This is a genomic window from Proteus sp. G2674 (genome assembly GCF_009915195.1).
Classification (GTDB): Bacteria; Pseudomonadota; Gammaproteobacteria; order Enterobacterales; family Enterobacteriaceae; genus Proteus; species Proteus mirabilis.
On the sequence record NZ_JAABLS010000012.1, the window covers coordinates 57,672 to 115,342 of the forward strand.

Sequence of the window (57,671 nt, forward strand, 5' to 3'; positions counted from 1 at the left end):
TTGATCTAACCAAGTACAGCCAGAAGGCATCGGATGATGATGCAATAAGATCACAGTATCTCTTTCTTTGTGGCTTTCTAGACAGCGTGTTAGCCAATCTAACTGACAGTCAGATAACTCGCCATGGGGAACACCTTGAATTTGGCTATCTAATAATAACAATTGCCAATGTTCACCAATTAACACTTGTTTTGCCGACAGAATGCCTGCCTGATTTAAAGCATCAATCATTGCTGGTTGATAATCATGATTACCGGGTAACCACACACAAGGTGAAGGTAATCTTGCAATCCCATCAGCAAAATGCTGATAAGCAGCAAAGGATTGATCTTGAACTAAATCCCCAGTAGCAACAATCAAATCAATCGATAACCCTTGCTGTTTAATCGCGTCCAATACCGCATGATAGCTACGATAGGTATTAATTCCCAACAAGGTATCATCCACATTAGCAAAAAGGTGGGTATCTGTGATTTGTAATATTCTAACGGTGTGTTGTTGATCCACCGACAATTCAAGCTGGCTTTCCAAAAGGTTTCCTTGTTTCTCTCTTACTAGCCGTTATTTTAACGTAATTTTGTATTAAAGATCTGCCACCCAATACACATTTCAAAAGATTATTGAGAAATATTCTCGCTACCAGTCACATTTTTTATCTCTTATGTTTAAGCTTAATCGATTGTATATTCATATACTTTAAAGATAATTACGTCATTTATCATATCTTTTCATAGTGACGAATAAAGTTTCTTTTGGCAATTATCACAACCAATCTTTTCTTAAGGTGACATGATGAAGCTGTAACCACTGAAGTGCGATGACGGAAGCGGCATTATCAATTATCCCTTCTTCAACCCATTGATAAGCCTGCTCTCGGCTGACGACATGAACACGAATATCTTCATTTTCACAAGCTAGCCCATGTATGCCTGTTGCTGTTGTGGCATCCACTTCCCCTACATAGACATACATCCGCTCACTGGTTCCTCCGGGGCTTGAAAGGTAACTTACAATGGGCTTACAACGACCTATTGTGATCCCCGCTTCTTCTGTGGCTTCCCGTCTTACCACCTCTTCAGGGCTTTCTCCTTCTTCTACCATGCCGGCAATCACTTCTAATAACCAAGGTGTTTGACTTGTTTCATAAGCTGGAATACGAATTTGTTCGATTAATACAACTTCGTCTCGTTTAGGATCATAAGCCAATAAAACACCCGCATGACCACGTTCGAACACTTCTCGCTTAACTTCTGCACTCCATCCTCCCTTAAATAAACGGTGTTTGAAACGATACTCGTTCATACGGAAAAAGCCTTTATAGCGTGTTTTTTTACTTATCAGCTCAACATCATTACGTGTATATAAAAATGGTGTATTTTCCTTTTTGTTCATACAATATTCCTCTGGTTATACTTAAGTCTTTTTTTATTGCATACGTTTAATACAGATTTAAAGATATTTGCCCGCAAATCCTGTAAAGTTAACCTAAAATAAAAGGATATGGCACAAATGGCTACCCCTACTTAGGGAAACAATCTGCTAGAATTGTTTCTATACAAGATTAACAGAGGCAACTCAGCGAAACTGTTGCAACAAGGAATTAAAATGAAAAAACTGCTCTCTCTTTTAGTCACGATGAGTTTGGCAGGATTCAGCACTGCAAGTCAGGCTGAGGATCTGCTACAAGTTTATCAAAAAGCAAAGGACAGTAACCCAGAATTACGTAAGTCATTAGCTGAACGCAATCAAGCTTTTGAGAAAATCAATGAGGCACGTAGCCCATTATTACCACAATTAGGATTAGGCGCTTCTATTGATTATAAAAGTGGCTATCGTGATGCTAAAAATACCGAGTCTAACTCTCTTGGTGCGAATTTAACGCTGACTCAGACTATTTTTGATATGTCTTTATGGCGTCAATTGACCATGCAAGAAAAAACGGCGGGTATGAGTGATGTTACCTATCAAACAAGCCAACAACAGCTTATTTTAGATACCGCAACAGCTTATTTTAATGTTCTGCGTGCCATTGACTCCTTATCATTTATTGAAGCACAAAAAGAGCAGGTGTATCGCCAATTAGATCAAACTACACAGCGTTTTAATGTAGGACTTGTTGCGATTACTGACGTACAAAATGCGCGTGCAAACTACGACAGCGTGTTGGCACAAGAAGTGGCTGGACGTAATGAACTGGATAACGCATTAGAAAAACTGCGCCAAGTCAGCGGTGTGTATTATATTAATCTGGCTTCACTTAATATCGCACGTTTTTCCACCACTCCACCAGACGCCATTGATAAACTGTTAAAAGACGCAGAAGAGCGTAACTTAAGTTTACTCAGTGCTCGTTTAGGTCAAGATTTAGCACGTGAAAATATTCGTTTAGCGCAATCAGGCCATTTGCCAACCGTAAATTTAAATGCTTCAACGGGTGTCTCAAACAGTCATAATCATGGTAGTGCTTTACCACCAGAAACACCTGCTAACAGCCGTAATAGCTATAATGGTCAAAGCAGCATCGGACTCTCTTTAAGCATTCCATTATATACAGGTGGCAGAACGAGCTCACAAGTAGAACAAGCTCAATATGGCTTTACCAGTGCCAGTGAGCAGTTAGAATCGGTATACCGTTCTATCGTACAAATTGCACGTTCTTCTTATAACAATATTTCAGCCTCCATCAGTAGCATTAAGGCCTATCAACAAGTGGTTGTGTCAGCGCAAAGCTCTTTAGATGCAACTGAAGCTGGCTATCAAGTGGGTACTCGTACTATTGTTGATGTCTTAAATGCAACCACAACGCTTTATGATGCTAAACAAAAATTATCAAGTGCTCGTTACGACTATTTGATTAACCAATTAAATATCCAATATGCACGTGGTACCTTAAACGAAAATGACTTAATTCAGTTAAATAATGCGTTGGGTGAAGAGATTTCTACTTCCCCAGACAACATTATTCGTCCATTAACAAGTCCCGTACTGAATACGACAAATTAATCGTTAATAGACACCGTTAACCATCAAAACCGCTTACAGTGATATACGGGTAAGCGGTTTTTTTATACACTAGCGAGAAAAAACATTTTTGGTTATAAATAGATTAAAAATAAATTCACCTAATGCCCATTACTTAAATTTATAAATAACCTAATCATTATTTGTTTAATAAATAGAGGATTTAGCTGATTTCATTGCCATTATCCCTATGAAGATCACAAATTTCTGCTAATCGCTGATGATTAGGTGTTTCTTATTTATTTTCTAACCTATTTAACCTATCCTAGCTTTTATTTTGAACGTTTTACTTTTTATGGATCTTACCAATATGACAATGAAACGTACCAAATCGATTAATCGCGATGCTTTTCGTAAAGCATTTCGCCCTTATCGTCTGGCGCCTGTTGCCATCGCCATCACCGCGGTATTCGCCCTTTCAGGGTGTGAAGAGAGTGATGAGACGGTTTCACTGTATATGAATGCACAAGAATGTGCGCAAGCGAATCCATCACAAGCAGCACAATGTGAAGATTCTTACCGCACGGCATTACAAGAAGCGCAACGTACTGCACCTAAATACGCAACAATGGAAGATTGTGTTGCTGAATTTGGTGATGCGCAATGTACACAAACTGCCTCAATTGATGGTAACCCCGTTAACACCGAAAACGCCAATAACCTCAACCCTGATAGTTCACAAATGGCACAAGCTAACTCTGGTGGTAGCTTCTTTATGCCATTGATGGCAGGTTATATGATGGGGCGTTTAATGGGGGGTGGCGCACCAGCACAGCCTTTATTTAGCTCGCGTAATCCAAGCAGCCCAGCTAATGGTAAGTTTGTTGATGCAACGGGTCGTAACTATGGTCCTGCTGTCGGTGGTCGTCAAATGAACGTCCCTAAAACAGCTATGACTCCAAAACCATCTACAACATCAACCATTACGCGTGGTGGCTTTGGTAATACCGTTTCACGACAAGCGGCAGCTCAACGTGCAAGCGCGACAAATAACAACCGTAGCTCAACAGGCTCCTCTTCATATCGTGCAGGTGGTTAATTAAACCATGAAACGCGAACAAATTATTGAACGTCCTGATTGGCGCGAAAAAGCCACTGAATATGGTTTTAACTTCCATACCATGTATGGCGAGCCTTACTGGTGTGAAGATGCTTATTATCAATTCTCAATGGAAGAAGTGGAAACATTAGAAGAAACCACGGAAGAGCTTCATCAGATGTGTTTACAAGTCGCTGATAAAGTGGCTAATAGTGAAGAGCTATTGACTCGTTTTCAAATTCCTCGCCATTGCTGGGATTTTGTCCGTGAGTCATGGAAAACCTCGCAACCATCGCTTTATTCACGTCTTGATTTAGCTTATGACGGTAAGGGGCCGGCAAAATTACTCGAAAATAATGCCGACACACCAACTTCATTGTATGAGTCTGCTTTTTTCCAGTGGATCTGGCTTGAAGATCAAATCAATGCGGGTCGTTTGCCACAAAATGCCGATCAATTTAATAGTATCCAAGAAAAATTGATCGACAGATTCGCTCAATTGCGTGATCAATATGGTATGCGTTATCTGCATATGTCATGTTGCCAAGATACGCAAGAAGATCGCGGTACAGTACAATATTTACAAGATTGTGCAGAAGAAGCCGAAGTCGCTACCGATTTTGTTTTTATTGAAGATATTGGTTTAGGTGAACGGGGTGAGCTGACCGATCTACAAGACCAGATCATCAGCAATATGTTTAAACTCTATCCTTGGGAGTTTATGTTCCGTGAAGATTTCTCGACCAAACTTGCTGATGCAGGGATCCGTTGGTTAGAGCCAGCTTGGAAAAGTATTATTTCCAACAAAGCATTACTGCCAATGCTGTGGGAAATGTTCCCTAATCATCCTAATTTATTACCGGCTTATTTTTATGACGGTAAAGCGCCAGATTCATTATCACGCTATGTCATCAAACCGCTCTTTTCACGAGAAGGGGCGAATATTCGTATCGTTGAAAATGGTAAAGATATCGCTGTTGCTGATGGCCCTTACGGTGAAGAAGGCTTTATTGTTCAGGACTTCCATCCACTGCCAAAATTTGGTGATAGCTATACATTAATTGGTAGCTGGCTAGTTAACGACCAATCTGCAGGTATTTGTATTCGAGAAGATAAAGAGCTTATCACGCAAGATCTGTCTCGTTTCTATCCACATATTATTTTAGATTAATAACGCAATTGCTGTGATAGCAAAACTTATTGTCTAGCATTGCCCCCCTCCCCGCCCTGAGCTAAAGGGCGGGGATTTATGGCACACCTAAAAAATAAATTTAGCCTTAACATTCTATCAATTAGTTTTATTGAATATTTTACCCAATTTGAAAGGTCATCATGCTAAGTGATTTATTAATAATATCATTATTTAATAAAGTTACTTTTTCATCCGGCTGTTTTAAACCGAGTAGATATAATGCAGGTAAAAAATGTTCTGCTGTTGGGTGTGCGAGTTGCCCTTCTTGCGTTGATAAAATGGTAAAAAGCGCTTCAGGCACTTTATCACTTTGTAAACAGCGCTCTACTGTTTCACTAAAAGATAATGCCCAAGAGTAAGGCTCTGCTTGGTCATTTTGCCAATCCATCATTCTTAAATTATGAACGATATTACCACTGCCAATCACTAATACACCTTCTCTACGTAGCTCAACCAGTTTTTTTCCAAACTCATAGTGCCACTGTGGCGATTGGTTAGCATCAATACTTAACTGAACAACAGGAATATTAGCATTAGGGTACATCTTCTCTAATATTCCCCAACTACCGTGATCGAATCCCCATTGCTCCATATCCAGTTTTAATTTCATCGGATCAATCAGATCTTCAATTAATGCAACGAGACCAATGGAGCCTTTTGCAGGATATTCTATTTGGTATAACTCTGGTGGAAATCCATAAAAATCATGGATAGTTTTAGGATGAGTCATCGCTGTAATATAAGTCCCTTGCGTATACCAATGCGCTGAGATGACTAATATTGCTTTAGGCTTAGGCAGTGTCTCTCCTAACGTCGTCCAGAGGCGAGTATATTTATTATCTTCCAATACATTCATTGGACTGCCATGTCCAACAAATAGCGCAGGCATCAATTTTCTGTCCATAATCACCTCTTATCATCTTGCTATCTATGGCATTTAGCATACTGCCTTCTTACTTGAAATATAGTCAAAGAAGTGTGAAATAGTTATTCAAAAAATATGAAAAAGCCACTTAGGAAAACTTAAGTGGCTTGAATAAGTGTGTGTGTTTTCAGTGTCGTTTTAACTTGTTAATTTCAGCCCGCTTTCTTCTCCTCGCGAAGACGATAAGCCACTAAATCTTCAATCGTTAACACTGGCATATCATGCTGTTTAGCAAAAGTGACAACTTCTGGCGCTCTGGCCATGGTGCCATCGTCATTGGTTAATTCACATAACACGGCAACAGGTTTAAAACCCGCTAACGTTGCTAAATCAATAGAAGCTTCAGTATGTCCACCACGTGTTAATACACCACCAGGTTGCGCTCGTAATGGGAATACGTGACCTGGACGATTTAAATCACTTGGTTTTGCATTATCAGCAGCAGCTGCACGTACTGTCGTTAAACGGTCTGCTGCTGAAACTCCCGTAGTCACCCCTTGGGCCGCTTCAATAGTTACCGTAAATGCGGTATGAAAATGACTGGTGTTATTTTCTACCATCATAGGTAAATCGAGTTGTTGACGGCGCTCTTCGGTAATACAGACACACACAATACCACTGCCATGACGAATAGACATCGCCATTTGTTCTGTGGTCATGGTTTCTGCGACAAATACCATATCGCCTTCATTTTCACGGTTCTCATCATCAAGCACCATCACACCTTTACCGGCACGAAGGGCTTCAAGCGCACGCTCAACACGCTCTAATGGAGAGCCAAATTCGGAAAGTAGCGTCTGATTCATGGTAAAAAAACCTCAATAATTAATGAAAGTTACCAGAACCAGGGCAGTCTTAGGAGTGGATCTCTGCTGTATAAATAGACAAGCAGAAACAACAGGAATGGATACAAGGATCCCACTGATGCTATTTTATTCTCTCCCATCCAGACTTTAACTGTCGGCTCCAGAATTACACTGGATCTGCTGACCTTTGCATCACATTGGTAATACAAAGCGCTCGCGGGCTTTACCTGATTATTCAGGTATCTACCGCCGGTGGGGACTTTCACCCCGCCCTGAGATAAACAGAGAAACTATACGCTTTAAAATAATAAGAGGCAATCCCAATCCACAATAACCCCTGTCAAATCACACTAATCTGTTATTGATAGGCAAATAATTTAACGATTTATCATAAAAATATAACAATAATATCGATATCAGGTTTTATTCCCACAGCCCTCATATTACACTTAGCATAGCTTTCTATTTTATTGTGAGGACTATCCATGCTGGACCCAAAAAAAATTGAACAAGTCGCTCGCCAAATCCAAAATGTACTACCACAAGGTATCAAAGATTTAGGTGATGATATTGATAAGAAAATCCGTGCAATACTTCAATCTCAATTAAACAAATTAGATTTGGTTAATCGCGAAGAATTTGATGTGCAAACACAAGTGCTGTTACGTACTCGCGAAAAATTGGCTCGTTTAGAGCAACGTTTAAATGAGTTGGAAGCAGGACAACAAGCGCCAGCGGAAGTTGCACAGATTGAAGAAGTTGATGTTATTGTTGAAACTGGGAATGACAGTAAAGCTTAGTTGATAGTGTAATAACACCCTGTGCCACATTCGGACAGGGTGTTTTCTCAAAAATAACTTTCATTTGTTAATAAATTCTCTTAGTTCGGCTATTGTTTGTTCTATTTTATCTTCAAAATCAATATCGAGGATATTAAAAAAAGCTTCGTAACCAATATCTTTAATTACTGTTTTACAGTAATATTTACTTTTACAATTATCAACCCCGATTGAAGGTAAATTAAATCTATTATTTTCTTCAGTATATTTTCTAAAAAACTCATCTTCTATATCTAAAAATGGACTATATAAGATATTATCTCCAGATACTTTACCTCGAGAGTCACCATCTAAAAAAGAAATCATATGTTTACTTTCACAAATAAAGTTTTCCCGCTTATTTCTTCTCATAAAATCTATAACATTTGAAGCACCACCTATATAAATAATCTTTACTGATTTATTTGTATCAATTTTAGAAATTAATCTTTTTAAATAAATTTCCAACATTATATCTTCTGTTAGAATATATTTATCATAATCTTTAAAACCAAAAAGCTCACCCACAATATAACTATATGAGACTTCTCTCATAATTAGCCTGGAATTAATATTCTCTAAATAAAATATAGACTCACCAACCTGTTGATATAACACTCTCATAATAGGAAGAGAATGTGTTGTAAATATTATTTTTTTCTTATATTTATCACACAAATTATTGAGGGCTTGTATTAATCTAACTTGAGCAGAGGCATCAAGAGAAATATCAATTTCATCTACAACAATTAATTTACAATCAGAAGTTACTGTCTTATATAGATTTATTACAAAGTACTCTCCAGAGCTAAAATAATCCTCTCTAATATATCTATATCCATCAAGAGGAAGAAAATAATACTTATTACCTCTTATTATTACCTCTTTGAGTGATGAGAATCTCTCTCCTATATAGATTTGGCTCAAAAAATAAATTATTTCTATATTTTTATTAAACTCTCCCTTAATATAACTCTCTCTTAATTCTTTATCAATATTACCTAAAACAGGAAAATTAGAGAAACGTTTTCCATAAGGAATAGGGAGTTCAACATTTAAAAAACTTTCATCAATAATATCTTTTGAATCAATTTCTCCGTTATTACAATAATAATGATAATTGTTTTTATTTATAGATATTGTTATATTAGTTTCTTTATTTATACTGAAAATTGAAGATGTCTTATTTAAGACACTTATATCTTTTAATAAGCATAATGATTTTACTATAGATGTTTTCCCTATTCCATTCCGGCCAGTTATACAAATTAAATTCCTATTGGAAAAATCGAAATCTAATAAAACATTATTAATGTGTTGTAATGATTTAATGTTTAGTGATATAAACATCACAAATCACCTTTATTTTTAATTAATTTATTAATTATTGAATTACCATATTTACGTCTTAGCTTATTTATATAAACTGGATCAACACCTAATGCATAAGATAATTTTCCAGCTAAAGAAAATATTGCACTCATTTCATCCATTTCTGAAAACTTGACAAATTTATCTTTATTATTAATAAGAAAAAATATTTTAACTTCTATCTCTTTTTTTAACTGACGACTTATCGAAAGAGTTCCTACAGGGGAAATGCTTATACCTAATATATTCCTTTCAAATTTTTTTGTTATTATTTTTGTTTTTTTATCATTTAAATGAAATACATTATCCTGATTATAATTCAATATATTATTAATCTCTTGGTTAATTGAATTCTTATCTAAGTTATTTTTACCTGATAAAATAATATCATCCGCATATCTTGTATATATTAAATCGTTATTTTTAGCAAAACAATCTATTTTACAATCAATATCATACATAACAAAATTACTTATAGCTGGTGATGACGAAAAACCTATAGGTAGTTTTTTATCTATAGTAACTAACTCTAATATTCTAGATAAATGAACCATTACATCATTTGTATCTAAAAAAGAAATATCTTTTACTTTTTCTATTATTTTATTTTTTATTAAGTCATAGCCTATAGATGGAAAAAAATTTTCAATATCTGTTTTATATATATAATTATTAAACCTATGAGGAGAAATACAATCTACTACATTAACTCCTTTTCGATAAGAGTAAACTAAATCTTTTCTAAACTCTATATTTTCAAAAATAAATTTAGATAAAAATAGTTGAATTGTTTTTAATTCATCACTGATTGAATAACATTTTTTATTATTAAAATTAAATTCTTTAATATGATCATTTAAAGATAATGTATAAAATTGTTCGAAACTTTCTTTTCCATTAAAATAAAAATTAAAGACTTCCTCTAATTTCATATTCTTTCCCCCTATATATTAGAAAGGGTGAAGAATCTCTCTTCACCCTTTCTAATATATTTATACTGCCTTTAGGGACTCCCTTTATGACTGGAGATAACTCGCTAGTCAGGAGTATGGTTATATTATAGCCATTTCCAACATAAACGGCAAGTACATCCAACAAAAGCACTCATTAGAGTGCCCTTTCAATTATAATAAACAGCTTAATTATTTCTTTTTAATGGCATTAATAATATTAGTTGTGGAAATACCATCTTCAAAATTAAGTACTTTCACTTCACCACCCGCAGCCCACACCTCTTTACTGCCAGCAATGTCTTCGGGTTTATAATCGCCACCTTTTACTAAAATATCAGGCAATACTGATGCAATTAAACGCTGTGGGGTATCTTCTTCAAACGCGACAACCCAATCAACTGCCCCTAACGCGCCTAATACGGTCATTCGTTGCTCTAATGGGTTTACTGGGCGACTTTCACCTTTTAATCGTTTAGTTGATGCATCACTATTTACCGCAACAATCAGGCGATCACCCAATTTACGTGCATTAGCTAAATAACTAACATGCCCAGCATGAAGAATATCAAAACAACCATTTGTCATCACTATGCGCTCACCACGTTGACGCGCTAAAGCAACCGCTTGTTTGAGTTGTGACTCTTCCATAATACCAAAGCCGTTATCAGCACGCCCGCGAATAGCATTTTCAAGCTCAATAGGAGAAACCGTTGACGTTCCCAGTTTCCCCACAACCACACCAGCCGCAGCGTTGGCAAGAAAGCACGCTTCCGCTAATGGTTTGCCTGCAGCTAACGCAGTAGCAAGCACGCCGATAACCGTATCTCCCGCCCCTGTCACATCATAAACTTCTTGTGCTTGAGTGGGTAAATGCAATGGCGCTTCATTGGCTTGTAATAAACTCATGCCCCGCTCTGAACGAGTGATCAATAGTGCATCAAGTGCTAAATCTTTTACTAGTTGAGTGCCCTTTTCTACTAGCTCATCATCTGTATGACAAACGCCCACCACTTGCTCAAATTCTGACATATTCGGTGTTAAGAGTGTGGCACCACGGTAGCGTTCAAAATCACTGCCTTTAGGATCGATTAGTACCGGCACACCTGCTTTTTTAGCTAATTGGATCATTTGCTGTACGTGAGAAAGTGCACCTTTAGCATAATCCGATAAAATTAAGGCACCAATTGAGGGTAATGCTTGTTGAATACGCTCATAAATTGGCTCTGGAGAGACATTGCTAAATCCCTCTTCAAAATCAAGGCGGATAAGTTGTTGGTTACGTGATAGGACACGTAATTTAGTAATAGTTGGATGTGTCGCAATAGAGACGAAATCACAACGCACATTAACCTGACTTAATGTATTGCTTAATGCTTTTGCCGCTTCATCGATGCCGGTTAACCCCACTAAACGAGAATTAGCCCCTAAAGAAGCAATATTCATTGCAACGTTAGCTGCACCACCCGGACGCTCTTCTATGGTATCTACTTTTACCACAGGCACTGGTGCTTCTGGTGAGATCCGACTTGTAGGACCATACCAATAACGGTCTAACATGACGTCACCGACAACCAGCACATTGGCTTTATTAAAATCCGGCAGCGTTACTTTCATCCCATACTCCACATTATTTTCAAAAATAAGCCGAAATAATACCATAACTTGTTACGCAAAAAGCGAAACTCATCAGAATAGTGTGAACAAAAAAGAGCGTTTATTCATCTAACCATTTTTGTTTACTACTCAATACCCATTGCCGTTCTGTGATAAAACAATGTTCATCAACAACCGCAGGTAATGTTTGTAATGCAAGATGATGAAGCTCATTACGTAAGGTGACATAAGCTTGAGTTAATAACTGAGCCTCTTGTTCACTCATCACTTGGTATTTTGCCATTAATTCCAAAATTCGCACATTATCAGACCAACGGGTCAAAGCCGGATATTGATGTGAAAAGCGCAATACCAAATATTGTGCGATAAACTCAATATCAGTGATCCCCCCTGATGAGGCTTTTAAATCAAATGTATTGCTTTGAGTGGGTGCCAAATGCTGTACCATTTTTTGGCGCATCTCACGCACTTCCTGCTGTAGCACTGTTGCGTTACGTGCTAAACATAGTGTTTCATGGCGAGTACGAGCAAACATCTGCTGTAATTGGTCATCGCCATAAATCATTCTTGCACGAATTAATGCTTGATGCTCCCAAGTCCAAGCTTCATTTTTCTGGTACTCATCAAAAGCTTGAATAGTGCTTACCAACATACCTGATTCACCAGAAGGACGTAAGCGTGCATCTACTTCATATAACACACCGGAAGAGGTTCTGGTGCTAAATAGATGAATAATACGCTGCGCTAAACGTAAATAGAATTGGCGAGCATCAATCTGTTTGGCCCCCGTTGTCAGAATATTCATTGGGCAATCTAATAAAAAAACCAAATCTAAATCAGAACTATACCCTAATTCCCAGCCCCCTAATTTGCCATACCCAACGACCGCAAAACCTAAGCCGTCTCGTTGCGCTAAATGCGCAGGCTCCCCATAGCGTTTCACCATATAGGACCATGCTTGGTGAACAACGGCATGGATAATGGCTTCCGCTAAATAGGTTAGGTGATCGCTGACTTTCATCACCGGTAATACCCCTGCAATATCCTCTGCGGCAATACGCAATAGCTGGGCTTGTTTAAATTGGCGTAATGCTTCTAAACGTTGCTCTTCATCTTCTTCTGGCACACGCAATAAATATTGACGTAATTCGTCCTGATAGGCATTTAATGGTAATGGTTGATAGAGGGAATGAGGATCGAGTAATTCATCCAATAATAATGGATGTCGTGTTAATTGTTCAGCAATCATCGGTGATGCAGCACATAAGCGCACTACGTGGGTTAATACCTCATCAGACTCTTGCATTAACTCTAGATAAGTGGTTCGACTTACAATGCCCAATAACAACGGAGTGATACGCTGTAAGATCACCAACGCTTGTGGTTGAAGGCACACTTTAGCCAATAACTTAGGCATTAGCGCATCAAGCACGTCACGCCCTCTAGGCCCTATAGTACGTTTACTGATATCTTGGCGAAACAGTTGCAGTGTTTGACAAATAGCTTGCCTATCTTCTGCCGTTAGCCCTTGATGAAAAAGCGTTGCGCTATCAGGTAAACGCCCTAATAACCATAATCGCTTAAATTCGCTGACATCTTCTTCATCTTCATTTTCATCATCTTCGCCAATTAATTGCGTAAAAATAACGGAAACAGCCTGCATTTTTTGGTTAATTTGTTGATAGAGCATTTGCCAATCGTCAAATCCCATCGCAAACGCCAGTCGTGCCTTATCTTCAAGATTGTCAGGTAACGTTTGTGTTTGTTGATCCGCAATAGATTGAAGAAGATTTTCTAATCGACGTAAGAAAAGATAGCTATCTGCTAACTGTGATGTTTCTTGTGCAGACAGTAATTCCAATTTAGCAATGACATTAAGCACTGTTAATAGTGAATGACTTTGTAGCTCAGGCTCTCTACCGCCTCGAATTAATTGAAAAACCTGAGTAATAAATTCAATTTCACGTATCCCCCCCGCTCCAAGCTTTATATTATCAATCATCCCTCGACGACGTACTTCACGACTTATCATCGATTTCATATTACGAAGAGATTGGATCACACTAAAATCGATATAGCGACGATAAACGAAAGGGCGCAACATTTGGCGTAAGATTTGGCAATACTCTTTTTTTTCTGCCCCCAAAACACGCGCTTTTACCATTGCATAGCGCTCCCAATCACGTCCTTGCTCTTGATAATAATCTTCAAGCGCGGCAAAGCTCATCACTAAGGGGCCACTTTCGCCAAAAGGACGTAAACGCATATCTACACGATAAACAAAACCATCCATTGTATGTTGATCTAACACTTTAATCAGTTTTTGCCCTAATCGGGTAAAAAACTGAGCATTATCTAATTCACGTCGCCCACCTTGAGTCACACCATTTTCAGGATAAGCAAAAATAAGATCGATATCAGAAGAGAAATTCAGTTCAAATCCACCTAACTTGCCCATTCCCAAAATAAGTAATGGCTGAGGTTTTCCCTCACTATCACAAGGCGTTCCCCATTGTTGGCAACATTGCTGATATAGCGTATCTTTGGCGACACTAATCAAGGTTTCCGCGAGTACACTCAATTGTTTGAGCGTACAGGGTGTATCACAGAGTTGGAAAAATTGTGACCAGGCAATACGCACTAATTGTTGATGACGGAACTGTCGTAAAATGGCCATCAAGTCATCTTCATTATCAACATGAGTGAGTTGTTGCTTTAATTGAGATGAGTAATTTTGCCACTCATCACTAACAGGTGGTGTTTGTCTGATTTCCGTTAACCAGTGAGGATTGACACGTAAATGCTCGGTCGCAAAGGGGCTAAAGGCAAAAAATTGCTGCTCTCGCTCACTAAAAGGGGCAAGCTCGTTGAGCTTTGTAGAAAACGTGCATTGTGCTTTATCCCATAATTGTTGAAACACACTGTTAGCAGACATAATAAACTCTCAATTGTCAGAAAATTAAGCGATAGCCAGCAACCACGCCATTGCAGATAATTTAAAATTCAGCCATAACACATGATAATAATCCGTTGCGCGGGTAAAGGATAACAACGAAAGATTATCGAGTGCTTGCTGCATTGATTCAGGTAACTGAGGCTGCTTTTTACACCAATCAGAAAACAGTGCTAGCATAGCGGGCATGGTGAGTGTTGGTGGCGTCGGATTAGCAAAAATAGCTTCTTCTAACGCTTGAATAGCCGCTAACCACTTAGTCAGTTGTTCCGCTATTGTGTCATTAGGTGCAAGATTGACCACACTTAACGATAATGCGGGCTTATCTTTAGCAAGATAATAACCACGGGCAGCTTTACTGCGTGAAGCAAGTCGTAATCCCCCTTGCACACCTAAAAAAGTCGCCAAAGCAATCACATCCGCCACTTGGCCTTTTTTTAGCTCCAGTTCAAACTCTTCAATAGGTAATTCATATTGCGCTGTACGAATAGTGCCTTTATCTAGCACCACTTCAATTTGGCTCTCTAAATAATCCACCAGCCAAATTTCACGATGAAAATCGGTATGAAAAAGAACCTTTAATTGTGCTTGTAATGCCGTTAAATCGGTATTATCTGGCCAAATTTCTGCGGGAAAACGGGTTAAATCGAGGGTTGGCTCATTTAATGTCACATTATATTCTGGACGTTGATGTAACCCCGCAACCACTTTACCCGCTGTTTTAATTGTCATTTCATAATGAGAGTCAATGCCACGGATACGTAGCCCCATGTCCCAATTACGCATCTGATTATCGGAGGTTTCAAAGTAAAGATTAGTCAATTTATGCGGTGGTGTATGCTGGTATGGCAAAGTCAGAATGCGCTGAATAATCTGAGGAATAGCGGCAGGTATCGCACTAAGTTTGAGTTCGGTTTCTAATTGGCTCATTCTATTTCCCTTAAGTAAATCAATCGATTAGTAAAATATTTAACGCATTGTTATTTCGCAAATGGTAGTCTATTCACAATAATGAATAAAAGGCAGATTACCCCTATATTCTATCAGTTAAGACTGTTCTCATTCTGGTTTACTATTTGCTTACGCAAACTTTACTCTTTAGTATCAGTAAAAATATTCTCTTGTATAGATAAAAAAGTTGAAAACATAATGCGAAAATTACCTTTACTTTTTCTTTCCTTACTTGGCTTAGGCGTTTCTCTGAGCTCACACGCAGAAACTCGTTATGTTTCCGATGAATTATCCACCTATGTTCACAGTGGCCCTGGTAATCAATACCGTATTGTTGGTTCATTAAGTTCAGGAGCAACAGTTACGGTACTTTCTCGTAATGCCGCTACAGGTTATGTGCAAATCAAAGACGATAAAGATCGGACAGTTTGGTTACCAGAAAATCAATTAAGTACACAACCGAGTATGCGCACTCGCATTCCGGCTATGGAAAAAGAGATCCAAACCCTACGCGATAAATTAGCGAATATCGACCAAAGCTGGAACCAGCGCACAATTGACATGCAAAATAAAGTGTCAAACAGCGATGAAATTATCAATGGTTTGAAAAAAGAAAATGAGCAGATGAGAACAAAATTAGCGGTTGCTGAGAAAAAACTCGATTTTGCTAATCAACAATTAGATGATAGACAGCGTGATATCATCTTACAGTGGTTTATGTATGGTGGTGGTGTTGCCGGTGCTGGTCTTATTTTGGGTTTAATATTGCCACATATTATTCCTCGTCGCCGTAAGCGTAATGACCGTTGGATGAATTAATCACAGGCAATTAAGGATCAAGATCCCGTGAAAATCTATCTTGTTGGTGGTGCTGTGCGCGACCAACTATTAAATTTACCGGTAAAAGACAGAGATTGGGTAGTGGTTGGCGCAACGCCAAAGACACTATTACAACAAGGCTACCAACAAGTGGGTAAAGATTTTCCGGTCTTTCTTCACCCTGATACTCACGAGGAGTACGCTTTAGCGCGTACCGAACGAAAATCAGGCTCAGGTTACACGGGATTTACCTGCTATGCAGCCCCTGATGTGACCTTAGAAGATGATTTGCAACGGCGTGATTTAACCATTAACGCCATTGCTTACTCTGCTAAAGGTGAATATATCGATCCCTATCATGGCATTGATGATATTCATGCCAAATTACTGCGCCATGTTTCTGATGCATTTAGTGAAGATCCATTAAGGGTGCTACGTGTCGCTCGTTTTGCGGCTCGTTTTGCTCCTTTAGGTTTTACAATAGCGCCGGAGACGATGTCATTGATGCAAGAGATGACAAACAGTGGTGAATTAAATGCCCTCACTGCTGAACGAGTGTGGAAAGAAACGGAAAAAGCACTTCACAGCCAAGCCCCACAAGTCTATTTTGAGATCTTACATCAATGTGGCGCTCTAAAAATACTTTTCCCTGAAATTAATGCACTCTTTGGCGTTCCTGCCCCTAAAAAGTGGCATCCTGAGATTGATACGGGTATTCATACCATGATGGTATTAGCCATGGCCAGCCGGTTGACTGACGATATCGCGGTACGTTTTAGCGCACTTTGTCATGATCTTGGTAAAGGTGTTACCCCGGTAGAAAATTGGCCTCACCATCATGGACATGGCCCTGCGGGTGTTCCTTTAGTTGAGGCTCTGTGCCAACGTTATCGTATTCCTAACCAGATACGTGATCTCGCCAAACTGGCAGCCAAATATCACGATCATCTCCACCGCATAGAAAGAATGCGCCCCTCAAAAATAATTCGACTTTTCGATGCGATTGATGCTTGGCGCAAACCAGAACGCATCGATCAACTCGCTATAATTAGCGAGGCCGATGCAAGGGGACGCCAAGGATCAGAAAATTTGCCTTATCCCCAAGGAATATTTTTTCGTCAAGCCTTTAAGATTGCCAATCAAGTTGATGTTAAATCAATTGTCAGTCGTGGTTTAAAAGGCAGTGCCATACGAGAAGCATTAACTAAACAAAGAGAAGTCGCGATAATAGAATGGAAATCGCGACTTTAACTATTGTGTGTGGCAAATATTAAGCGTAACGCTCAATAATCACCCCGACGTTGGCGGCTTGTGCTATCGCCCCTGGTTTAGCTAATTTTATTTTGACTCGTGGTACAGAAAACTGAGTTATCAGTAGCTGTGCCACTTCTTCAGCAACACGCTCGACTAATTCAAAACGTCGCTTTTCCACATACTCTATTATGGCGTGACTGACACTGGCATAATCTAAACAGTGAGCAACATCATCGGTTTGGGATGCGCGCTTATTATCCCACTCCATTTCGATATCGAACACTAACTTTTGCTTAATGGTTTTTTCCCAATCATAAACACCGATTGTGGTTATTACTGATAATTGTTCAATAAATACGATATCCATCACGTCATCTCTTATTTTTTCTGCTCATCGGATACCACTTCCGATGAAATATGCGTATTATCCATACATGTCTAACGAACGTTCATCAACATTGGAGAATACAAATGAGTGCTAACGCACTTGGAATGATCATCTTCGCCTATTTGTGCGGCTCAATCTCCAGCGCGATTTTGATTTGCCGACTGGCAAGACTCCCTGATCCAAGAAAATTTGGCTCTGGTAATCCTGGCGCCACCAATGTGCTACGTATTGGTGGTAAACTTGCAGCGGCATCTGTGCTTATCTGTGACGTCCTAAAAGGGATGATCCCCGTTTGGCTCGCCTATTACCTAAATGTGCCTCCCTTTTATCTCGGTATTGTCGCAATAGCGGCTTGTCTAGGCCATATTTACCCTGTTTTTTTCCACTTTAAAGGCGGAAAAGGGGTTGCTACTGCATTTGGCTCTATCGCTGCTATTGGTTGGGATCTTAGCGGACTGATTGCGGGAACATGGCTACTAACTGTTTTACTCAGTGGCTATTCCTCACTGGGTGCTATTATCAGTGCATTGCTTGCCCCATTTTATGTCTGGTGGTTTAAACCCGAATTCACTTATCCCGTTGCACTATTATCATGCTTAGTACTTTACCGTCATCATGACAATATTCAACGTTTATGGCGAGGACAAGAGAGTCGCATTTGGCATAAGCTGAAAAAAAAGACAGAGAAAACAGATAAAGAGATAATCCAAGAAGCCAAAGAGCAAGAAAAAGAAGATTAACGCTTATCCTTATTAAAAAAAGGTCATTTATTAACTAAGTGACCTTTTTAATTTGATAATAAAATTCTATTATAAAATATAAATAAATTAAAAATAATCACACATAAAAAAAACACCTTTTTTATATTCGAAAAATGAAAATAATAAATAACATTATTAATAACACCCTTCTATATTTAGATTAAATATATCAACATTGGTTTTATTTATTACAAAAAAAACATTAAAAATAAAAATCTTAAATAAGATAAACTTATATAAAAAATCAAATTTAACGAAATAAATAGCTTGAAAAAAAACCAACTTACATCTATTAATTAATAACCATAAAAAAATAATCATTTAACTCTGTGAAACATTGGAGTTCACCATGCTACAAAAAATATCTGCCAATAAAATTGCATTAATAAAAAGAATGCAACTTAGTACTCCTACATTAGTCGATATTCTCGATAGTTTAGGAAAAACCATTGTATTAAATAGTCAATTAAAAAGTATTAACCTAGAAAACTTTTATTCTATTGGACAAGCTTATACTGTGCAATGGAAATTAATTAGAAAACAAAAATCTATTTTAGATAAACAACCTTCTACGTGGGAACAAGTTAGTTCTTTTTTAGTCCCTGAAATAACAGATGCAAAAGGATTATTCTATATAGCCGGAGGACATGAACTAATAACCGAAGCAGCACTTGCAGGAGGCATGAGTTGTACTTATTTTGAAAAATTAGGCTTTGAAGGAGTTATTTTAGGGGGAGCGGTACGAGACAAGAAAGATCTCTCCAATCTAACCATTCCAGTCATTGCCACCAATCTTACTCCTACAGATACACAAGGCGCTTATTTTGTCAGTGAGACTGGCACTCAATGCACCATTGAGCATGCCACAATCTGTAGTGGTGATTTAGTGATATCCGACCCTAATGGCACCGTGATTATCCCTTTTTCACTCGTCGATAATGTTCTAGAAGAAGCGATTAAGATAGATAGTATTGAAAATAACATGCTAGAAAAAATCAAACATGGACAACGTTTACCAGAACTTATCAATATAACGGGACGTATATAATAAATAAAGGTGACTGACCATGATAAATATTCATACATTGGGTCCTGCAGGAACAAACTGTGAGAAAGCCGCTTATTATTGGCTAAATAAAAATAATCAACAAGGAAATATTATTCTTCACCCTACATTAGAAACCGCAGTAAAAGAAATGGAGGTAAGCCAAAATAGTATTCTATTAGGTTGTATTGTTTATCCGTTTTTACACAATATTGTTTTTAATAATCTCTCTTTTATCAAATTAACAGATTGTTTTGTTATGGATACCCATAACATGCTATTTGCTAGCCGATTTAATAATATTAAGGAGATAAAAAAGTTAGGTTCTCATCCCGCACCACAAGATCTATTTAGAAAAATAACAGAACTCGATAATATTGAAAGAGTTCTTTTTAATTCAAATAGTGAAGCAGCACTTCAATGTGGTTTAGGGCGAGTAGATGGCTGTATTACCACACTTAGTGCAGCTAAAAAATATCATTTAAATATTTTATATGATTTTGGCCCTGTCCCTATGGGATTTTCTATTCATGCAAAATTAAATTAAGCAATTAATTACATCACAACAATCAAAACATTAATTATCTAGTCTCTCGGTTAATAAAAAGGAAAAAACTATGAGCTTATATTTATCTAGTGAAATGATCTCTTATGATATGGATCTAAATAGAAACGAAGGCGAAGAAAGTAAAATTCAAGCTAAATTTATTCATGGTTCTAATTTTACAATGGCATTTTGGACATTTAAAACTAATGCCATTATTCCTGAACATAAACATGAACATGAAACTGCCACATCCATACTAAAAGGCTCTTTGAAACTGACGGTAAATAACCGCATTGTTTATTTACATGCTGGCGACTCTTTTATTATTCCCTCATGGGCCGTTCATCACGCAATTGCTTTAGAGCCTTCTGAGGTTATTGATGTCTATACCCCCGTTAGAGAAGACTATGTTGCAAGGCAAAATGGCGTCATTAAAACCTATTTAGAAACATCTCAACCCCAAGGATAACAAAAAGCGAGGATCACCTCGCTTTTTCTATTCTTACTATAATCGCAGGAGCACTTTCTATGTTTAGCACCTATAATATTGATGTTTTAACAGAACAAAACCATCAATATTTACCAATAGAAAACACTCTATCATTACAGAATATATTTTCCATCTCTTGGCACCCATCATTATGGAAATCTTTACCCGCCAAGCAACTCCCTGAATACCCAGATATACATGCCTTAAATTATTGCAAAGAAAAGCTTAAGCATTATCCCCCGCTAATTTTAGCTTCCGAAATCAGAGCATTTAAAAATTTATTAAAACTTGTTGCAAATGGTGAAGCTTTTCTTCTGCAAGGAGGAGACTGTGCAGAATCTTTTGATGATTGCCAAGCCACTATTATCCGTGATTTAACATTCACTTTATCGCAAATGTCCGCATTAATTGAACAATCAACGGGATTGCCGGTGATTAAATTAGGTCGTATGGCTGGACAATACGCTAAACCTCGTAGCCAAGCATTTGAAACACAAAATGGCTTAACTTTACCCAGCTATCGAGGAGAAATTATTAATGGTCTTGATTTTTCAGTTAAAAGTAGAGAGCCAGATCCGATTAGAATGATAACTGCCTATCATCATTCAGCAGCGACCTTAAATCTGTTACGTGCGATGAATTATACACAATATACTAAGCAACAATGGGCCTTGGATATTAACGCTCATCCTGGCTCTACAGAGCCTGAGCATTATTTCCATTTGCTAGAACAACTCTATCATTCACAACATCATATTATTAATAAACAGCCCGATACCTCTTCTTATTATGTTAGTCATGAAGCTTTGTTACTGCATTATGAGGAATCGATGACTCGTCAAGATTCCAGTGATAACAAATGGTATAACTGTTCAGCACATATGGTTTGGGTAGGAGAACGAACAACCGATATTGATCATGCCCATATCGAGTACCTACGAGGTATTGAAAACCCTATCGGTATAAAATGTAGCACCAGAATGTCAGGAGAAAAACTGATTAAGCTAATAGATACTCTTAACCCGAGCAATGAAGTTGGAAAAATTATCTTAATCATTCGCGCGGGTAAAGATGCTATTCATGCATATCTTCCGGAATTAGTAAAAACAGTAAAGGAACATCAACGTGCGGTTATTTGGCAAATAGATCCGATGCACGGCAATACACAATCAGCAAATGACAGTATGAAAACCCGACATTTCAATGATATTGTTGAAGAAACTCGTGCTTTTATTCATATTTTACATGAGATGGGCATACAGGCTGGGGGGATACATTTAGAAATGACCGGACAAGAAGTCACTGAATGTACTGGAGGATTACAACAAATTCGACACACTGACCTAAGTCATGGTTATCAAACTTTATGTGACCCTCGCCTTAACCGGACACAATCATTAGAGTTAGCCTTCTTGATTGGACGGCATTGGCATAATTCACTTTAATTGTAACCAAACATAAGTGCTTAGTACTTAAGCCAAGCACTTATCATTACCAACACCGCCAATGGCTAATCATTCATCCGCTAAAGCAGGTAATTCAGCTAAAGGCCAACGCGGTCTCACTGTCACCCCTAAAGGCCCTTCGGTACCACCTTTAAAACGGATCATCCCCGCCAAAGCAATCATGGCACCATTATCGGTACATAACTCAGGGCGAGCATAAAACACTTCCCCTCCGAGTTGTTCCATTATCATTGCCATTTTGGCGCGTAAAGTACGGTTAGCACTTACCCCCCCCGCCATCACTAAGCGTTTAAAGCCTGTTTGCTCTAATGCTCGACGACATTTTATTGCCAGAGTATCTACTACGGCATCTTCAAAAGCACGCGCAATATCTGCTCGAGTTTGCTCTGAATCATCGTTTTGACGAATAGTATTAGCGGCAAAGGTTTTTAAACCAGAGAAACTAAAGTCGAGTCCGGGTCTGTCTGTCATAGGGCGAGGAAAAACAAAACGTCCTTCTACACCTTGTTGTGCCATTTTTGATAAAACAGGGCCGCCGGGATAATCAAGCCCCAATAGCTTGGCTGTTTTATCAAATGCTTCACCGGCAGCATCATCAATAGACTCACCTAACAGGGTATATTCCCCAATCCCTGTTACACTAATTAATTGTGTATGCCCCCCCGAGACAAGTAACGCCACAAAAGGAAAATCTGGCGTTTTCTCTTCAAGCATCGGTGCTAATAAATGCCCTTCCATATGGTGAACTGGAATAGCAGGCACATCCCATGCAAACGCCAGAGAACGACCAATAGTCGCCCCCACCAGCAATGCCCCTACCAGCCCTGGTCCTGCAGTATAAGCGACCGCATCAATATCTTTTGCAGTTAAATTTGCTTCTTTAAGGGCGGCTTGGATCAGTGGCACTGTTTTGCGGATATGATCTCGTGAAGCAAGCTCGGGAACAACACCACCATAGTCGGCGTGCAGTTTTATTTGGCTATAGAGTTGATTCGCTAACAGACCGGCTTTATCATCGTAAATTGCGATACCGGTTTCATCGCAAGATGTTTCAATACCTAAAACTCGCATGACGCTTCCAAATTCTTCCTCGCGCAATGGCGTAATGGATCGATTGTAGCATTATTTCGCTAATTTAATACGCTTTCGCCACAACTTTTACATACCAGTATGTGACAAATTTCTTTTTCTGGTCTATAATTATCCACCTATTTTACATGATTTAAATGTGTGGTTAGCAACTATCACGTTGTGTTTTGAATAAATTAAGACACAAAAGTGAGAGTTTGCGTTTCAATTTTGTGCATCTCTTTACAAAGTGCCCTGCTTTGAAGTAAAATTCCGCACCATTTTAAATGTCGGCTGGCTAAAATCATGCCAGCACAAACCGATTTCTATTGAGGTGAGAGGCACATGCCGGTAATCAAAGTACGTGAAAACGAGCCATTTGACGTTGCTCTTCGTCGTTTCAAACGCTCTTGCGAAAAAGCAGGCGTATTAGCAGAAGTTCGTCGTCGTGAATTTTATGAAAAACCAACGACTGAGCGTAAACGCGCTAAAGCATCAGCAGTAAAACGTCACGCTAAAAAATTAGCTCGCGAAAACGCACGTCGTACTCGTCTGTACTAATATTTTGCGGCTGATACCGCAATTTATGCAGACACTGTAGTCGCAGTTAAAAGGCCGTGCTTTCTTATGAGAGCGCGGCTTATTCTCGTTCAACAACAGGCGTAAAAGGGCTTATGGCTGGACGAATTCCACGTTCATTTATCAATGATTTATTAGCACGAACCGATATCATCGATCTTATCGACGCTCGTGTGCCGCTTAAAAAACAAGGCAAAAATCATTCAGCGTGTTGTCCGTTTCATAATGAAAAAACGCCCTCTTTTACAGTAAATAGCGACAAACAGTTTTATCACTGTTTTGGTTGCGGTGCGCATGGCAATGCTATTGATTTTTTGATGAACTACGACAGACTTGATTTTGTCGAAACCATTGAAGAGTTAGCAGCAATGCATGGGTTAGAAGTTCCTTATGAATCAGGAACTGGCAGTAGCCCGATTGAGCGACATATAAGACAAAATCTCTATCAAGTGATGGAGAAATTGAATCAGTATTACAAAAGCACCCTCAATACCCCTGACGCTCAGGAAGCAAGAAATTATCTTGCGCATCGCGGGCTAAGTGAAGAGGTTATTACCCGCTTTTCTATCGGCTTTGTACCTACGGGTTGGGACAATATCCTAAAACGTTTTGGGCAAAATCCCGATACTCAAGCCCTGTTACTTGAAGCAGGAATGGTAATAACAAACGATAAAGGTCGCACTTATGACCGTTTTCGTCAGCGCGTTATGTTTCCGATTAGAGACAGACGAGGTCGTGTTATTGCATTTGGTGGACGTGTATTAGGTGATGATTTACCCAAATACTTAAACTCCCCAGAAACAGAGATTTTCCATAAAGGCCGCCAACTTTACGGGCTTTATGAAGCACAACAGACGCACCCTAACTCAGCTAAGTTATTAGTGGTTGAAGGTTATATGGATGTTGTGGCATTAGCGCAGTTTGGTATTGATTATGCTGTCGCCTCGTTGGGTACATCAACAACCGCAGAGCATATCCAGTTGCTGTTTAGAACTACGGATAACGTTATTTGCTGCTATGATGGTGATAGAGCAGGACGAGATGCCGCATGGCGAGCATTAGAAACTGCACTGCCTTTTTTAAACGATGGCCGTTCTTTACGTTTTATGTTTTTACCTGAAGGCGATGATCCTGATTCACTGGTTCGCCGCGAAGGGAAAGAGGCATTTGAAAAACGAATGGAACAAGCACACTCTTTATCTGAGTTTTTATTTGATTCGCTGGTTCCACAAGTGGATTTGAGCACCCAAGAAGGCAATGGCAAACTCTATAGTTTAGCGCGCCCATTAATTGATCAGATCCCAAGTGAGACTTTACGTCTATATTTATTAAGAGAGCTTGGAAATTTAACGGGAAATCCCGATATTGAGCAGATGGATCGTTTATTTGGTAGAAACTCGCTACATCACGAAACATCGTATCAACCGACAAAACTACGTACTACACCAATGCGTATTTTAATTGCCTTGTTGATACAAAATCCCGAGTTTTGCCAATTAGTACCACCGCTTGAGGGGCTAAATACAGAAAAAATAGCGGGTTTATCGCTTTTTATTGAATTAGTTTCTCTTTGCCAAGCACAGCCAGGCTTGAATACAGGTCAGATTATCGAACTCTATCGAGAGAATAAATTCGGTAAACAACTTGAAAAACTGGCGATGTGGAACGATATAGATATAGATGAGATAGCTGAAAAAACATTTACAGATACGTTAGATCATCTCTTTTTAACCGCAATGGATGAACGTTTAAACGCCCTCATTGCCAAAGAGAGAACTGAAGGTCTAACACAAAATGAACGCGAAGAAGTCCAATTGATAATACAGGCTCGCGTTAAAAAGTAAAACCTAAATTAAGATTAAAAACACGGCTTAATTGCCGCTATCGGTAGGTATAAAAAATAACCTACATTTGCTACGCTGAGGGGATCGTAGCAATCGACAATGAAAATGCCCCTCCGTAGTTATTGTTGGCTGAACCGTTTATCGCCGACCGACACCAACCCAAATTACTTTGAAGTGTGGATACCGTCTTATGGAGCAAAACCCGCAGTCACAGCTGAAGCTACTTGTTACGAAAGGTAAGGAGCAAGGCTACCTGACCTATGCTGAGGTCAATGACCATCTGCCGGAAGATATCGTCGATTCAGATCAAATCGAAGACATCATCCAGATGATTAACGACATGGGCATTCAGGTCATGGAAGAAGCACCTGATGCCGATGATCTGATGTTGGCAGAAAATTCAAATGACACTGATGATGATGCTGTCGAAGCCGCTGCTCAGGTACTTTCTAGTGTAGAATCTGAAATTGGCCGTACAACCGATCCTGTGCGTATGTATATGCGCGAAATGGGAACCGTTGAACTGCTCACCCGGGAAGGTGAAATTGATATCGCGAAACGCATTGAAGATGGTATTAACCAAGTTCAATGCTCAGTTGCTGAATATCCTGAAGCAATCACTTATCTTCTTGAACAATATGATCGTGTTGAAGCAGGTGAAGCGCGTCTTTCTGATTTAATTACAGCCTTTATTGACCCTAATGCCGAAGAGGTGGCAGAAAGTGATGATGTCAATTTAGGCAAAGACGACGATGAAATCGACAACAGCGCCGATGACGAAGATGAAGACGAAGATGAAGATAGCGACACAGACAGCGATAGCGATGATGATAACAGCATCGATCCTGAACTTGCTCGCCAAAAATTCACCGAGCTACGTGAACAGTACGAAAAAACGCGTCAATCTATTAAGGCCAAAGGTCGTAATCATAAAGATACCGAACTGGAAATTTTACAGTTATCAGAAATTTTCAAACAGTTCCGCTTAGTGCCAAAACAGTTTGATTATCTGGTTAACAACATGCGTGAAATGATGGACAGAGTCCGTGCTCAAGAGCGTCACATCATGCGTCTTTGTGTTGATCAGGTCAAAATGCCTAAGAAAAACTTCATTACTCTGTTTACAGGAAATGAAACTAACGACACATGGTTTACTGCCGCTCGTGCGATGAATAAACCTTGGTCTGAAAAACTGGCAGGTATTGAAGAAGAAGTACAACGTAGCTTACAAAAGTTACAGCAAATTGAAGTTGAAACAGGACTGACAATCGAACAGGTTAAAGATATTAACCGTCGTATGTCTATCGGTGAAGCAAAAGCACGCCGTGCGAAAAAAGAGATGGTCGAAGCGAACTTACGTTTAGTTATCTCTATCGCGAAAAAATATACCAACCGTGGCCTACAGTTCCTTGACCTGATCCAGGAAGGGAATATTGGTCTAATGAAAGCGGTTGATAAATTTGAATATCGTCGTGGTTATAAGTTCTCAACTTATGCAACATGGTGGATCCGTCAGGCTATTACTCGTTCAATCGCCGATCAGGCACGTACCATTCGTATTCCGGTACATATGATTGAAACGATTAATAAGCTAAACCGTATCTCACGTCAAATGTTGCAAGAGATGGGACGTGAGCCTTCACCAGAAGAGCTTGCAGAACGTATGTTAATGCCTGAAGATAAAATCCGTAAGGTACTAAAAATCGCTAAAGAGCCTATCTCCATGGAAACCCCAATTGGTGACGATGAAGATTCACATTTAGGTGATTTTATCGAGGATACTACCCTCGAATTACCTCTGGATTCAGCAACATCAGAAAGCTTACGTTCAGCGACACACGAAGTATTAGGTGGTTTAACACTGCGTGAAGCTAAAGTCCTGCGTATGCGCTTTGGTATCGATATGAATACCGACCATACATTGGAAGAAGTGGGTAAACAATTTGATGTTACCCGTGAACGTATCCGTCAGATTGAAGCGAAAGCGTTGCGTAAATTACGCCACCCAAGCCGTTCTGAAGTGCTACGTAGCTTCCTTGATGAATAATCAATCTCTTTGATTTTGGTAGTAATACAAACGCCTGTGCCTCACAGGCGTTTTTTATTATCCGGTCTAAACCATATCTGTTTTCAGCGCTGATAATTTGCTTTTATCATCCCTATTCTTTTTTGGTCTATCTTAAGTAACCGTTATCGTTTTCGCTAAAAATCTGCTGATTTTTTCTATCTCTATTTACAAAAAATCACCCTTTTATTTTTACCCTTGTCTATTTTTTACTCATCAAGTCTTTCTTTTTAGACTATCTCATTGAAATAAAAGATTATTATTTGATTTATTTTTTCTGCTCTATATTGAACACAAATTGCGCATACAGTCACACAAAGGCTAGACCTCGCCTCAAATGGCACGTATAATCTCACACCATTAAGGCCCCTTAGCTCAGTTGGTTAGAGCAGTCGACTCATAATCGATTGGTCACTGGTTCAAGTCCAGTAGGGGCCACCAAATTTTAGCTGTTAAATCAGCATATTAAGCCACTTCTTAGTAAGTGGCTTTTTTATATCTAATAGTCATTGCCCCCTTTTTGTCCTCTGAGATTTTTTGCTGCCCTAATTTTTTCCGTGATATGCTACGACGACTTTTATTTTCTCAAAGTATGTCATGCTAATTTTCCCCAATATATTTGTAATTCATTTCAGTTTCAAAAATCTATATATAGCCACCCGCTTAACGGACTGTTCGCCAGCACCCGGAAGCGCATCACCAAACCGACCATGTAGTTTAGTGTATTTGTGACAAACTGTGCTCAGTATATACAGATCCCCCTCCTTACTACTGACGAAATTTGATGGAGATGTAGGTAAATCGTTCCAATATAAAAACCAGATTTTTGTTTTTTTAACTACATAAAAAATATAATTAATTTAAGGTAAGTATTATATTATTATAAAAAATTGTAATTATTATTTTATAAGGGTCGGTATGTATTTTTTTCTTGGTTTTTTGTTATTTCTAATTGTTTTGATGGTTATTTGCAGGATTAGAGTTTTATGGTTGGCAAGAAAAAACACAATAACTGAAAAGGATTTTAAAACCTTCAAAGAGTATAACAATATTGAAGACTATGAAAAAGAAGCAAAGCAAGCTGTTTATGCAGCAACAATAAGCAAAACTCTTTTTGAAAAATGCCAATGTCTCATAACCTTAATAACAATGCTTGAATCCCTACACACTGATTATGAAAAATATGAAAAAGTAAATCCGTTATTAATGGAGCTATTACGCAAAAAATTTACTTTTACATACTCCGCTTTCATTACTATCTATCCAGAACCCATCGAAGAAAGCGGGCTAGAACGATTTAGTTTAATTAATTCAAAAAAATACTGTCCAGAATATGTATGGAAACATATTCTCAAATCCGCTATTTATACCAATGAAGAATTGGATGACTATTTTGGGTCGCAGGAATTACCCCCACTGGAGCGGATGTGTACAGATATGGATTTATATAACGAGTTTAAAGGCACGGTTTTATTTGATGAAGTGATCGGGTGCTATGTTGATGAAGAAAACGAAGGATCTCAAATTTTTGATAATGAGGTTTATTCTGTTACCGAAGAACAGTTACGCCAGTGGCTAGATGAAGAGCTTGCATTTCTGAGTTATGTCACTGAAGGCCTTTTGAATATTTGTATTGAATACATAAGAAAAGAGAATGGAATTATAAGGGTTTGAAGTGATGGACAAAACAAACTTAAAAATCTTAAGTTTTTTTGAAAATACCCCATTGGTTCACCATTTGAATTATTCCCTTTCTGAAGATGAGGAAAGAAATTAAGTGTATTATGAAAGTCTGAACTTTCGGGCTGGGCTATATCAACTATATTGTTGATATAACAACCTTAATCTTTCAATAGAATTAATTAGATTATTATTTATTTTATTGCGATAATAACTTAACAAACTTTCTTTTTATATCACTACTATTATGGTCATACGTCCTAATCAACACTGGTTTTTTCGGTTATTTGATTGGCACGGTTCAGTGCTATCAAAAATAATCTTTCGCTTATGTCTTAATATTGCAATGTCTATTATCGCTATTTTGGTTTATCAATGGTATGAATTATTAGGTATTCATTTAACTGTTGCCCCATTTAGTTTATTAGTATTGCTATCGCAATATTTCTTGGTTTTAGAAATAATGCAAGTTATAGCCGACTTGTGGAGGCAAGAACATTATGGGGAAATATGTTAATTACCCATCGCAACATATTAAGAAATATAAAAGCCTTATTACCGGAAGATAAACAATTTAATCGTGACTTTTCTAATCTACTTATTGCTTTTAGTTGGAGTCTAAAACATGAGCTAAGAAAAACAAACCCAATGGTCGATCTCTATCGCCTCTTACCCCGACCTTTATTTGATGAGATAATGAATAGCCCTTACCCCACTAATCGGATTTTATTACATATTGGCCTAAAAATTGGCGAATTGCGAGATAACAAAGTAATAAGTGATGTTATCTTTCAATCAATTAATAAAGATATTAATAACTTATCTGATGTATTGGGTGGCTGTGAACGTATTTCAAATACTCCTGTACCTTTTGCCTATACGCTCATATTGCAACGTACGGTATATCTATTCTGTGCTCTGCTACCTTTTGCATTGGTTGCCGATCTCCACTATATGACGCCATTTGTTTCCGTATTTATCTCTTATACTTTTTTATCTTGGGACTCATTAGCTGAAGAATTAGAAGATCCATTCGGTGTTTCTGCCAATGACTTACCATTAAATGCAATATGTAACACCATAGAAAGGAATTTATTAGAGATGCAAGATATCACTCCACTCCCCATCAGAGTTAAACCTGACCAATATTATAATTTATTGTAATTAATAAAATAAAAACAAATAAAAAAGGCAGTGTTAATTAATAACACTGCCTTTTTTATTAACAATACATTTTTTATGTTATTAATGCGTTCTCATTCCTGCGCTGTACATTAATAATTTAAATAATGAGGCGATAATTGCAAGACTTAATACACTTAAAGACCAAATAATTATCATCCATCCGATTTGTTGATACCAACGAGCTTTATTTTTCGTTGGTTTTATTGTTAAAAAATGACTAATGATAACTTTCATTGGCATTTACCTTTCCACGAAATACATAATAACTCCAACTGGTATAGGCTAATATCACAGGAATAATTATAACCGCTCCAACTAACATAAATTGCTGACTTAAAACAGGTGCTGCCGCCTGCCAAATCGAAATAGAAGGTGGAATAATATAAGGAAAGATACTGATCCCTAATCCTGCAAAACCAATAAGTACCAATAAAAGTGATAATAGAAAAGGCTGATAATGACCATAGTTATAGGCACTACGAACAATGCCCCAAGCACAAGCCAATACGAGCAACGGAACAGGTAATAAAAAGTATAAATTAGGTAAACTAAACCAGCGTTGTGCAATATCTGCATGTGTAAGTGGTGTCCATAAGCTTACTATTGCAATAACCACCAGCAATGTAATAGCCAGATACACCGTTATAGTGCACATTTTACGATGCAGTTGATGCTCTGTTTTCATAATCAACCATGAACTGCCTAACAATGCATAAGTGACTAACAAAGCAAAACCACAGAAAATAGGGAATGGTGTTAACCAATCCAATGCCGAGCCACTGAAATGGCGCCCTGTCACATTAAAACCATTAATAACTGCACCTACCGTGATCCCTTGGCAAAAAGTAGCAAGAAAAGAGCCACCAATAAAAGCTGAATCCCAAAATAGGCGATGTTTAGGAAGTGCATTAACGCGAAATTCAAATGCCACACCACGGAAAATAAGCCCAATAAGCATCAATGTCAGTGGTATTGTTAACGCATCAATAATAACTGCGTAGGCAAGAGGAAAAGCACCATAGAGCGCAGCCCCTCCTAATACTAACCATGTTTCATTGCCGTCCCAAACTGGTGCCACACTATTAATCATGGTATCTCTTTGTATTTTATCTCGGGTAAAAGGCAAAATAATGCCAATCCCCAGATCAAATCCATCTGCAATAATATACATAAGTGTGGCAAAAATAATGATCGCAAACCAAATCATCGAAAAATCAATATTCATTATTTTTCACCCTGTGTTAATTGGTCGGATTTAAGCACTACAGGGCCTTTCTTCATCAGATGCACCATATAAAAATACCCGATGCCAAATACTGAAAAATAAACCAAAATAAAGGCCAATAAGCTCAAACTCATTTGAATATCACCATGAGCAGAAACGGCATCTTTGGTACGTTGTAGACCATAAACAACCCAAGGCTGACGGCCAATTTCTGTGGTAAACCACCCCGCAAGGATCGCAATCAGTCCTGTAGGCCCCATTAATAAAGCAAAGCGTAAGAAAAAGGGTGAGTGATAGAGTCTTTTCTTCTTACGTAAAATAACGCTCAACAAACCTAAGCAAATCATCAGCATACCTAAACCTGCCATGACTCTAAATGACCAAAATATAATGCTAGAATTAGGTCTATCTTCCGGTGCAAAACTTTTTAATGCCGGAATTTGCTTATCTAAGCTATGGGTAAGGATCAGGCTACCTAAATAAGGAATTTCAATCGCATATTTTGTTTTTTCTTCTGCCATATCTGGGATGCCAAATAAAATCAGCGGAGTCGCTTCTTTCGTTGCATTATCCCAATGCCCTTCTATAGCTGCGATTTTAGCCGGTTGATGTTCTAGTGTATTTAATCCATGAGCATCACCTACAAACGCTTGTATGGGGGCAATAATTAGTACTAACCATAAGGCCATAGAAAACATTTTTCGTACAGGTGCTGTATTTTGTCCTTTTAATAATAACCACGCGGCACAAGAGGCGATAAATAAAGCACTGGCTAAAAAAGCCCCAATAGACATATGCAATAAACGGTAAGGGAAGGAAGGATTAAACACGACCTGTAGCCAATCAACAGGCACGACAACACCATTTTCAATAGCATAGCCTTGTGGTGTTTGCATCCAACTATTGGATGACAAGATCCAAAAAGTAGAAATCAATGTGCCAAGCGCTACCATACAAGTTGCAAAGAAGTGAAGTTTTCGCCCCACTTTATTCCAACCAAACAACATAATGCCAAGAAATCCCGCTTCTAAGAAAAAGGCGGTCAAGACTTCATAAGTTAGCATCGGCCCTGTGATACTACCGGCAAATTGTGAAAAACCACTCCAGTTAGTCCCGAATTGATATGCCATCACTAACCCTGATACCACACCCATACCAAAGTTTACGGCAAAAATTTTTATCCAAAACTGATATAGAGAAAGGTAACTTGGTTCTTTGGTTTTTAACCATAGGCCTTCTAATAGGGCTAGAAAGCTAGCTAATCCTATGGTGATAGCAGGGAATATAATATGAAATGAAACGGTAAACGCGAATTGTATTCTTGCTAGGTGAAAAGCATCTAATCCAAACATAATGCCTCTCTCGATATAAATCTATATTCTATAAATTTATTCATTTTCTATTATCCTAATTATATTTTTCTCACAAAAATCTTATTTAGTTTTTATTATGAATGCTGATTAACTTCACTTTATTTTCAGAAAGTAAAAACTGAAAATAGTGAGTTTATATAGATATACTATTTAAATTCCCCTCTCTTAATTACTAAAAAAGAGAACAACAAAAAATCATTACGCAATAAATCACATAACGATACCATGGTAGCCAACAAACTGTTATTTCGTCATTTTTTCAATAAATCAAGTTTAAAAAACTTGTCCATTAGCGTATTAACATTTTTAACCAAGTAATAACAGAGAGTCAAATAAATTGATTTTATCACACGATAGATATGCTCTATCATCATATAAAATAAAGTTATAAAGCGTCATTTAGCCTATTTTGCTCATTGACAATATAATTACATTATTTTAACTTCTTAAGTAACAGAAGAATTGCAGATTATATAATGTTAATACCAATAACTTATTATTTATTGGTATTAATAAGTCTAAATATATCCTTTATTTCTAGTAAACAATATATTTTAAATTATATAACCTTATTGCTTTTTATATTCACCTGCCAACTATTCATCATTAAATATTATTATTAACGTTTTAGGAATGTCTATATGAGTAAGAAAAAATCACCTATTCCTGGAGTGAAACCCTATAATGGACCCGCAGGAGGATGGGGGGCATTAAAAGCAACAGCTATCGCGGTACGCACTCAAATGGATACTTTTATTGCACCTAAAACATTGCTTAATACTAATCAGCCTGATGGTTTTGATTGCCCCGGCTGTGCATGGCCAGACAAAGAGCATCATTCTACTTTCCAATTTTGTGAAAATGGAGCTAAAGCGGTCACATGGGAAGCAACAAAAAAAAGAGTCACACCTGAATTTTTAGCACAACATACCGTAACAGAATTGCTGACAAAGTCAGACTTCGAATTAGAAGGCTACGGTCGTTTAACCCATCCTCTCGCTTATGATGCAGATACTGACATTCTTCGTCCTGTGACTTGGGAGCAAGCATTTACTCGTATTGGTGAGCTATTAAGAAATATGCCATCACCTGATAGTGTTGAATTCTACACTTCAGGTAGAGCTTCCAACGAAGCCGCGTATCTATTCCAACTGTTTGCGCGAGAATATGGCACCAATAATTTTCCTGATTGCTCAAATATGTGTCATGAACCGACTAGTGTAGGCTTACCTCAATCGATTGGCATAGGTAAAGGCACAGTTTCTTTAGATGACTTTGATAATACTCAACTCATTATTGCCATTGGACATAACCCTGGAACTAATCACCCAAGAATGATGGGAACACTGCATGAAGTAGCTCGTCGTGGTGTACCTATTGTTGTATTTAATCCATTGAAAGAACGTGCTTTAGAGCGATTTACCGACCCTCAAAGTGTTATTGAGATGGCGACTTATAGCTCAACCAATATCGCCTCATCTTATTATCAAGTCAAAGCCGGTGGTGATGCTGCGGCGTTAAAAGGCATTATGAAAACCTTAATTGAGTGGGATAATGAGCGTGGAAACATTCTCGACCACGATTTTATTGCTGAGCATACACTAGGTTTTGAAGCCGTAGTTGAAGATCTTAAACAAACTTCTTGGCAAGATATTGAAAGTGAAAGTGGCCTTTCGCAAGCAGATATTGAGAGTGTCGCACTCCTTTATGCCAATTCTCCGGCCACCATTATTACCTATGGTATGGGGATCACCCAACATAACAAAGGTACAGCGAATGTGCGTCTGATTGCTGATTTGTTATTAATGAAAGGGAATATTGGTAAGCCGGGTGCTGGCATATGTCCATTACGTGGGCACTCTAATGTGCAAGGTAACCGAACTGTTGGGATCACAGAAAAACCATCTGTCGAATTTTTACAAAAAATAGAACAAACTTTTGGTTTTAAACCACCTTATAAACATGGTCACGATGCAGTTAACGCAATGCAAGCGATGGTTGATGGCACAGCAAAAGCGTTAATTTGTTTAGGGGGTAATTTTGCCGTGGCATTACCCGACCCTCAACAATCATTTGCTGCAATGAGAAAGCTTGATTTAAGTGTACACATCGGCACAAAATTAAATCGCTCTCATTTATTAACGGCAAAAAATACCTTTATATTACCTTGTTTGGGGAGAACAGAATTAGATGTACAAGCATTAGGTCGTCAATCCATCACGGTCGAAGACTCAATGTCAATGGTGCATGCCTCTTCTGGTAAATTAACACCCGCTTCACCATTATTAAAATCAGAGCCTGTCATTGTTGCAAAAATGGCTGCTGCAACACTGACAGATAGCAAAACCCCATGGCTAAGATTTACGGAAAGTTATGAGCTTATTCGCGATATGATTGAAAAAACCATTCCCGGATTTGATAATTACAACCAACGAATTCGTGTCCCCGGGGGTTTCCGTATGCCACTCCCTGCCGTTGAGAGAGTTTGGGATACCCCCACAGGTAAAGCCATGTTCTCGGTATTTAAAGGTGTAAAAGAGAATAAAATGGTCATGGGTGATGATGTTCTTCGTTTAGTCACTATTCGTAGTCATGACCAATATAATACGACCATTTATGCACTTGATGATCGCTATCGTGGCATCTTTGGTAGACGCGATATACTGTTTATGAATAATGTCGATATGATAGCAAGAGGCTTAAACGAAGGTGATAAAATCACCATTGAAACGGTCAGTGAAAATAGAAAACTACAACTTGATAATATTACAGTTGTTTCATTTAGCATTGCCCCTGGCACAGTGGCCGCTTATTACCCAGAAGCCAATGTCCTTGTACCATTAGATTATATTGATAAAGAGAGTGGTACCCCCTCTTATAAAGCAATACCTGTCAGAATTTATGATAAAAAAACACAAGTCGCTTAATCATAATTCATACGCAAAATAAAAAACAAAGGCGAGCTATTTATTAATACTCGCCTTTTTATCTCTATCCATCTATAGACCTGTACTTTCTAAGTAAGTACGCATTTGTGCAAAACATTTTTCAATTAATATAGAGCGCGGCTCTTCTTTACGGATCACAACCCCCAATGGGGCATTAATGGTTGCATCAACAATAGGTACAACATCTAGATCTTGGCTGAGATTTTCCATACCTTTAGCAATAGGGACAATCGAGGCGCAAAACCCTGCATTAACTGATTGTATAAGATGTAATGTAGAACTACTTTCGACCAACACCTTGGGGTGTAAGTTATAACGCTGAAAAGCTAAATCCACGGATTGCCTAAAATGATTTTCTTTATTTAATAAAGCCAATGGTTGTTTAACCGCTTCATGCCACGAGATAGTTCTTGTTGAAGGCATAAAGTGATTGCGATGAAATAAAAGCCCTAACTCCGTTTGTTTTAATGCATAAATTTCATGCTGTTGAGTATTCGCTTTTTCCAAATAGCAGATACCAATATCAAGACTATTACTATTAAGACGATCTATAATATTTTCACTATTCGTTGAGAGCACCTGAAAACTTATCTCAGGGAATAGTGCCGATATTTTCTGCAACATCAGCATAGGATTTAAATTGGTTAAAGGCACAATACCTATACGCAGTTGCCCAAATAGTTGCTGTCGAAAGTTAGCGGCTTCTGCTTGTAATCCATCGTAAGCAGATTGCATAGTTTTCGCCCATTTTAATATTTTCTCGCCTTCTTCGGTAAATCCCTCAAAGCGAGAGCTACGCTTGATAAGAACCACATCAAGCTCTTTTTCTAAATTACGTAATCGCATTGATAAGGTAGGTTGCGTAACATGGCACATCTCGGCAGCTTGACCAAAATGTTGCGTTTTATCCAAAGCGATTAAATAAAATAACTGTTTAATATCGATACGCAATAACCTCGTCATTTGCAGGTGAAGGGAATAGTTATCTGTTTTTATATTGCACTATTAACAACACTAAAGTTTGCGCTGTCTATAATTATTTTTCAATAATAAACGAAGAGAAAAGAAATAGTCGCCTTATCGATTAGCCATAAAATAAAAAAACTCACCCTAATATTGCAACTAAGGTGAGTTTATTTTTACTAAAATATTAATGTATTAATTAAAGATAAGCTTATTCTTTGATTTGAAAAACTGATACTTTATCGGTCAGATTTTGTGCTTTTTCATCTAACATCATGGTTGAGGTGGCTCCTTGTTCTACTAAAGCCGCATTTTGCTGAACCACAGAATCCATTTGATTTATCGCAACGGCTATTTGTTCAATTCCCACTTTTTGCTCTTCCGATGCAATGCTAATTCCCTGCATGATATCGCTTACTTTGGTAATTGAGGTGACAATTTCTTGTATATGCTCACCGGTTTTATTAACCAGTTCACGACCATGTGCGACATCCGCCACAGAAGCTCGAATAATCTGATTAATTTCACGAGCGGCTTCCGCACTTCTGGCGGCTAAATTGCGAACCTCTGTTGCAACAACTGTAAAGCCCCGCCCTTGCTCCCCTGCACGAGCGGCTTCCACTGCTGCATTCAACGCAAGAATATTGGTTTGACTGGCAATATTGTTTACCACGTCATTAATTTCAGCGACTTTTAACGTACCGACTTCAATTTTTTTCATCGAAGTAATAGCATCATTCATAATGCTAGCGCCATCGATAGCCAAATCACGCGTTTGTGCAGTGATAGAGTTTGCTAATACGGCATTATTGGTATTATTCACTACCGCAATTTTTATCTCTTCCATGCTGGCTGCGGTTTGTTGCAATGCACTCGCTTGCTCCTCAGTACGAGAAGAGAGATCTTGATTACCCGCTGCGATTTCTGCTGAACCGCTTTTGATCACTAATGCTTCTTCTTTCACCAAACCAATAGTCGATGTCAGCGCATTTTGCATATCACCGACATGAGAAAATAGTGTACCAAACTCATCTTTTCTATTTTTGGGTAACGAGAAGTTTAAATTCCCTTCTCCCACTTTTTGCAAAATGGCAGAGAGCGTATTGAGGTTAAAGAGAAAGGTTTTATTAACCCAACGGATCACTAAATAAAGCAGTCCAATCAGTATCACTAAAGCAATACATGTAGTGTAAATAAAGAGTTGAAACATCCATTTTTGTTCGTCTTCAATTTGATCATTAACATTTTGAGTTATCACTAAATATTCATCAAACAACTCAGCAAGTTTGGAAAAATCTTTCGATAAATCAATATTTTCATAAGCTAGCGTATCAATAGGCGCAATAATAGTATCGACGAGTTTGATAAATAGTGCCGATAATTGTTCTGAGTTTCTTTGTGCGTCAGCACTGATTTTGCTTTCCCTTTCCCAAGCGTTAATTGTCTCTTTTGATTTAGCCGCTAATGTTTTAGCTTCAGAAACTAATCGAGCTTTGGTTTCTTGCTTATCTAAATTTTCATGACCAATATTGACCAGAAAGTTAACATGAGAGCGTATGGTTGCTAGCTCATACCTTGCCTCTTGTACATTATTTAATCTCGTGGTTAACGAGTTTAATGAAGCAAAATTATCCTGCATTTGATAAATAAAAAACGATGATAAAGCTGATGTCACTAAGAAAATAGCTAATAGTATAATAGAGCCTACTTTCGCTGTTCTTTCAATACTCATGAAATAATCCACCCCGGTAATTAAATAACATAAATGTATTCATATATCGGCAGTGGATAGATTTTATTTACTCATTAATCAGAATTATCGACACAAATGTTTTACGCACACCACCCTCAGTGATAAAAGATGATGTTTTATACTATTATGGTAGTTTATTCTTGTTCATTGATTAACTCTTGTTTCTGCTCTGGCTCTTTTTCGAGATCGTCAATATTAAAGACTGCGACATTATCCATCAGCACTTGTGCTTTATCGTTTAACATCATGGTAGAAGAGGCGGCGAGATCGACCAAAGAGGCATTTTGTTGTACTACCGTATCCATTTGATTTATTGCTACTGCAATTTGTTCGACACCAAGACGTTGCTCTTCAGACGTTAAACTAATCCCTTGCATGATTTTGTTTACTTTTGAAATAGAAGAGACAATCTCTTGCATGCACTCACCGCTTTTATTCACTAAATTTGTACCATAGGTAACATCATTGATAGATGCTTTAAGAACTTGGCTAATCTCTTTTGCTGCTTCAGCACTTTTTGCGGCTAAGTTCCGTACCTCAGCGGCCACAACGGTAAACCCACGCCCTTGTTCGCCTGCTCTTGCTGCTTCTACGGCGGCATTTAAGGCCAAAATATTAGTTTGATTGGCTAATTTATTAATAACATCATTAATTTCCCCAACTTTCACTGCACCTTGTTCTATTTTCTTCATCGATAACACGGCTTCTTTCATGACATTAGCGCCATCCATAACAATGTCAGTAGATTGATTAATAATATTATTTGCTTCAATTGTGTTATCGGTATTGTTAGCAACGGCTATTTTGATCTGCTCCATACTGGCAGCGGTTTGTTGTAAAGCACTGGATTGTTCTTCTGTACGAGATGAAAGCTCTTGATTACCAGAAGCAATTTTAAATGCGCCCCCTTTTATATCCATAGCCTCTTTTTTGACAGAAAAGATTGTCGAGGTTAATGCTTTTTGCATATCACTGACACGGGAAAAAAGTTTACCAAACTCATCATTTTTTACTTGTGGTACAGAAAAAACCAAGTCTGCATTACCTACTTTATTTAATATCTCAGACAATGTATTAAGATTAGAGACAAAGGTTTTATTGATCCAATGAAGCACAAAGTACAAAACAATTAATAAAATAATTAATGATATAATTGTTGAGTAGATAGAAAACTCAACCATTGAATCTTGTTTATGAGTAAGATAGATACTATTTTTATTTCTAGTCTGAATATACCTTTCAAATAATTGATCAAGATGTTCAAAATCTTGATCAAACTGATTAGATTTTATATCTATTGTCGATAATTTATTGGGTGCCAAAACTAATCTATCTATAAGACTATAAAATAACGTCGAAATATCATCAGCATCTTTTTGTGCAGCAACAGTCATTTTCTTCTCTTTCACCCATGTTTCCATGGTGTTTTTAGCCATGATAGCTAGCTTTTTATTTTGCTGAATAAGTTTATTACGATCTGCGACACGACTATCTTTGTCTTGTAATAGATAATTGACATTAGAACGCATAATAGCCAGTTGATAACGAGCCATCAAAACATCGTCATAACGTGCAGATAGGACATCAACTTGAGTAAAGTTGTGCTGCATTTTATAAATAAAAAATGAAGATAAGGCAGACGATAGAATAAAAATCAATAACAGTAAAGAAGAGCCTAATTTTACGGTTCGTTTAATACTCATGATAAAAATACCTATATGCGCATATCGATAAGATTTATTTTTTATCGACATAATGATATTTTTATTTAATTATTAGAGATAGCACTAGGTCATTGATTTTTATTTTAAATAAATTTTTATATCATAAACAAAATAAGTTATTTTTAATAACTACTATAATTATTGATATATTATAAAATAAAACAAACCAATTCTTTTAAAACATAACCCGCTATCAATTAGTGCATTCTTCTTTATGCTCAATATCAATTTTCATTTTATATGACTAATATCATCAACGATTAAAAATAAAAACCTTATTTTTTCAATAAGATACTGATGAGACTATCTCATTTTGAGAACAATGATATAATAGGCGCTTTACCTCATAAACTCTGATGATTTACGGAGCTCAATATTTATGCAACCACAATTTGAAAACGCAAAAAACACCGTAAAAACATTATCAGTGTTTGATTTTGATGGTACTTTAACCTATCACGATAGCTTTATCCCTTTTCTAAAGTTTGCCTTTGGACGACGTAAATTTGCTCGTCGTATTATCAAAATGGTATTCCCCACATTACGTTGTTTTAGACGTAAACTGACTCGTGATGAATTAAAAGAAGTGCTGATTAAAACTTTTTTAACCGATATCAAAGAAGAATGGCTCAAAGAAAAAGCCGAAGCCTTTTGTAAAGCCTACTGGACTAAGTTAATGCGTCCTGCAGGTTTATTAGCCGTTGCTGAAGAGATTAACCGTCATGCTGAAGTGACCATTTGTTCAGCTTCTCCGGCTATGGTGTTACAACCTTTTGCGGATCGACTCGGTATAAAGTTAATAGGAACAACACTTGAAGTGGTTGATGGTGTGCTGACAGGAAAAATCATTGGCAATAACTGCCGTTGTGGCGAAAAAATCAAACGATTAGAACGAGTCTATGGCGATCTTACTCAATACCACTTAAGAGCGTGGGGCGATTCACGTGGTGATCATGAATTACTCTATGCTGCACAAGATCCACATTGGCGCTATTTCCACACAGGAAGTAATAAGTCAAAAAAATCACCTATTAAAATAACGCTTAAAAAAGACTCATAAGTGATTATATAAAAATAAAGCGGGAAACGTATTTTCCCGCTTTATCCATAAACTAACTATTTATCTAGTCATCTTGGCGCTTTTATTAGCGAAAGATTAAATATTGACGCCATGTTGTGCGGCTAGTGCACCTAAACCACCCGCAAAACCTTGGCCTACTGCTTTAAATTTCCAATCTGAACCATGACGATAGAGTTCACCAAAGATCATCGCCGTCTCCGTAGAGGCATCTTCAGAAAGATCAAAACGTGCAATTTCAGTGTTATTGTCGTTATTATAAACGCGCATAAAACTGTTGCTCACCATACCAAAGTTTTGTTTGCGGTTTTCAGCATCGTAAATAGTGACAGCAAAAACCAGTTTTTTCACTTCAGCAGGAACTTTGGATAAAGTGATTTTGACTTGTTCATCATCACCTTCGCCTTCTCCAGTACGATTATCGCCTTGGTGTTCAACACTACCACATTGGCTCACTTTATTATTAAAGAAGATAAAACTTGCATCTGAAAGCACTTTTCCATCTTCACCGACCATGAATACTGACGCATCTAAATCAAATTCAGCGCCATCTGTCACGCGGGCATCCCATCCTAAACCAACCATAGCCACCGTCATGGTTGGTGCTTCTTTAGTTAGCGAAACATTACCACCTTTAACAAGGGAAACAGCCATATCAAAGCTCCTACTGTGTTGAATAAACTGACAATTAGGAATAATTGCCAGTAATTTGTGATTTCATAACATACGATTAAGAGGCGTTAATACCATATTGCGCACATACTGAGCCTAAGCCCCCTGCATATCCTTGGCCTACAGCACGGAATTTCCACTCACCGTTATGACGATATAACTCACCAAATAACATCGCCGTTTCCGTTGATGCATCTTCCGTTAAATCATAACGAGCAACTTCAATTTGGTTGTCATCATTAACTAAACGAATAAACGCACCAGATACCTGACCAAAGCTTTGACGACGCGCTTGCGCTTCATGGATAGTCACTACAAAGATAATTTTTTCGACATCACTGGGGATGGTATCTAGTTTGATTTTTAGTGCTTCATCATCACCATCACCTTCACCTGTTCGGTTATCACCAGTGTGAACAACAGAGCCGTCAGCAGATCTTAAGTTGTTATAAAAAATGAAATCGGCATCGCTACGTACTTTTCCATTAGCGGCTAACAGAAATGCAGATGCATCTAAGTCAAAATCTTGACCATCTGTAGAACGGGCATCCCAACCAAGTCCGACTAGGACGTTTTTCATCGTTGGGGCTGCTTTGCTTAAAGAAACATTACCACCTTTAGAAAGAGAAACGCTCATCTTCAACCTCTTCAATTTATGTTGCGATATTCTAATTTCCCAAGAATATCGGTTATCATTATTTACCTTATTTATTCTTTTTTTCTGGGAATACAAAACTTGCCAGAATACCCAGAGCAAGAACACCAAGCACTACGAATAGGCTGGTTGTCGCGGAAATGCTATATCCATGCTGCCAAATATGATCTGTTGCATTAAGCCCCAGCTTTACAGCAATAAAGAACAGCAATGCAATAACCGCTTTTTCAAGGTGAATCAGATACTGTTTTAATGCCTCTAACACAAAGTAGAGAGTACGTAAGCCCAAAATAGCGAACATCATTGCACTATAAACAATCAGTGGCTCACGACTAACGGCAATGATTGCAGGCACCGAATCGAAAGCAAACATCACATCAGAAAGCTCTACCACCGCCACACACAACATAAGCGGTGTCGCATATAACGCAGCTTTTGTACCTCGCCCGATAGTTATGTCTTTGTTTTCCGGTTTTGCTAACTCTACATCAACCTCTTTTTGTGTTAATAAGAAGGCATGTCCAGTAATTTTTGGCCATATAGGGAAAAATCGTTTTACTAGGCGATAAGCAAGATGCTGTGAATAGTCTTCAATTTCTTCACTATCATTCCCACTTCTCAGCATCATTACGGCTGTCCAAGCAACAATCAGAGCAAAGACTATCTCAACGTAAGGCCCTAAACTTAATAAGCCGGTACCAATAGCAACAAAGATCGCACGGAATACAATGGCACCAATGATCCCCCAATACAGAATGCGGTGACGGAAACGATCAGGAACCGCAAACCAAGAGAAAATCGCCATCATGACAAATAGGTTATCGACAGACAGTACTTTCTCTAATGCATAACCCGTCACGAATAAGCTTGCAACTTCTGCACCATGGTGGACGTATAAAAAACCCGCGAATGCCATGGCAACGACTACCCAGAATATTGACCAAAAAACAGCATTCTTTAACGTTATCGGCTTATCTGCACGATGCATAAATAAATCGATAAAAATAGCGCCTATCGCAAGTACAACAAAAACAATGACAGTTTCTGTCGGAAAACCAATATGTGTGGATACCATAATTATTCCTAAACGGTTCCCTATATAAAATTAATTACAAATCAAACTCTGCGGGCTCAAAGCCTAATGCAACGGCAATAGCACGCACCGCCTCTTTTTCGTCATTGTCAAAATCACCATCACTTTTCGCAACAGCAATACCGACACGGATCGCTAATTGTGCAGCTTCTGGCTGATCTTTCATTGCCAGAATATACTTCATCGTTTCACCTTTACCGACTTCAGTATCAAATTCAAAACTGCTAATTAGCTTATTAAAGAATTCGATCACCTCGGAGGTATCAAAGACTTTAAGCTCTTCTGATGCTTTTAAAAAACCTAGCATCTTCTGCTTTTCTTCAGAACTCACACCATCGCTAGCAATAGCGATACGAGCACAAACTGCGACCGTACCTTGCATAAATTTTTTGTTTTTAAAACGACTGACTTGCTTAGTTAACTCCGCTCGCCCGGAATTAAAACCTTCTTTTAATTTATTGAAAAAACTCATTTTTGTTCTCCTTATCTCGTGTATTCACTTAGATCCAGCAGTCCAGCGAAATCCCCATCCGTAGGCATTATCCATATCGCGATGGCCTTTAAAAAATTCATTGAGACGTTCAACTTTGATTGATCCGTTTTCATTAATAAGTCGTGCAATGGCACACATAGCTCGACCATTATTACCATCCGTTAAACGTGTTTCGATAGGGGGTTGCTCGGGAACATGAATAGTGACCACACCATCTGTTTTACTCCAGTTAGGAACCCCTTCATAAATAAAAGTAAAAATAAGCACTTGCTTGATATTTTTCCATTCACGTCCATTGATAAAAATCCACTCGCCACCCGCTACATCACCAGTGCGATCATCACCTTGTAACTCAACATAAGGCATGCGATTAAAATCACCGAATCCATTTCCTAAGGCTTGGATCACTGACTTATAACCATCTTGTAGTTCAACAAAGGCGCCAATATCTAAATCAATACCTTTGTTACCACCAAATAATCCACCTAATAACCCAGAGCCACCGCTTTTACTTTCTCGATGCCAATCGAGGTTAATGCGGATTTTGCCAAAATCATCCTTTTTAGTTAAGCTAATTGCCGGTTTCTCTTTAGTTAGCGAAACCTTGCTTAACTTCACTGAGCTCGGTGCTGGTGCTGGTGCTGGTGCTGGTGCTGGTTCAGGATCAGCAATATCAACACCAAAATATTCCGCCAGTGGTTTTAATCCACCGTTAAATCCTTGTGCAATAAACCGAAATTTCCAGCTTCCATTGCGACGGTATAGCTCACCTAAAATTAATGCTGCTTCAGTGCGTCCATTGATATCAACATGGCCGTTCGCAACGACATTATTGTTAGCATCAACTTGAATAGACAAATGTTGTAGATGAGCAATGGTTTGTTGCCCTTCACAAGTAGCTGTAAAAGCAATTCTCTCGACATCAGGACGTAAGCGAGTTAAGTCAACCGTAAACGACGTGTTATTACCTGCTGTTGCATAAATAATAGTACGGTCATCATTAGTGGTTTGACCATAAAACACCATATCAGCATCACCGTTCACTTTTCCTGAGGCATAAAGCCTAAATGCAGATACATCAACAGATGAGCCTGAGTGAATACGCACCATTAACGTTTGATCAGGTACGGATATATTTCCGCCAGGTGTTAGGGTCATTTATCGCACCACCGTCGCCAAAATATCTGGCATCATCTCGTCAATGACAAGCCCTTTACAAGGTGAGCCAAAAGCCGTGAAATCCCATTGTCCGTGATTACGTTGTAAAGCGGCAATCACGATCCCAGTATGAGCGCCTTGTTCCGTTAATTTGTAATGAGCAAGCTCTTTATTGGTTGTTTTATCGACAACTCGGCAAAACGCATTTTCAACTTCATTGAAGGTCTGTCCACGAAAACTATTGACAGTGAAAACCAAATATTCAACCAATGAAGGAAGACGATTTAAATCAACAAAAATAGTTTCATCATCGCCATCCCCCTCTCCTGTTAAGTTATCTCCTGAGTGAATAACGGACTGACAAGTTGATTTTAGTTTACGAAACCAAATAGTATCGATTTGTTTACCATTTACATCGAGTAATACACAACTTGCATCTAAATCTATCGAATTATTACCACCAAAGAGTCCACCGAGAAATCCCTTTTTCTTAATAGGATCCCAGCCTAAACCAAACATTAAGTGACTCAGTGCAGGGGCTTGTTTACTGAGAGAGACTGTCTGATCCTTGCGTAATGAAACCATAATTAACTCCCTTCAAAGGTAGGATGAAACAACAATATCACTTGCATATAAATACAAATTATAAATCATCATATCATGATGAAGTAGTTCGGCAAGTCTATTTTTATCAACTTACTTCAAGAGATTGTAAACATATTGAAATAAAAGAAATTTTTATAGATAAACACAATTAAAACTTAAGTTAAAAACAAAAAATACCGCATTAACCTAATTATTTAAAATTAAAGTAAAATAGATCACATTATGATTGACATGATTAAATAGAAACTTCATGATGAGGAAACAAGTTTTAGCTTAAACATTCACAGTATGTGACGTTATGTTCAACACGGCTTAGCTTATACCCAGATAAATGCACTTAAAAAACTAATTAGTACGGATAATAAAGAATAATGAATAGTTTGATTGGCTCTTCTGTTTATCGTCGCCAACTCACTTGTGGCACATTAAGCGTAACGCCAAATTGCTCATTAGAACATCTTGATGAACTTTTTGATATTGCGGAAAGACGCAACCCTAAGCGCGCTTTTTTGTTTGTTAGTAAAGTATTAGGGCGCCATATTCCTGTTTCACCTAAGAAAATGCGTGAAACTTATCAACAAATGGCCAAACAATTTCCTCAATCACTCGAAGGCCCTATTCTTTTTATTGGTATGGCAGAAACTGCGGTCGGTTTAGGTGCGGGGATTTTTGATGAAGTAAGAGATCGCTATCCTCAAGCCCTCTATCTTACTTCAACGCGCCATCCTATTGCTGATGGTGAATTATTCTGTAAATTTAAAGAAAATCACAGCCATGCAACTGATCACCTACTTTATTTGCCTCATAACCTAGAACAACGCCAATGGATCCAGCAAGCGAAAACCATTGTGTTAATTGATGATGAAGCAACCACAGGTAATACCTTTCTTAACTTGCTGTCTGCATTACGTGAAGAAGGTAAGTTAACACAAATTAAGCAGATTATTGCTGTCACATTAACCGATTGGAGTGGTGATGCTCTGCAAAAGCGTTCACCATTACCCATAACAACCTTCTCTTTAGTGCAGGGAAAATGGCAATGGCAAGCCAATCCCGATGCTCCATTACCTGTTATGCCAAATGTCAATATTACTGCCTCAGGACAGGTTACTATCACAGGAAAACAAAGCTGGGGACGCTTAGGCATGACAACCCCTGCTAATGATCTTGGCCTATTTATTCATGTTTCTGAGGGTGAAAAAATATTGGTTTTAGGCTCTGGTGAATTTGTTTGGGAACCCTTTTTATTAGCAGAACGCTTAGAAAAACAAGGGGCTATTGTAAAATATAGCTCGACGACTCGCTCACCTATTGCCACTAATTTTGCAATCCAATCAGCGATAACTTTTACTGATAATTACGGATTAGGCATTCCTAACTTTGTCTATAACGTGGCTCATCAGCAATTTGATCGCATTCTACTTTGTTGTGAAACCCCTGCCGAAAGTATTGATAGTCAACTTATTGAGGCTCTCTATAAAGTTGCCCCTATTGTTGAAGTAATTAGCTATGACTAACCCCGTTATTTTAGCCGATCTTGACGATACCTTATTTCAAACTCGTCGCAAAATGGTAGATGAGTTAGCGCTTGCCCCCTATAAAACTGGTGCGTTGGATAGAAGTTTAACGCCACGTAGCTTTATGACTCAAGAGCAAGCTATGCTGGTTGATTGGATGCTAGAACATGCTGACTTAATTCCAGTCACAGCACGTGGAACGGAAGAAATGAGCCGTGTCACTATTCCTTTTCATTCATGGGCTATTACCACACACGGTGCTGTTATCTTAACCCCAGAAAAAGTCGCAGATGAACAATGGCAACACCATATCACACAAAGCTTAACACCTTATAAGCAACCTTTACTTAGGTTACAGCAATCTATTACCCAATTAATGGCTGAACGTAATATTGATGGTTGGGCGAGAATTAACTATGAATATGATGATTTACCCATTTATTTAGTGATGAAGCATAACGATAGCGCTCGATTAGATGAGCTATATGCTATCGGTGATGAGATAGAAAAAATATTCTCAACCAAAGGTTTTTATATTCATCGTAACAGTAACAATATTGCTTGGTTACCTGAGCCAATTGAAAAAGGTAAAGCCGTTACTTATTTGCTTAATAAATTAAAAGCAGAACGTGGCGTTTTTCCTGTAATTGGTTTCGGCGATAGCCTAAGTGATCATCGCTTTATGAAATTATGCAATTGGTATGCTATCCCCCGCCAAAGCCAATTCGCGAATGCGATCAACACAAAAATTTTTGGAGAATAAACATGATGGATCATCAGCCTTTTTCAGGCTCTTATCTACTGGGTGATGTTGATTTTTTACTGCAACCCGTCAAGATTGAAATGACACCTGTTGAGTTAAAAGAAGAACTTATACAGTCTGGTAAACGTCACTATTCTGATATGTTAAGCCAAGAGCCAGAACCCACAACTTGGCATCTTGAACTGTTTGAAAAAGCACTGGCTACTGGCGCAACACGTTTAGCAACACAAGTAATTATGCTAGCAAAATCACTTATTGCGCATTTTGGTGACACCCCTATTATTCTGACAAGTCTTGTGCGCGCGGGTGTTCCACTTGGCGTGATGTTACAACAGACCTTGCGCAAAATGGGAAAAACGTCTTATCACTATGGTATTAGCATTATTCGTGATAGGGGTATTGATAACGAAGCGCTTTCATGGATTGAGCAACGCCACGGGACAGAAGGTATTGTATTTGTTGATGGGTGGACAGGAAAAGGCGCTATCACAAATGAGTTAATTCGTTCATTGGCGGGACGTGAAGGTTTTCCTGCACAACCCCATCTTGTCGTCCTTGCTGATCCTTGTGGTTGCGCTTGGTTAAGTGCCAATGATGAAGATTGGCTAATCCCTTTTGGGATTATGGGAGCGCCCGTTTCAGGATTAATTTCACGTTCAATTTGGACAGAGCAAGGCTTCCATGGTTTTGTCGATTGCCAACATTTAAAACAATATGAATGTAGTCGCTATCTTGTTGATACTGTGGGAAAAATAGTTGATACCTTAATAGATAACGATATTCCACTCGCCACATTTAAGCACCAACCGTCAGACTTAAAAAAACTGAGCGAAAATGTCGTTAGTTTACTTGCCAACAAATATGACATTTCAAATATCAATCGTATAAAACCCGGTATTGCTGAAGCAACTCGCGCCGTTTTACGCCGTGTACCTGAGCATATTCTGGTAAAAGAAATTGCAGATCCCGATGTTGCATTACTGATTTATCTTGCTAAACAAAAAAATATTACTGTAACCGAGGCAGGTAAAGCATTAGGACAATATCGTGCCGTTACTATCATTAAAAAGGTGCAATAATGATTGAACGATTATCCCCTTGGAATTTAGGGGCAACGCTGTATATGCCCGCAACACGAACCGATATCGCCGCAACAATTATTGATCAAAAAATTGACGGATTACGTTCATTAATTATTTGTTTAGAAGATGCCGTCAGTGATACTGATATTCCACAAGCATTACAAAATCTAGCAACATTATTAACCACATTATCAGACTATAAAAAGCATCATGATTGTACTGAATGGCCGTTGCTATTTATACGCCCCCGCCATACAGAAATGGCGCAATGGCTGGTTGAGCATGTAGATTTAACCGTGATTGACGGCTTAGTATTACCTAAATTTACCCAAGCTTCATTACCCCTTTGGTGGCGTATCATCAAACCCACCCATTTATGTATGATGCCAACATTGGAAACAGAAGAAGTATTCGACGTTCTTCAAATGACCTCACTGGCAGACTTGCTACTAGCTCACCCTTGCCATAAGAGAATTATTGCCTTACGTATCGGTGGAAATGATTTAATGAATGTTATTTCTCTTAGACGTAATCGCCATTTAACACTCTATGATGGACCTATGGGATACGTGATAAAAATGTTGGTTGCTGTATTTGGTGCTCGTCAGTTTGCGCTTACCGCTCCTGTTTGTGAGCATATTGATGATCAACAAATTATGGATAGAGAATTAGCCCTCGATATTGCCAATGGTTTAGTGGGCAAAACCGCTATTCATCCCAAGCAGATAGACAAAATAGAACAGGCATTAATGGTATCTCAGTCTGATCATTCCGATGCGTTGCGCATCTTAAATTCAACACAAGCCGTATTTAAATCTCATGGTGCCATGTGTGAACCGGCAACACATCGCCGTTGGGCATTGAGTATTTTAACTAGAGCAAAACTGTATGGCATTATTCCCAATTCAAAAAATAGTGTTCAAAGATTTAATACACCATAAGTTTAAATATTCGTTTTTATATTTACTATAAGCATTTTTTTATTTATTAATATTTTAAACTTAGTCTCTAGTTGAAGAATAATATCTTTAACTAGAACTTCTATTTATAAAACTTTAACATATTATTTAACAATATTTTTATTTCGGTTGTTATTTTATAAAATCTTTAATATTTGACATTATTTCAGATATACTTATAGAAAAATAATACAGACACAATAAAAGCTGGGTCTAATTTCTTAACACACAATTGACAGATACGTGGTAACCAAACATGCAATTGAGCTCTCGCCAAATCAGAGTTTTTAAGCTGGCTATACTTTTAAGTACGGGGAAAAAAGTCCCCACGATTAAGATTATTTCTGCTCTTGAATGCTCGGAGCCAACGCTCACCCGTGTTTTAAAAGAAATAAGAGAGTCTTATAGTGCTGAAATTAAGTACAGTAAATCATCCAGATCGTATCAAATGACTGAACGAGGTCAGCTTGATAATAAAACATTACGTCGTATGCGAGAGGCATTATCTTCGAATGAAGAACTACAACATAGTGGCACAACGAGTCGTGTTTATTTAGATAAAGATAAGAAAAAATCAGTATCACTATCTTTAAAAATGTCAGCACTACGGAAAATAGATAAACTTTCTTTTTTAAGAAGTACAACCCGAAGTCAGACAGTTGAGTTTCTTGTTGATAATTATGTAGAACATTTAATTCAAGTTGCTCTCCAAGATAAAAAATAAATAGGGTAATTATATGAAATAACTTGGTATTTAATATCGAGTTATTTCATTGATATTTTTCAATAATCCTGTACGGATAATTGTCATTCCCCCTAATGGTAAAATAATGTTTATACGTTATTTATTTTATTCATTTAATGTGATTGATTAAATCCGTTATGTTTCACATTTTCTAATCTGAATTGTATAACCACTTTTAAATCTTTAGCCGGTTTACCTGATTCGTATCGCCAATGCTTCATCGCCAGTGAAACAGAGGGAGCAAATATCGCTGCAATAGGATCATCTGATATCCTAATATTTTGTACGTTACCATTTTTATCCACATCAAACCTAACCTCTACATCGCCTTCAATATTAGCGGTTTTAGCGCCTGTAGGATAATAAGGAAATTGTCGTGATACTATTTTCGGTTTTTCGACAGAAACTACAGTAGCTTCTTTTTGCATATCCAAAGGTATCGTTTTTATTGCATGAGCAACAAACCCACTTAATAAAAGAATACCGCCAAATACCCCCAAAAGAATAAATTTTATTTTCATAATTGTTATCAGAGTAATTTTTAAGACATTAATAATTCTAATGATAATTTGCTAACTTAAAAAGAGTATAGCGATTTAAAAAAAATACTCTACATATTAAAATTCAAGATTACGAATAAAACGATAATCCGCAGACGACTTCTTAAGTCGATAGAGACTAGCAGGACGTCCCTTCTCAGCACGTTTTTCTCCGGTATCAATTAATAAGTCGGCTTGTTCAATCCGTCGTCTAAAAGATTTTTTCTGGATCTCTTTACCTATCAATATCTCATGCACATGCTGCAATTCAGGCAAAGTAAACACTTCAGGTAACGCAAATCCCGGCACAATAGAATAAAGCGATTTTTGCTTTAATCGCTCTCTCGCTTGCGCAATCAGTTCATTATGATCAAATGCCAAATTTTTCTGTGCTACTTCATCAATAGGTAACCACATCACATGATCCACACTATCAATATGCGCTTTACATGCTTGGTGAGCAATTAACGCCGTGTAACATACAGTAACAGACCAACCTCTTACATCGCGCTGATTATTTCCCACTGAGCAGAGTTGTTCAATGTACGGCGGGATCACCCCTGTTTTCTCTTTTAATTTTCTGAGCACAGTATCTTCTAGGCAGTTGTCTTGTGTTTCATCAACAAAGCCACCAGGTAATCCCCATTTTCCTTTTTCAGGATGATTAGCTCTTTCCACCAAGAGCACTTTTAACTGCCCTTCATGGTAAGTGAATAGTACTGAATCAACAGTAATAAGCGGCGATAGAAAATCACGGCGATTGTAATTTGCTAAAAAATTTTGTTCGTTCATGAGCTGCACTTTATAAAAAGATAATGAGTTTATTTTAATGTTAAACACATGAAAATCAAATTTTGTCATAAAGACACTAAATAACTTGACACCAATAGTGTCCATAAGACAATATATAGTTAATGTCATAAAGACACTAATTGGAGAAGACTATGTTTAACTTAAATTATTTCAAAGCAGACTCATCAACATTTATTATTAAATCGGTCAACGGGAAAGTGCGCCAACAAGGTAAAGGCTTAAGTTTTTGGTATAATTCGGCGACAACATCTATTGCAGCACTGCCGTTAAATGCACAAGAAGCCCCTTTTATCTTTAACTTCCAAACTGCTGATTTTCAGGCACTACGTATTCAAGGACAAATTTCATTCCAAGTCACATCACCTGAAAAAGCTGCTGAAGTCCTCAACTTTAATTTAAGTAAGAATGGCAAATCTTACGCCAGCGAAGATCCCCTAAAGCTCAACGATCGCGTGGTGCGTATTGCTCAAACCCTGATCCAAGCCAAGATCCAAAGCACCCCTTTACGAGAAGCACTACAACTTAGCCAATCCTTGGTTACTTTAGTGATGAAACAACTTACTGAACACCCTTCCTTAGAGGCCTTAGGTATTACTATTTTAGATGTTTCTATCGCGGCCATCTCACCCTCTCCCGAAACACTTAAAGCATTAGAAGCTGAGGCGCGGGAATCCTTACTCAAAGAGGCTGATGATGCAATTTATGCACGTCGTAAATTCTCAGTAGAGCAAGAGCGCACCATTAAAGAAGCTGAATTAGAAACAGACCTATCTATACAGCGTAAACGACAAGAAATTGAAGAAGCTCGTTTAGAAAATGAACGTACCCTATTACGTGAACAAGCCGAAATAGAAAAAGAGCGTCTTGAAGCCAAAGTCAATGCCGAAGCAAAACGTAAAGAATTAGTCGCGTTAAGTGCGGAAAATCAACGCATACAATCTGATGCTGATGCTTATGCTATTGAAGCAACTATGCGAGCTTACCGTGAGTTGCCCGTTGAAAATCTCAAAGCAATGGCTCTAGCAAAAATGGACTCACAACAATTAATGGCAATGGCATTTGAAACTTTAGCGCTTAATTCAGGAAAAATTGGTGAATTAAATATCACTCCTGATTTATTTAGCCAATTTATGAAAAAAAGAGGATAACCTATGAAAAATAATACCGATTTTCGTTTCATATTAGTGATGCGAAAAAGTCGCCTACAAGAATTAATTGAGCGTTTTAACACTTGGTCACAAGCCAAATTCTATTTAGAACATAACCATGTTGAGGTAACAGATTATCTTAATGAACATAATCTCTATCAAAAACAACTCACAGAAGCTGAGCTTATTTTAAAATCATTTGGACGTTTTCAGCTCTTGGAAAGAGGATTATTGCCTAGTTATCAATTTTCCTCTCATGATATTGTAGTGGTAATAGGTCAAGATGGCCTCGTCGCTAATACTCTGAAATATCTTAATCAACAACCCGTTATTGCTATCAATCCAGATCCTTCAAGATGGGATGGTAAGCTCTTGCCCTTTGAAATAGGGCAATTGAAAGAGATTATAATTAATACAATAAATCACAAAATGCCTTTTAATTCGGTCACTTTTGCACAAGCAAAAACCAATGATGGTCAATCACTGTTAGCGGTTAATGACTTATTTATTGGCCCTAAAAGCCACACTTCTGCACGTTATATCTTACAATGGGGAGGCTCTCAAGAAGTGCAATCCTCATCAGGCATTATTGTATCAACGGGACTTGGCTCTACTGGGTGGTTTCAATCTATTCTTGCTGGAGCCATGGCCATCACCGGAAAAGCATCACACCCTCTTTTACAAGGGTTTAGCTGGAGTGATAAAAAATTACAATTTAGTGTAAGAGAGCCATTTCCTAGTAGAACAACAGGCACCGCTTTAACTTTTGGCACGATTGAGCCGGACTCTCCATTGCAATTAGGATCTTTAATGCCCGAAAATGGTGTTATTTTCTCAGACGGCATTGAAGAGGATTATTTACATTTTAATGCTGGCTGTATTGTGCAAATCAATATCGCAGATAGACAAGGGCAACTCATCGCCCCTAAAGGGCGTCAGCCTATTTAATGATGATTATTTAGCACTGTTTCTAGCCCTGAAATCATCACATCGAGCACAAAAAGGAATGCAGCTTCACCATTATCACTATCCATAATATCAATAGCTTGTGTTAATAATGGTGGGTAGTTTATCTCTGTTTTTGGCACTTTTTCTCGCTCTTTTTGGCTCTCTTGATGTTCTTGGGTTTCAAGCACTGAACCAAGTGTAAAATGCGCGATGGAACTTAATGCATAAACAGCTTGCGTTAACGTAAAGCCAGCATCGCACAAAAATTGCAATTGTTGCTCTGATGTCTCAAATTGATTGGCTGATGGTCGTGTGCCTGCATGGATCTTTCCACCATCACGATACATTAATAGCGCCTGACGAAAACTTTTTGCGTTATTACGCAAAAAATCCTGCCAACTTTCATTCGCTAATGGCAAAACATGATGATGATGCTTTTGTAAAATAGTCTCAGCTAAAGCATCTAATAACGCACGTTTATTCTTTACATGCCAATAAAGTGTCGGTTGCTCTACCCCTAATTTTTGCGCCAACTTACGTGTTGTTAACCCTTCCATACCGACTTCATTTAATAAAATCAATGCGTTATCAATAACCTGTTCTTTATCTAATTTTGCCATTTGCGTCCTCATAATAAAATATTCTTGACAATCTATCACTGATAGAGATATTTTTCACCTCTCTATCAGTGATAGATTTTTAGGATACTTATGAATAAATCAATTATTATCATACTGCTTGTCACAGTATTAGATGCCATTGGTATTGGCCTTATCATGCCAGTACTACCAACACTATTAAACGAGTTTGTGAGCGAAAACAGACTCGCCAATCATTACGGTATATTATTAGCACTCTATGCGACGATGCAGGTGATCTTCGCACCTATTTTAGGAAAATTATCAGATAAATATGGCAGAAAACCTATTTTATTATTTTCGCTATTGGGTGCGGCATTAGATTACCTATTAATGGCTTGCTCTACCTCATTATGGATGCTCTACATTGGACGCATTATTGCGGGTATAACAGGAGCCACTGGTGCAGTATGCGCATCAGCAATGACTGATGTTACTCATCCTCATGAAAGAACACGTTATTTCGGTTTTTTGGGTGGTGCATTTGGTGTGGGTTTAATTATTGGCCCCATGTTAGGGGGATTACTGGGTGAGATCAGCGCCCATACGCCATTTATCTTTGCGGCTATTTCTCATTCGTTATTATTTATATTTTCATTACTTTGTTTCCAAGAAACTCAAACCACAAAAATATCGACTGAAATATCCGTATTAAATCAGGATACAGCGCCTCACTCTGCCACTGGTTTTATTAAAAAGAGTCTCTGTTTTTGGCTTATTGCCTATTTTATTATTCAACTAATAGGGCAAATTCCGGCCACCATTTGGGTGCTATTCACACAAGTGCGTTTCGCTTGGCACACTACTGAAGTAGGTTTATCTCTTGCATTTCTTGGTGTATTACATATTTTTTTTCAAGCGGTTCTCGCAGGAAAACTGGCGCAAAAATGGGGAGAACGCAACACGGTTATCATTAGCATGTCTATTGATGCATTTGGTTGCTTATTATTAGCCTGGATAAGCCATGTTTGGGTTATGCTCCCCGCTTTAATCTGTTTAGCTGCGGGAGGAATGGGACAACCTGCTTTACAAGGATATTTATCAAAATCTGTTGATCATCATGTTCAAGGACAGTTACAAGGAACGTTAGTCAGTCTAACGAATATAACTGGGATTGTCGGCCCGTTACTCTTCTCTTTTATTTATAGTTACAGCGTTGAATATTGGGATGGCTTATTGTGGTTTATTGGTGCAATGCTTTACAGTGGGTTACTTGTAGCCAGTTATTTTAAACAGAAATCACCAATATTAAAAAAATTTCCCTCATAACATGCTTGTCATTAAACAGGTTGAAGATCAAGACTGTCTTCCTTGCAGACTTGATCTTCATTTATCGTGATAAACGTTCCTTGTCTCCACGTCACGCAGTCTCGATACTCATCTTGAGCAACCCAATTTACGCTACTTGCAATCCATACCAATCAATAGCGCTATTGGATATCACTTAATTCCCTATGATGCGAAACCACACAAATATCATAAAATACAAATATAACGCTCAACTTATTGATTATTGATAATTAATCATTGATCACTTAGTTTTTCTTCCGTGAAAATAGCTCATTTCCTTTTTTCCTTAGCCAAATTTCGACAAGTTGATAACCGGCGATCCCCAGGGCAGAGCCGATCCCCATAACCGCAATAGGATGAATACCCGGCCATAAAATCAACAGAGCACCTGCCACAACAGAAACCGCTGATCCTAGGATGATCCTGCCAATAAATAGTCGTAATGTGATAACTTCATTAGCAACTAGCATCTTCCCTAATGCAATAAAAGCGCCAACAACTACCAATGATACTAGTGTGTGATCATATTCATCCATGAATATACCTCGCATTCGCTTACAGTATTTAGCCGTAAAAAGAACCCTCACCTCCTAGTATCAATCAGATAATCTGTATGGAATATGCAAGATCCTTTTGCTCAAGGATAAATACAAC

At 38.0% G+C, this 57,671-nt stretch carries 52 protein-coding genes, 1 tRNA gene, 1 pseudogene and 1 riboswitch (1 of these 55 only partly in view); of the genes and pseudogenes, 27 read left to right on the top strand and 27 right to left on the bottom strand.

Going from position 1 to position 57,671, the window contains the following annotated elements; genetic code table 11:
• Positions 1-531, bottom strand: partial view of a 3',5'-cyclic-AMP phosphodiesterase gene (gene cpdA, locus GWI58_RS03895; RefSeq protein WP_004250217.1) — the 5' portion only. 309 nt of this gene lie to the left of the window's left edge; only the first 531 of its 840 coding nucleotides appear in the window; its start codon is at positions 529-531; its stop codon lies beyond the left edge, outside the window.
• A gap of 231 nt (positions 532-762) precedes the next feature.
• Positions 763-1,392: an ADP-ribose diphosphatase gene (gene nudF, locus GWI58_RS03900; RefSeq protein WP_017827538.1), complete on the bottom strand. Its 630-nt coding sequence runs from the start codon at positions 1,390-1,392 to the stop codon at positions 763-765.
• A gap of 213 nt (positions 1,393-1,605) precedes the next feature.
• On the opposite strand from nudF, the gene tolC reads away from it, so the two are divergent.
• From tolC to GWI58_RS03915, 3 genes are all read left to right on the top strand, one after another.
• Positions 1,606-3,003, top strand: coding sequence for an outer membrane channel protein TolC (tolC, locus tag GWI58_RS03905; protein WP_004245559.1), 1,398 nt, complete (start codon positions 1,606-1,608; stop codon positions 3,001-3,003).
• 328 nt (positions 3,004-3,331) lie between these two features.
• Entirely contained in the window at positions 3,332-4,060 is a 729-nt protein-coding gene (locus tag GWI58_RS03910; RefSeq protein ID WP_004249472.1) for a DUF1190 family protein, read from the top strand.
• Between the two features lie 7 nt (positions 4,061-4,067).
• The gene (locus GWI58_RS03915) at positions 4,068-5,231 is read left to right on the top strand and encodes a glutathionylspermidine synthase family protein (protein WP_020946201.1); all 1,164 of its coding nucleotides are present in this window, start codon (positions 4,068-4,070) and stop codon (positions 5,229-5,231) included.
• A 139-nt stretch (positions 5,232-5,370) separates the two neighbouring features.
• On the opposite strand, the gene ygiD is transcribed toward GWI58_RS03915, so the two are convergent.
• Both ygiD and ribB read right to left on the bottom strand, forming a co-directional pair.
• On the bottom strand, positions 5,371-6,156 hold the full coding sequence (gene ygiD / locus GWI58_RS03920; protein ID WP_004249471.1) for a 4,5-DOPA dioxygenase extradiol: 786 nt from the start codon (positions 6,154-6,156) through the stop codon (positions 5,371-5,373).
• A 173-nt stretch (positions 6,157-6,329) separates the two neighbouring features.
• Positions 6,330-6,983 (bottom strand): 3,4-dihydroxy-2-butanone-4-phosphate synthase, encoded by a 654-nt coding sequence (gene ribB, locus GWI58_RS03925; RefSeq protein ID WP_004245565.1) that lies wholly within the window; start codon positions 6,981-6,983, stop codon positions 6,330-6,332.
• A 124-nt stretch (positions 6,984-7,107) separates the two neighbouring features.
• A riboswitch (FMN riboswitch) is annotated at positions 7,108-7,267 on the bottom strand.
• Between the two features lie 201 nt (positions 7,268-7,468).
• Between ribB and ubiK the strand changes: the two genes are divergently transcribed.
• Positions 7,469-7,783, top strand: coding sequence for a ubiquinone biosynthesis accessory factor UbiK (ubiK, locus tag GWI58_RS03930; RefSeq protein WP_004249470.1), 315 nt, complete (start codon positions 7,469-7,471; stop codon positions 7,781-7,783).
• Between the two features lie 60 nt (positions 7,784-7,843).
• Here the strand turns inward: ubiK and GWI58_RS03935 are convergent, their stop codons facing one another.
• The 5 genes from GWI58_RS03935 to GWI58_RS03955 all read right to left on the bottom strand — a co-directional run bounded on the left by GWI58_RS03935 (position 7,844) and on the right by GWI58_RS03955 (position 15,622).
• Positions 7,844-9,151, bottom strand: a complete 1,308-nt coding sequence (locus GWI58_RS03935) for an AAA family ATPase (RefSeq protein ID WP_004250215.1) — start codon at positions 9,149-9,151, stop codon at positions 7,844-7,846.
• Positions 9,151-10,104 carry a reverse transcriptase domain-containing protein gene (locus GWI58_RS03940; protein ID WP_004250214.1) on the bottom strand — a complete coding sequence of 318 codons (954 nt, stop codon included), beginning with the start codon at positions 10,102-10,104 and terminating at the stop codon, positions 9,151-9,153. The genes GWI58_RS03935 and GWI58_RS03940 overlap by 1 nt, the downstream gene beginning before the upstream one ends.
• 210 nt (positions 10,105-10,314) lie before the next feature.
• On the bottom strand, positions 10,315-11,739 hold the full coding sequence (gene hldE, locus GWI58_RS03945; protein WP_036905068.1) for a bifunctional D-glycero-beta-D-manno-heptose-7-phosphate kinase/D-glycero-beta-D-manno-heptose 1-phosphate adenylyltransferase HldE: 1,425 nt from the start codon (positions 11,737-11,739) through the stop codon (positions 10,315-10,317).
• A 100-nt stretch (positions 11,740-11,839) separates the two neighbouring features.
• The gene (gene glnE, locus GWI58_RS03950) at positions 11,840-14,674 is read right to left on the bottom strand and encodes a bifunctional [glutamate--ammonia ligase]-adenylyl-L-tyrosine phosphorylase/[glutamate--ammonia-ligase] adenylyltransferase (protein ID WP_064506273.1); all 2,835 of its coding nucleotides are present in this window, start codon (positions 14,672-14,674) and stop codon (positions 11,840-11,842) included.
• 24 nt (positions 14,675-14,698) lie between these two features.
• A complete protein-coding gene (locus tag GWI58_RS03955; RefSeq protein WP_094959273.1) occupies positions 14,699-15,622 on the bottom strand; it encodes a CYTH domain-containing protein in 924 nt (307 codons plus the stop codon).
• 219 nt (positions 15,623-15,841) lie between these two features.
• Between GWI58_RS03955 and GWI58_RS03960 the strand changes: the two genes are divergently transcribed.
• Positions 15,842-16,462: a TIGR04211 family SH3 domain-containing protein gene (locus tag GWI58_RS03960; protein WP_012368329.1), complete on the top strand. Its 621-nt coding sequence runs from the start codon at positions 15,842-15,844 to the stop codon at positions 16,460-16,462.
• Positions 16,463-16,489: 27 nt separating this feature from the next.
• Positions 16,490-17,713: a multifunctional CCA addition/repair protein gene (locus GWI58_RS03965; protein ID WP_094959274.1), complete on the top strand. Its 1,224-nt coding sequence runs from the start codon at positions 16,490-16,492 to the stop codon at positions 17,711-17,713.
• Positions 17,714-17,732: 19 nt separating this feature from the next.
• Here GWI58_RS03965 and folB read toward each other — a convergent pair whose 3' ends face one another.
• A complete protein-coding gene (gene folB / locus GWI58_RS03970; protein WP_004245575.1) occupies positions 17,733-18,083 on the bottom strand; it encodes a bifunctional dihydroneopterin aldolase/7,8-dihydroneopterin epimerase in 351 nt (116 codons plus the stop codon).
• Positions 18,084-18,187: 104 nt separating this feature from the next.
• Here folB and plsY point away from each other — a divergent pair, with 104 nt between their 5' ends.
• From plsY to GWI58_RS03995, 5 genes are all read left to right on the top strand, one after another.
• Positions 18,188-18,844 carry a glycerol-3-phosphate 1-O-acyltransferase PlsY gene (gene plsY, locus GWI58_RS03975; protein ID WP_004245577.1) on the top strand — a complete coding sequence of 219 codons (657 nt, stop codon included), beginning with the start codon at positions 18,188-18,190 and terminating at the stop codon, positions 18,842-18,844.
• Between the two features lie 370 nt (positions 18,845-19,214).
• Positions 19,215-19,913 (top strand): RraA family protein, encoded by a 699-nt coding sequence (locus GWI58_RS03980; RefSeq protein WP_094959276.1) that lies wholly within the window; start codon positions 19,215-19,217, stop codon positions 19,911-19,913.
• A gap of 19 nt (positions 19,914-19,932) precedes the next feature.
• A complete protein-coding gene (locus tag GWI58_RS03985; RefSeq protein WP_094959277.1) occupies positions 19,933-20,457 on the top strand; it encodes a prephenate dehydratase domain-containing protein in 525 nt (174 codons plus the stop codon).
• A gap of 70 nt (positions 20,458-20,527) precedes the next feature.
• Positions 20,528-20,926 (top strand): cupin domain-containing protein, encoded by a 399-nt coding sequence (locus GWI58_RS03990; protein ID WP_004245582.1) that lies wholly within the window; start codon positions 20,528-20,530, stop codon positions 20,924-20,926.
• A gap of 59 nt (positions 20,927-20,985) precedes the next feature.
• Complete coding sequence (locus GWI58_RS03995) at positions 20,986-22,392, top strand: 3-deoxy-7-phosphoheptulonate synthase class II (RefSeq protein ID WP_094959278.1); 1,407 nt, start codon at positions 20,986-20,988, stop codon at positions 22,390-22,392.
• Positions 22,393-22,461: 69 nt separating this feature from the next.
• Here GWI58_RS03995 and tsaD read toward each other — a convergent pair whose 3' ends face one another.
• A complete protein-coding gene (gene tsaD, locus GWI58_RS04000) occupies positions 22,462-23,484 on the bottom strand; it encodes a tRNA (adenosine(37)-N6)-threonylcarbamoyltransferase complex transferase subunit TsaD (protein ID WP_020946207.1) in 1,023 nt (340 codons plus the stop codon).
• Between the two features lie 342 nt (positions 23,485-23,826).
• On the opposite strand from tsaD, the gene rpsU reads away from it, so the two are divergent.
• The 6 genes and pseudogenes from rpsU (at position 23,827) to GWI58_RS04030 (ending at position 30,813) form a co-directional block, all read left to right on the top strand.
• The gene (gene rpsU, locus GWI58_RS04005; RefSeq protein ID WP_001144069.1) at positions 23,827-24,042 is read left to right on the top strand and encodes a 30S ribosomal protein S21; all 216 of its coding nucleotides are present in this window, start codon (positions 23,827-23,829) and stop codon (positions 24,040-24,042) included.
• Positions 24,043-24,155: 113 nt separating this feature from the next.
• Entirely contained in the window at positions 24,156-25,904 is a 1,749-nt protein-coding gene (gene dnaG, locus GWI58_RS04010) for a DNA primase (protein ID WP_161768912.1), read from the top strand.
• A 190-nt stretch (positions 25,905-26,094) separates the two neighbouring features.
• Positions 26,095-27,951 carry an RNA polymerase sigma factor RpoD gene (gene rpoD / locus GWI58_RS04015; RefSeq protein ID WP_004245586.1) on the top strand — a complete coding sequence of 619 codons (1,857 nt, stop codon included), beginning with the start codon at positions 26,095-26,097 and terminating at the stop codon, positions 27,949-27,951.
• Between the two features lie 382 nt (positions 27,952-28,333).
• Positions 28,334-28,410 (top strand) — tRNA-Ile (locus GWI58_RS04020).
• Positions 28,411-28,887: 477 nt separating this feature from the next.
• Positions 28,888-29,643 (top strand): DNA-binding protein, encoded by a 756-nt coding sequence (locus GWI58_RS04025; RefSeq protein ID WP_094959280.1) that lies wholly within the window; start codon positions 28,888-28,890, stop codon positions 29,641-29,643.
• 253 nt (positions 29,644-29,896) lie between these two features.
• Positions 29,897-30,813, top strand: a pseudogene (locus tag GWI58_RS04030) (bestrophin family protein).
• An 81-nt stretch (positions 30,814-30,894) separates the two neighbouring features.
• Here the strand turns inward: GWI58_RS04030 and GWI58_RS04035 are convergent.
• Genes GWI58_RS04035 through GWI58_RS04045 form a run of 3 tightly spaced genes read right to left on the bottom strand, consistent with a single transcriptional unit; the run spans position 30,895 to position 33,411 of the window.
• Positions 30,895-31,074 (bottom strand): DUF2474 domain-containing protein, encoded by a 180-nt coding sequence (locus tag GWI58_RS04035; RefSeq protein ID WP_012368332.1) that lies wholly within the window; start codon positions 31,072-31,074, stop codon positions 30,895-30,897.
• Entirely contained in the window at positions 31,052-32,059 is a 1,008-nt protein-coding gene (cydB, locus tag GWI58_RS04040) for a cytochrome d ubiquinol oxidase subunit II (protein WP_046334929.1), read from the bottom strand. The genes GWI58_RS04035 and cydB overlap by 23 nt, the downstream gene beginning before the upstream one ends.
• The gene (locus GWI58_RS04045; protein WP_020946211.1) at positions 32,059-33,411 is read right to left on the bottom strand and encodes a cytochrome ubiquinol oxidase subunit I; all 1,353 of its coding nucleotides are present in this window, start codon (positions 33,409-33,411) and stop codon (positions 32,059-32,061) included. The genes cydB and GWI58_RS04045 overlap by 1 nt, the downstream gene beginning before the upstream one ends.
• A 662-nt stretch (positions 33,412-34,073) precedes the next feature.
• Between GWI58_RS04045 and GWI58_RS04050 the strand changes: the two genes are divergently transcribed.
• A complete protein-coding gene (locus GWI58_RS04050) occupies positions 34,074-36,359 on the top strand; it encodes an FdhF/YdeP family oxidoreductase (RefSeq protein WP_161768913.1) in 2,286 nt (761 codons plus the stop codon).
• 72 nt (positions 36,360-36,431) lie between these two features.
• Here the strand turns inward: GWI58_RS04050 and GWI58_RS04055 are convergent, their stop codons facing one another.
• The 3 genes from GWI58_RS04055 to GWI58_RS04065 all read right to left on the bottom strand — a co-directional run bounded on the left by GWI58_RS04055 (position 36,432) and on the right by GWI58_RS04065 (position 40,799).
• Positions 36,432-37,343, bottom strand: a complete 912-nt coding sequence (locus tag GWI58_RS04055) for a LysR family transcriptional regulator (protein ID WP_094959282.1) — start codon at positions 37,341-37,343, stop codon at positions 36,432-36,434.
• Between the two features lie 211 nt (positions 37,344-37,554).
• A complete protein-coding gene (locus GWI58_RS04060) occupies positions 37,555-39,075 on the bottom strand; it encodes a methyl-accepting chemotaxis protein (protein ID WP_161768914.1) in 1,521 nt (506 codons plus the stop codon).
• Between the two features lie 155 nt (positions 39,076-39,230).
• Positions 39,231-40,799, bottom strand: coding sequence for a methyl-accepting chemotaxis protein (locus GWI58_RS04065; protein WP_161768915.1), 1,569 nt, complete (start codon positions 40,797-40,799; stop codon positions 39,231-39,233).
• Between the two features lie 400 nt (positions 40,800-41,199).
• On the opposite strand from GWI58_RS04065, the gene GWI58_RS04070 reads away from it, so the two are divergent.
• Positions 41,200-41,880 (top strand): HAD family hydrolase, encoded by a 681-nt coding sequence (locus tag GWI58_RS04070; protein WP_004245602.1) that lies wholly within the window; start codon positions 41,200-41,202, stop codon positions 41,878-41,880.
• A gap of 96 nt (positions 41,881-41,976) precedes the next feature.
• On the opposite strand, the gene GWI58_RS04075 is transcribed toward GWI58_RS04070, so the two are convergent.
• From GWI58_RS04075 to GWI58_RS04100, 6 genes are all read right to left on the bottom strand, one after another.
• Complete coding sequence (locus GWI58_RS04075) at positions 41,977-42,552, bottom strand: TerD family protein (RefSeq protein WP_004245603.1); 576 nt, start codon at positions 42,550-42,552, stop codon at positions 41,977-41,979.
• Positions 42,553-42,628: 76 nt separating this feature from the next.
• A complete protein-coding gene (gene terD / locus GWI58_RS04080) occupies positions 42,629-43,207 on the bottom strand; it encodes a tellurium resistance membrane protein TerD (RefSeq protein ID WP_004249446.1) in 579 nt (192 codons plus the stop codon).
• A 67-nt stretch (positions 43,208-43,274) separates the two neighbouring features.
• Positions 43,275-44,300, bottom strand: a complete 1,026-nt coding sequence (locus GWI58_RS04085; protein WP_004245605.1) for a TerC/Alx family metal homeostasis membrane protein — start codon at positions 44,298-44,300, stop codon at positions 43,275-43,277.
• A gap of 34 nt (positions 44,301-44,334) precedes the next feature.
• Positions 44,335-44,790, bottom strand: a complete 456-nt coding sequence (locus tag GWI58_RS04090; protein ID WP_004245607.1) for a tellurite resistance TerB family protein — start codon at positions 44,788-44,790, stop codon at positions 44,335-44,337.
• A 24-nt stretch (positions 44,791-44,814) separates the two neighbouring features.
• The gene (locus tag GWI58_RS04095; protein WP_161768916.1) at positions 44,815-45,969 is read right to left on the bottom strand and encodes a TerD family protein; all 1,155 of its coding nucleotides are present in this window, start codon (positions 45,967-45,969) and stop codon (positions 44,815-44,817) included.
• Complete coding sequence (locus GWI58_RS04100) at positions 45,970-46,554, bottom strand: TerD family protein (RefSeq protein ID WP_004245609.1); 585 nt, start codon at positions 46,552-46,554, stop codon at positions 45,970-45,972. It lies immediately after the preceding gene.
• 392 nt (positions 46,555-46,946) lie between these two features.
• On the opposite strand from GWI58_RS04100, the gene GWI58_RS04105 reads away from it, so the two are divergent.
• From GWI58_RS04105 to GWI58_RS04125, 5 genes are all read left to right on the top strand, one after another.
• Positions 46,947-48,092 carry a phosphoribosyltransferase domain-containing protein gene (locus tag GWI58_RS04105; RefSeq protein WP_094959286.1) on the top strand — a complete coding sequence of 382 codons (1,146 nt, stop codon included), beginning with the start codon at positions 46,947-46,949 and terminating at the stop codon, positions 48,090-48,092.
• On the top strand, positions 48,085-48,855 hold the full coding sequence (locus GWI58_RS04110) for a hypothetical protein (protein ID WP_074561617.1): 771 nt from the start codon (positions 48,085-48,087) through the stop codon (positions 48,853-48,855). The genes GWI58_RS04105 and GWI58_RS04110 overlap by 8 nt, the downstream gene beginning before the upstream one ends.
• 2 nt (positions 48,856-48,857) lie before the next feature.
• Positions 48,858-49,934 (top strand): cysteine protease StiP family protein, encoded by a 1,077-nt coding sequence (locus GWI58_RS04115; RefSeq protein WP_161768917.1) that lies wholly within the window; start codon positions 48,858-48,860, stop codon positions 49,932-49,934.
• Positions 49,934-50,878: an HpcH/HpaI aldolase/citrate lyase family protein gene (locus tag GWI58_RS04120; RefSeq protein ID WP_004245614.1), complete on the top strand. Its 945-nt coding sequence runs from the start codon at positions 49,934-49,936 to the stop codon at positions 50,876-50,878. Before GWI58_RS04115 ends, GWI58_RS04120 begins: the two co-directional genes overlap by 1 nt.
• 274 nt (positions 50,879-51,152) lie before the next feature.
• Positions 51,153-51,620, top strand: coding sequence for a hypothetical protein (locus GWI58_RS04125; protein ID WP_004245615.1), 468 nt, complete (start codon positions 51,153-51,155; stop codon positions 51,618-51,620).
• Between the two features lie 134 nt (positions 51,621-51,754).
• Here the strand turns inward: GWI58_RS04125 and GWI58_RS04130 are convergent, their stop codons facing one another.
• Together GWI58_RS04130 and GWI58_RS04135 are read right to left on the bottom strand one after the other, a co-directional pair.
• The gene (locus GWI58_RS04130; RefSeq protein ID WP_004249439.1) at positions 51,755-52,162 is read right to left on the bottom strand and encodes a TonB family protein; all 408 of its coding nucleotides are present in this window, start codon (positions 52,160-52,162) and stop codon (positions 51,755-51,757) included.
• A gap of 96 nt (positions 52,163-52,258) precedes the next feature.
• Positions 52,259-52,972 (bottom strand): NUDIX hydrolase, encoded by a 714-nt coding sequence (locus tag GWI58_RS04135; protein WP_012368340.1) that lies wholly within the window; start codon positions 52,970-52,972, stop codon positions 52,259-52,261.
• 152 nt (positions 52,973-53,124) lie between these two features.
• On the opposite strand from GWI58_RS04135, the gene GWI58_RS04140 reads away from it, so the two are divergent.
• Both GWI58_RS04140 and GWI58_RS04145 read left to right on the top strand, forming a co-directional pair.
• Complete coding sequence (locus GWI58_RS04140) at positions 53,125-54,141, top strand: SPFH domain-containing protein (RefSeq protein WP_004245618.1); 1,017 nt, start codon at positions 53,125-53,127, stop codon at positions 54,139-54,141.
• Between the two features lie 3 nt (positions 54,142-54,144).
• Entirely contained in the window at positions 54,145-55,089 is a 945-nt protein-coding gene (locus tag GWI58_RS04145) for a sugar kinase (RefSeq protein WP_094959289.1), read from the top strand.
• On the opposite strand, the gene tetR(J) is transcribed toward GWI58_RS04145, so the two are convergent.
• Positions 55,086-55,709, bottom strand: coding sequence for a tetracycline resistance transcriptional repressor TetR(J) (gene tetR(J) / locus GWI58_RS04150; RefSeq protein WP_004249435.1), 624 nt, complete (start codon positions 55,707-55,709; stop codon positions 55,086-55,088). The genes GWI58_RS04145 and tetR(J) overlap by 4 nt on opposite strands.
• 90 nt (positions 55,710-55,799) lie before the next feature.
• On the opposite strand from tetR(J), the gene tet(J) reads away from it, so the two are divergent.
• Entirely contained in the window at positions 55,800-56,996 is a 1,197-nt protein-coding gene (tet(J), locus tag GWI58_RS04155; RefSeq protein WP_071425332.1) for a tetracycline efflux MFS transporter Tet(J), read from the top strand.
• A 266-nt stretch (positions 56,997-57,262) separates the two neighbouring features.
• Here the strand turns inward: tet(J) and GWI58_RS04160 are convergent, their stop codons facing one another.
• Positions 57,263-57,553 carry a phage holin family protein gene (locus GWI58_RS04160; RefSeq protein ID WP_004249433.1) on the bottom strand — a complete coding sequence of 97 codons (291 nt, stop codon included), beginning with the start codon at positions 57,551-57,553 and terminating at the stop codon, positions 57,263-57,265.
• Positions 57,554-57,671 lie beyond the last annotated feature (118 nt).

Bases quoted from the DNA above. Each gene is read 5' to 3' on its own strand.
- GWI58_RS04105 (WP_094959286.1), top strand. From the start codon at position 46,947: ATGAATAGTTTGATTGGCTCTTCTGTTTATCGTCGCCAACTCACTTGT.
- hldE (WP_036905068.1), bottom strand. From the start codon at position 11,739: ATGAAAGTAACGCTGCCGGATTTTAATAAAGCCAATGTGCTGGTTGTC.
- GWI58_RS03980 (WP_094959276.1), top strand. From the start codon at position 19,215: ATGCTACAAAAAATATCTGCCAATAAAATTGCATTAATAAAAAGAATG.
- GWI58_RS04060 (WP_161768914.1), bottom strand. From the start codon at position 39,075: ATGAGTATTGAAAGAACAGCGAAAGTAGGCTCTATTATACTATTAGCT.
- GWI58_RS03940 (WP_004250214.1), bottom strand. From the start codon at position 10,104: ATGAAATTAGAGGAAGTCTTTAATTTTTATTTTAATGGAAAAGAAAGT.
- cydB (WP_046334929.1), bottom strand. From the start codon at position 32,059: ATGAATATTGATTTTTCGATGATTTGGTTTGCGATCATTATTTTTGCC.
- tolC (WP_004245559.1), top strand. From the start codon at position 1,606: ATGAAAAAACTGCTCTCTCTTTTAGTCACGATGAGTTTGGCAGGATTC.
- GWI58_RS04110 (WP_074561617.1), top strand. From the start codon at position 48,085: ATGACTAACCCCGTTATTTTAGCCGATCTTGACGATACCTTATTTCAA.
- GWI58_RS04125 (WP_004245615.1), top strand. From the start codon at position 51,153: ATGCAATTGAGCTCTCGCCAAATCAGAGTTTTTAAGCTGGCTATACTT.
- GWI58_RS04145 (WP_094959289.1), top strand. From the start codon at position 54,145: ATGAAAAATAATACCGATTTTCGTTTCATATTAGTGATGCGAAAAAGT.
- GWI58_RS04140 (WP_004245618.1), top strand. From the start codon at position 53,125: ATGTTTAACTTAAATTATTTCAAAGCAGACTCATCAACATTTATTATT.
- GWI58_RS03995 (WP_094959278.1), top strand. From the start codon at position 20,986: ATGTTTAGCACCTATAATATTGATGTTTTAACAGAACAAAACCATCAA.
- GWI58_RS04115 (WP_161768917.1), top strand. From the start codon at position 48,858: ATGATGGATCATCAGCCTTTTTCAGGCTCTTATCTACTGGGTGATGTT.
- GWI58_RS03915 (WP_020946201.1), top strand. From the start codon at position 4,068: ATGAAACGCGAACAAATTATTGAACGTCCTGATTGGCGCGAAAAAGCC.
- rpsU (WP_001144069.1), top strand. From the start codon at position 23,827: ATGCCGGTAATCAAAGTACGTGAAAACGAGCCATTTGACGTTGCTCTT.
- folB (WP_004245575.1), bottom strand. From the start codon at position 18,083: ATGGATATCGTATTTATTGAACAATTATCAGTAATAACCACAATCGGT.
- GWI58_RS04065 (WP_161768915.1), bottom strand. From the start codon at position 40,799: ATGAGTATTAAACGAACCGTAAAATTAGGCTCTTCTTTACTGTTATTG.
- GWI58_RS03910 (WP_004249472.1), top strand. From the start codon at position 3,332: ATGACAATGAAACGTACCAAATCGATTAATCGCGATGCTTTTCGTAAA.
- ubiK (WP_004249470.1), top strand. From the start codon at position 7,469: ATGCTGGACCCAAAAAAAATTGAACAAGTCGCTCGCCAAATCCAAAAT.
- terD (WP_004249446.1), bottom strand. From the start codon at position 43,207: ATGAGCGTTTCTCTTTCTAAAGGTGGTAATGTTTCTTTAAGCAAAGCA.
- GWI58_RS04135 (WP_012368340.1), bottom strand. From the start codon at position 52,972: ATGAACGAACAAAATTTTTTAGCAAATTACAATCGCCGTGATTTTCTA.
- dnaG (WP_161768912.1), top strand. From the start codon at position 24,156: ATGGCTGGACGAATTCCACGTTCATTTATCAATGATTTATTAGCACGA.
- GWI58_RS03955 (WP_094959273.1), bottom strand. From the start codon at position 15,622: ATGAGCCAATTAGAAACCGAACTCAAACTTAGTGCGATACCTGCCGCT.
- rpoD (WP_004245586.1), top strand. From the start codon at position 26,095: ATGGAGCAAAACCCGCAGTCACAGCTGAAGCTACTTGTTACGAAAGGT.
- plsY (WP_004245577.1), top strand. From the start codon at position 18,188: ATGAGTGCTAACGCACTTGGAATGATCATCTTCGCCTATTTGTGCGGC.
- GWI58_RS04055 (WP_094959282.1), bottom strand. From the start codon at position 37,343: ATGACGAGGTTATTGCGTATCGATATTAAACAGTTATTTTATTTAATC.
- GWI58_RS04050 (WP_161768913.1), top strand. From the start codon at position 34,074: ATGAGTAAGAAAAAATCACCTATTCCTGGAGTGAAACCCTATAATGGA.
- GWI58_RS04085 (WP_004245605.1), bottom strand. From the start codon at position 44,300: ATGGTATCCACACATATTGGTTTTCCGACAGAAACTGTCATTGTTTTT.
- ribB (WP_004245565.1), bottom strand. From the start codon at position 6,983: ATGAATCAGACGCTACTTTCCGAATTTGGCTCTCCATTAGAGCGTGTT.
- GWI58_RS04095 (WP_161768916.1), bottom strand. From the start codon at position 45,969: ATGACCCTAACACCTGGCGGAAATATATCCGTACCTGATCAAACGTTA.
- GWI58_RS04045 (WP_020946211.1), bottom strand. From the start codon at position 33,411: ATGTTTGGATTAGATGCTTTTCACCTAGCAAGAATACAATTCGCGTTT.
- nudF (WP_017827538.1), bottom strand. From the start codon at position 1,392: ATGAACAAAAAGGAAAATACACCATTTTTATATACACGTAATGATGTT.
- GWI58_RS03960 (WP_012368329.1), top strand. From the start codon at position 15,842: ATGCGAAAATTACCTTTACTTTTTCTTTCCTTACTTGGCTTAGGCGTT.
- GWI58_RS04070 (WP_004245602.1), top strand. From the start codon at position 41,200: ATGCAACCACAATTTGAAAACGCAAAAAACACCGTAAAAACATTATCA.
- GWI58_RS04075 (WP_004245603.1), bottom strand. From the start codon at position 42,552: ATGGCTGTTTCCCTTGTTAAAGGTGGTAATGTTTCGCTAACTAAAGAA.
- GWI58_RS04090 (WP_004245607.1), bottom strand. From the start codon at position 44,790: ATGAGTTTTTTCAATAAATTAAAAGAAGGTTTTAATTCCGGGCGAGCG.
- GWI58_RS04120 (WP_004245614.1), top strand. From the start codon at position 49,934: ATGATTGAACGATTATCCCCTTGGAATTTAGGGGCAACGCTGTATATG.
- GWI58_RS03990 (WP_004245582.1), top strand. From the start codon at position 20,528: ATGAGCTTATATTTATCTAGTGAAATGATCTCTTATGATATGGATCTA.
- GWI58_RS04130 (WP_004249439.1), bottom strand. From the start codon at position 52,162: ATGAAAATAAAATTTATTCTTTTGGGGGTATTTGGCGGTATTCTTTTA.
- GWI58_RS04025 (WP_094959280.1), top strand. From the start codon at position 28,888: ATGTATTTTTTTCTTGGTTTTTTGTTATTTCTAATTGTTTTGATGGTT.
- GWI58_RS04035 (WP_012368332.1), bottom strand. From the start codon at position 31,074: ATGCCAATGAAAGTTATCATTAGTCATTTTTTAACAATAAAACCAACG.
- GWI58_RS04160 (WP_004249433.1), bottom strand. From the start codon at position 57,553: ATGGATGAATATGATCACACACTAGTATCATTGGTAGTTGTTGGCGCT.
- GWI58_RS03985 (WP_094959277.1), top strand. From the start codon at position 19,933: ATGATAAATATTCATACATTGGGTCCTGCAGGAACAAACTGTGAGAAA.
- GWI58_RS04100 (WP_004245609.1), bottom strand. From the start codon at position 46,554: ATGGTTTCATTACGCAAGGATCAGACAGTCTCTCTCAGTAAACAAGCC.
- ygiD (WP_004249471.1), bottom strand. From the start codon at position 6,156: ATGGACAGAAAATTGATGCCTGCGCTATTTGTTGGACATGGCAGTCCA.
- GWI58_RS03935 (WP_004250215.1), bottom strand. From the start codon at position 9,151: ATGTTTATATCACTAAACATTAAATCATTACAACACATTAATAATGTT.
- tsaD (WP_020946207.1), bottom strand. From the start codon at position 23,484: ATGCGAGTTTTAGGTATTGAAACATCTTGCGATGAAACCGGTATCGCA.
- glnE (WP_064506273.1), bottom strand. From the start codon at position 14,674: ATGTCTGCTAACAGTGTGTTTCAACAATTATGGGATAAAGCACAATGC.